The organism is Citrobacter amalonaticus, assembly GCF_001559075.2.
Lineage (GTDB): Bacteria > Pseudomonadota > Gammaproteobacteria > Enterobacterales > Enterobacteriaceae > Citrobacter_A > Citrobacter_A amalonaticus_F.
In genome coordinates this window covers 3,624,265-3,681,935 of the sequence record NZ_CP014015.2, presented here as the reverse complement: position 1 = coordinate 3,681,935, position 57,671 = coordinate 3,624,265, and the positions used below count along the sequence as shown (strand labels likewise).

The window sequence follows — 57,671 nt, the reverse complement described above, 5'->3', positions numbered from 1 at the left end:
TGAATTTCATTCGAAGGTAATATTACCCCCAAGGGAGTAATGATTATTGTCCGGCGTCAAACAGGCATAAAAAAAGCGCCCAAAGGCGCTTTTTAGAAAAGAGTGGAGCGAGGATTAACCAATATATTCCAGTCCGTTCATGTACGGACGTAACACTTCTGGTACTTCGATACGACCATCAGCCTGCTGGTAGTTTTCCATCACGGCTACCAGCGTACGACCGACCGCCAGACCAGAACCGTTCAGAGTATGCACCAGACGGGTCTTTTTATCGGACTTGCTGCGGCAGCGTGCCTGCATACGGCGCGCCTGGAAATCCCAGACGTTAGAGCAGGACGAGATCTCGCGGTAGGTATTCTGCGCCGGTACCCACACTTCCAGATCGTAGGTTTTACATGCGCCGAAGCCCATGTCGCCGGTGCAAAGAATGATTTTGCGATACGGCAGACCCAGCAGTTGCAGCACTTTCTCCGCATGGCCAGTCATCTCTTCCAGAGCCGCCATTGAATCTTCCGGTCGAACGATTTGTACCATTTCAACTTTGTCGAACTGGTGCATACGGATCAGGCCACGGGTATCACGACCGTAGGAACCCGCTTCAGAGCGGAAGCACGGTGTGTGCGCCGTCATTTTGATCGGCAATTGGTCTTCATCGATGATTTCATCACGCACCAGGTTGGTCAGCGGCACTTCCGCCGTCGGGATCAACGCGTAGTTGCTGCTGTCAGCCTCTTCTTCCAGCGGACGGGTATGGAACAGATCGCCGGCAAATTTCGGCAACTGACCCGTACCGTACAGAGTGTCATGGTTGACCAGATACGGCACATAGTTTTCGCTGTAGCCATGCTGCTCCGTGTGCAGATCGAGCATGAACTGCGAGAGCGCACGGTGCATACGGGCAATCTGCCCTTTCATCACCACAAAACGGGAACCCGTCAGCTTAACGGCAGCAGCGAAGTCCAGACCGGTATGCATTTCGCCCAGCGTGACGTGATCGCGAACCTCAAAGTCAAACTCGCGCGGGGTACCCCAGCGGCTGACTTCAACGTTATCGTTCTCGTCTTTACCCACCGGGACATCGTCAGCAGGCAGGTTAGGAATGGTCAGCGCGATATCGCGGATCTCAGCCTGTAAAACATCCAGCTCCGCTTTTGCGGCATCCAGCTCTTCGCCCAGTTTGTTCACTTCCAGACGTAAAGGCTCGATATCTTCCCCGCGCGCTTTCGCCTGGCCGATGGATTTCGATCGAGAGTTACGCTCTGCCTGCAGGTTTTCAGTATTAACCTGCAAAACTTTACGACGCTCTTCAAGAGCGCGCAGCTTATCTACATCCAGCTTAAAGCCCCGGCGTGCCAGTTTTTCAGCGACTGCGTCTGGCTCATTACGCAGCAGATTGGGATCGAGCATGCTTATCCTGTGCTTATCGAATTGAAAGAGGAAAATGTGACCACAGCCTGCGGTCACAGGGATACAGTGCCAACATTACCGCAACGCCTGCGCTAACGGTAGCGTTTTATAGGGCTATTTTGATCCTGTCCGGCGAGCCAGGCGAGCTTTTCGCCAATCTTGCCCTCAAGACCTCTGTTTGTGGGGTGATAATAGCGTGTTTGTGCCATCTCCTGCGGGAAATATTCCTCTCCGGCGGCATAGGCATTCGGTTCGTCATGCGCATAACGATATTCCTGGCCGTAACCCATCTCTTTCATCAGCTTTGTCGGCGCATTGCGCAGATGAACAGGCACGTCATAGTCAGGACGTTCGCGGGCATCGGACATCGCCGCTTTAAAGGCGGTATACACCGCATTGCTTTTCGGTGCGCAGGCCAGATAGACAATCGCCTGGGCGATAGCACGCTCGCCTTCAGCAGGCCCAACACGCGTGAAGCAGTCCCAGGCGGAAATCGCCACCTGCATCGCACGCGGATCGGCATTACCCACATCTTCGGAAGCAATCGCCAGGCAACGGCGCGCGACATACAGCGGATCGCCCCCTGCCGTAATGATTCGCGCATACCAGTAAAGTGCTGCATCCGGCGCGCTGCCGCGAACTGATTTATGCAATGCGGAAATGAGATCGTAGAAGCGGTCGCCTTTATTATCAAAACGCGCACTGCGCTCGCCGGCGATTTCGGTCAACAGCGCGGGAAGCAGCACTCGCTTGCCGCTGTCATCCACTTCCGCCATATCGGCCATCATTTCCAGGGTGTTCAATGCGCGGCGCGCATCACCGTTGACCAGTTCCGCGATGGCTCTGCGGGTATCATCTGGCAGAACGATATCCTGCCCACCGTAGCCCCGCGCCTTGTCTTCCATCGCCTGACGGAGAACCTGTTCGATATCTTCGGTGGTCAACGATTTGAGCAAATAGACGCGCGCCCGCGACAACAGCGCAGAATTCAGTTCAAACGACGGGTTTTCGGTGGTTGCCCCGATAAAGGTGATCGTGCCGTCTTCAATATGCGGCAAGAACGCATCCTGTTGGCTTTTATTAAAGCGGTGAACTTCGTCAACAAACAGGATGGTACGACGCCCGGCATTACGATTCTGTCGGGCGCGTTCGATGGCTTCGCGGATCTCTTTCACGCCGGAGGTGACCGCTGAAATCCGCTCAACGTCAGCATCGGCGTAGCGGGCAATCACTTCAGCAAGCGTGGTTTTTCCGGTACCTGGCGGTCCCCACAAGATCATGGAGTGCAGATGTCCGGCTTCAATCGCGCGCGGCAACGGTTTACCCGCAGCCAGCAGGTGCTGCTGACCAATATACTGCGCTAAATTTTCTGGCCGCATCCGCGCGGCCAGTGGCTGAAAGGTATTATCAGAAAAATCGAGCGACAGGTTGCTCACGCAGGCCTCTACTTACGTTGATCGTCTACCGTTACGCCTTGCGGTGGAGTGAAAGTGAACTTCGATGCGTCAACGGCGCCATTCTGCTGCGATTTCAGCTGATAGCTGCTGCGCTGGTCATCCTGCTCCACGGCGCTGAACTGATGAATGGTCCCGTCACGACCCACGTTGATGGTGAACTGTTTCAGATTACCGTTGCTGGTTTTCGGCGTCAGGACGAAGTCGTCACCGTTCTGCTTGATATTGTACTGTTGCCAGTCGCTGGACTGGTTGCGGGCAATCAGCATAAACGGCGTGTTGCCGGTGGCGTCTTTCAGCCAGGTCGCGGTGGCCTGCTCAACAAACGGGTTGAAGAACCACAGCGTTTTCCCATCAGAAACCAGAATGCTTTCATCAGGCTGCGTCATGTGCCAGTTAAACAGGTTGGGACGCTTCACCCACAAATCACCCTGACCTTCCTGAACAGCGGCACCGCTGCCATCGGTCACTTTCTGTGTAAAGCTGGCGTGGAAGCTGCTTACTTTATCCAGACGACTTTTCAGATCGCTGGCGGCATCCGCCCAAACGCTGCTTACCACGAATCCTGAGAGTAATGCACAGGTGATTGCGATTTTTTTCATTGTTATTCCTCAAAATACGTCACTCCCGACCGGGAGATCCCTCTGCTATCCATTCCAGGCCAAAAATCAGCGTGAGGAAAGAAGACAATACTGAATTACGTAACTTTGCACTTAGTCAAACGGCGGCGGTGCCAGCACTTCACGATTGCCGTTATGGCCCTGTTCGCTGACAATCCCCTGCGCTTCCATCTGTTCGATAATGCGCGCCGCACGGTTGTAGCCAATGCGGAACTGGCGCTGTACGCCGGAGATGGACGCTTTGCGTTTCTCTGTCACAAAGTTGACAGCCTGATCGAATAACGGATCCAGCTCTTCACCGCCGTCAAAACCACCGCCGCCACCTTCGCTTTCGCTGTCGGAGGTGATGCCATCCACATACTGCGGACGCCCACGCGCCTTCCAGTCCTGTACCACCGCGTGCACTTCCTGGTCACGGACAAATGCGCCGTGAACACGCACCGGCATGGTGGAGTTTGGCCCGGAGTAAAGCATATCCCCCATCCCCAGCAGCGATTCTGCACCGCCCTGATCGAGGATGGTACGCGAGTCAATCTTACTGGACACAGTGAAGGCAATACGTGTCGGTATGTTGGCTTTGATAAGACCAGTAATGACGTCAACCGATGGACGCTGCGTCGCCAGCACCAGATGGATCCCGGCCGCACGGGCTTTTTGCGCCAGTCGGGCAATCAGCTCTTCAACTTTCTTACCGACGGTCATCATCAGGTCGGCAAATTCATCCACCAGCACAACGATATACGGCAGTTTTTCCAGTACCGGATGCTGCGCATCCATACTGTCGCCCGGCTTCCAGTACGGGTCCGGAATCGGACGTCCCATCCGCGCGGCTTCGGCTATCTTCTCGTTGTAACCCGCGAGATTACGCACGCCCAGCGCAGACATCAGCTTGTAGCGGCGCTCCATCTCGTTAACGCTCCAGCGCAGGGCGTTAGCGGCGTCTTTCATATCCGTGACGACTTCCGTCAGCAGATGCGGAATGCCTTCGTAAACGGACAGCTCCAGCATTTTCGGGTCGATCATGATGAAGCGCACGTCTTCCGGCTGCGCTTTGTAAAGCATGCTGAGGATCATGGCGTTCACCCCAACCGATTTACCCGAACCGGTTGTCCCCGCCACCAGCAGGTGCGGCATTTTCGCCAGATCGGCCACCACCGGATCGCCGGCAATATCTTTACCTAACACGACGGTCAGCGGCGACGGGTTCTCACGGAACTTCGCGTTATCCAACACTTCACGCAGATAAACGGTCTGCCGTTTTTTGTTCGGCAATTCCAGGCCTACGTACGGTTTACCCGGAATCACTTCCACCACGCGCACCGCGACAGTCGACAATGAACGCGCCAGGTCACGAGAAAGGTTGGAAATACGCGCCGCCTTCACGCCCGGCGCCAGATTCAGTTCAAAACGCGTAATCACCGGGCCTGGCGAGTAATTGACCACATCGGCCTTGATGCGGAAGTCTGCCAGGCGGGCTTCAACCAGGCGCGCCATTTGCTCCAGCGCGAAGGTATCAACCGGCTCCACTTCACTCGGCGGTTGCGTCAGCAGATCCAGCGAAGGCAGTGGCGTCGTCGGTCTTTGCAGCGGACGACTGTCACCGTTGCGCATCAGCAGCGGGTGAATCAGGCTTTCCTGCGGCTGTGGCGCTACCGGCGGTTGTGGCTGCTGATACTGTGGCTGCGGCGCTACCGGTTGTTGCGGCTGCTGATACTGTGGCTGCGGCACTACCGGTTGTTGCGGCTGCTGATAGTGCGGTTGCGGCGCTACCGGCTGTTGCGGCTGCTGATAGTGCGGTTGCGGCGCTACCGGCTGTTGATACTGCGGCGCTGTGGGTTGCTGAACAGGCGCAGACTCCGGCATTACGCCCGGCGTAAACAGCGGTTCATGCGGGCCGTTATCGACCAGCGTTTTCATGGGTGAAAACTCAAAATCATCCAGCGAGAATGGATTTGCTCCGGCAGGTTGCTCACCGGCGTAGCGCTGTTGCTGTGAAGAGGCAAACTGGCGCGCCAGTTCAGCTTCCGCAGCGGCATCTTCATCGTCGGCCTGCGCTGGCTCATGCTGATACTCGTCGCCATAACGACTTTGCTGCGACTGGGCAAACTGACGAGCCAGTTCGTCCTGTTGCATGGCATCGATTTCATCATCGCCATACTGCAGATCGTGTTGTCCGGCTTCACGCGCTCTCTCCTCAGCCATACGCTGAGAAGGCAATTTTATGCCATATGATGCCAGCTCACGGCGTGTCGGTACACGTACGCGATTGGGACGGGGCAGTTGCGGGCCAATCCCTTCTTTTACCTGCGGACGCGGCGCTCCGCCGTTCGCGAGGCTGAAGACTGGCGCAGCTGCTGCCGCCGTCGCACCGGCTGATAAGGTCGCGTCCTTCACGCCTGCAGCGATCGGCGCAATGGCCGCAGCAGCGTCAACAGGCGGTATAGCAGGCGCTGCTGAGGGTGCAGGAACCACCGGTTCAGGCGCATTAACCGGTTCAGGAATCGGCTGATACCACGCGGCCAGTTGCTCACGTTCACGCGCACGCTTCTCTTCTACTTCTTCAAAGTAGTACAACGGCGGACGCGCAGGTTTTGTCTCTTCGACTACCGGCTCAGGCTCTGTAATCGGGGCCTGTTGAACCACAGGCTCCTGCGGCGGTAAAGGCGCCGGTTGATACGCTGGCTGATGATAAACCGGCGGCTGGACAGGCTCCGGTTGATAAACCGGCTCAGGCTGCCAGGGTTGTTCTGCCGCAGTCTGCGGTTGCTGCCACGGTTGCTGTGGTTCGCCTGGCTGCGGATAACCGGTTTCAGGAGCCACTGGCGCAGCGTATTGCGGTTCAGTCGGAACAGGCTGTTGCCATGTTTCATTCTGCGCCTGATGCGGTTGCGCGTACGGATTGTGCGGCGGATAGCCTTCCGGCGCAGGCGCAATCACCGGCTCGCCGGTTTGTGGGCCTGGTACAGGCTGCCATGCAACCGCGGGTTGTACAGGAACGGTTTCCGCTCCCGGTACGGGCGGCGTTTGCATTATCGGATCAACCGGCGCGGCCCAGGCCTGAGTTGCGGCCGTTGCTGCCGCCGCAGCGGCGACGGGTTCGGTTACCGAATGACCGTTTAGCAGCGGATCGTACTCATCATATTCGGGCTGTGTCGCACGATGCCCGGAGAACAGCACATCGCCAGGATCGGCCGGAACGCCGCGCGCGCTCCAGGAGATCTCATCGTCATCATCCATGCGTCTGCCGGAGAAGAGCGCCGCATCAGTCTGACGGCCATGCGGATTGATAAATTTTTCAGCCAGACGTTTACGGCGCGCCAGCGCACCGCGAAGAATACGCGCCCGACGGGATTCACGTTTCCCGCCCTCGACTTCATCTTCATACTCTTCATCGTCTTCGTATTCGTCGTCTTCTACCCAGGTATCATCACGACGGGTACGGTTGCTGGCAAAGGTCAGAATATTGAGCAGCCAGCCGCCGAGTTTTTCGGCGATGCTGACCCACGACCAGCCGGTGAAGAGCGTCAGCCCTGCCGCCCACACGCACAGAAGCGTAATGGTGCCGCCACTGCTGTGCAGCAGCGGTTGCAGCGTGGTACTCAACAGACTGCCAATCACCCCGCCGGACGCGAAGTACCAGATGTCATCGGCATTAATGGCGGCCAGACCACAGGAGGTGAGGATAAGGGCCAGCACGCCAATGATGCGCAGCGAGACGGCAAAATAGTCGATATAGTCATCGGTCGCCTGGTGACGCCAGGTAAACCAGCAGCCACCCACAATGATGACAGGGATGATGTACGCCATAATCCCAAAGATAAAGAACAGGGTATCCGCCAGCCACGCCCCAGGTGCCCCGCCCAGATTATGGATAGGCTCATGCCAGGCCGTTTGCGACCAGCTGGGATCAGAAGGGTTAAAGCTCAGTAAGGCTGCCATCAGCCAGACGGCAAAAAGGGCAATAAGAATCAGCAACGCCTCCAGAAGTCGGCGCCCGCTGCTTAACTTTGTCAATGTGACTTCTTTGTCTTCAGTGTATTCCTGGCTCAAAAAAGGCTCTCCAGGTTTCGGGCTTTTCCTGCCCGATGCTAAAACGGACAACAGCACCGGGTTACCCCGGCACTGTTGCTGTATGGATTAACAGGAGTGTAATCAAAATACGCCGATTTTGCACCTGTTCCGTATTAGCGCGTCTTAATAACCAGACGATTACTCTGTTTGACTTCTTCCATTACCACGTAAGTACGGGTGTCATTGACGCCAGGCAGACGCAGCAGGGTTTCCCCCAGCAGCTTACGATAGGCTGACATGTCCGGCACACGTGTTTTCAACAGGTAGTCGAAATCACCGGACACCAAATGACACTCTTGAATTTCTTCAAGTTTCTGTACGGCGGCGTTGAATTGTTCAAACACATCCGGAGCGCCACGATTCAGAGTAATCTCAACAAATACCAGAAGTGATGCATCCAGATAATGCGGGTTCAACAGCGCTGTATAGCCCTGAATGAAACCCTGTCTTTCCAGACGACGCACACGCTCAAGGCAGGGCGTCGGGGAAAGTCCCACTCGTTTAGAAAGCTCGACGTTAGAAATACGCCCATCCTTTTGCAGCTCATTAAGAATGTTACGATCAATACGGTCGAGATCTTTGCCAGGGCGCTTCTTGCTATCTACCATTATTATTGTCTCTCTGTATTCCTTCCCTACTCCTGCCTGACTCATCAAACATCATTGTCGAGAGTCGATGCCCATCACCATAGACCGAACCCAAGAGGATTAACGGCGCGCAATGCCTGGGTCTATAGTGAGAAGACCGTTGCCTGACGGCAGCTATCGACATCACGAATGGCGTCTGTCCACACCATGCGTAGATTTCGCTAGCCCGGTAAACATGGTATTTATATGCATGATTATGCGGCACACACACAACACTGTTTTTTTCTTCCTCGAATGTTTTCGCAAAACAGCAGGTGATTGTCAAAGTAAAACATCGATTTTTAGTACAACATGCCAGTTATTCATTACGCGTTAAGACGATTCATCATTTTATCACCTTATAACTGAGCGATTTTAAGTAGAATTCATTATGGCGTGACTGCAGATTTGTTCACTCATTGGCCTCGTCTATTCCACAAATTGTTAACAAAATCGCTATACTCTTTTTTTACGCCGTCAAATTCCCTACAATCCAGCCCATTGCCTGCCAACAACAATGAGGATCTCATGGGCACGACCAAACACAGTAAACTGCTTATCCTGGGTTCCGGCCCGGCGGGATACACCGCGGCGGTCTATGCTGCGCGCGCAAACCTGCAGCCGGTACTGATTACCGGTATGGAAAAAGGCGGTCAACTGACCACCACAACAGAAGTGGAAAACTGGCCGGGCGATCCAAACGATCTGACCGGACCGCTGCTGATGGAACGCATGCACGAACATGCGACTAAGTTTGAAACCGAGATCATCTTCGATCACATCAATAAAGTGGACCTGCAAAACCGTCCGTTCCGTCTGATCGGTGACAGTGCAGAGTACACCTGCGATGCGCTGATCATCGCAACCGGCGCATCCGCCCGTTATCTCGGTCTGCCGTCAGAAGAGGCATTCAAAGGCCGTGGCGTTTCTGCCTGCGCTACCTGCGACGGCTTTTTCTATCGTAACCAGAAAGTCGCGGTTATCGGCGGCGGTAACACGGCCGTCGAAGAAGCGTTGTATCTGGCGAACATCGCCTCTGAAGTTCACCTGATTCACCGTCGTGACGGCTTCCGCGCGGAAAAAATTCTGATTAAACGTCTGATGGACAAAGTGGAGAACGGCAACATCGTACTGCACACCCACCGCACGCTGGAAGAAGTGACCGGCGATCAGATGGGCGTCACGGGTCTGCGCCTGCGTGATACGCAGAATACGGACAACATTGAGTCGCTGGAAGTTGCGGGGCTGTTTGTTGCCATCGGCCATAGCCCGAACACGGCGATTTTCGACGGTCAGCTTGAGCTGGAAAACGGCTACATCAAAGTGCAGTCCGGGAGTCACGGTAACGCGACCCAGACCAGCATCCCGGGCGTCTTTGCTGCGGGTGACGTGATGGATCACATTTACCGTCAGGCTATTACCTCCGCAGGCACCGGTTGTATGGCTGCGCTGGATGCTGAACGCTACCTCGACGGTTTAGCCGACGCGTGCAAATAGTTTTTACAAATCAGTAACAAAAGTAAATAAGGCGACTATAAGTCGCCTTTATTTTTGCCCCGTTGTAACATTGCCCTGCCTAAAAATTCTGATAACTCACCTGCAAAGCGCGCAATGAATAAAACTCGTCAACAAGAGCTAACCCGCTGGTTAAAACAGCAAAGTGTCATTTCCCAACGCTGGCTTATGATTTCTCGCCTGCTGGGATTCGTGAGTGGCGTACTGATTGTCGCTCAGGCCTGGATCATGGCTCGCATTCTGCAACATATGATCATGGAGAATATCCCACGCGAGGCGTTGCTGTTGCCATTTGTCGTGCTGGTGCTGATCTTTATCCTCCGCGCCTGGGTTGTCTGGCTACGCGAACGCGTAGGATTCCATGCGGGCCAACATATCCGTTTTGAGATCCGCCGCCAGGTGCTCGACCGCCTGCAACAGGCCGGTCCGGCATGGATCCAGGGAAAACCCGCAGGAAGCTGGGCCACGCTGGTGCTGGAACAAATTGACGATATGCACGATTACTACGCTCGTTATCTGCCGCAGATGGCGCTGGCAGTGTGTGTTCCCATCCTGATCGTCGCGGCTATTTTTCCGTCGAACTGGGCCGCCGCGTTGATCCTTCTCGGCACTGCGCCGCTGATCCCTCTGTTTATGGCGATGGTCGGTATGGGCGCTGCCGATGCTAACCGGCGTAATTTCCTTGCCCTGGCGCGTCTGAGCGGACATTTCCTCGATCGCTTACGCGGAATGGATACTCTGCGCATTTTTGGCCGTGGTGAAGCTGAAACCGAAAGCATTCGCGTCGCGTCGCAAGATTTCCGCCAGCGCACGATGGAAGTGCTGCGCCTCGCCTTTTTATCGTCGGGCGTACTGGAGTTTTTTACCTCGCTTTCCATTGCGCTGGTCGCGGTTTACTTTGGCTTCTCCTACCTCGGTGAACTTAATTTCGGCCACTACGGCACGGGCGTCACGCTGGCAGCAGGCTTCCTCGCCCTCATTCTGGCCCCTGAGTTTTTTCAGCCGCTGCGCGATTTGGGGACGTTTTATCACGCTAAAGCACAGGCGGTAGGCGCGGCAGACAGTCTGAAAACGTTTATGGAAACGCCGCTCGCCCATCCGGAACAAGGCGATGTGGAGTTATCCGCGCAAGAGCCTATTTCCATTGACGCCGTCAATCTCATCATTTCGTCGCCAGAAGGCAAAACCCTGGCGGGACCGCTGAACTTCTCCCTCCCTGCCGGGCAGCGTACCGTGCTGGTCGGCCGCAGCGGTTCGGGTAAGAGTTCCCTGCTGAATGCGCTTTCCGGCTTCCTCTCTTATCAGGGATCGCTGCGCATTAACGGGGTGGAACTTCGCGAGTTGTCGCCAGAGTCCTGGCGTAAGCATCTCTCCTGGGTAGGGCAAAACCCGCAGTTGCCCGCGGCGACGATACGAGAAAACGTTCTGCTGGCTCGCCCGAATGCCAGTGAGCAAGAGTTGCGTACCGCGCTCGACAGCGCCTGGGTCAGTGAATTCCTGCCGCTGTTACCGCAGGGAGTGGATACGCCCGTTGGCGATCAGGCCGGACGTTTGTCCGTCGGCCAGGCGCAGCGCGTGGCGGTAGCCCGTGCGCTCCTTAATCCTTGCAAGCTGCTGCTGCTGGACGAACCGGCTGCCAGCCTGGATGCCCATAGCGAACAGCGGGTCATGCAGGCGCTGAAAGCCGCCTCAAAACGCCAGACAACGCTGATGGTCACGCACCAGCTTGAAGATCTTGCTGACTGGGACACGATTTGGGTGATGCAGGACGGACAGATTATCGAACAGGGCTCCTGGGCCGAACTGAGTACCGCCAACGGCGCATTTGCGACGCTGTTGGCCCATCGTCAGGAGGAGATCTAAATGCGTGCGTTGCTGCCTTATCTGACGCTCTATAAACGTCACAAGTGGATGTTAACGCTGGGTATTGTGCTGGCGATTATCACCTTACTCGCCAGCATTGGCCTGCTGACGCTGTCCGGCTGGTTCCTCTCTGCGTCGGCCGTCGCGGGCTTTGCCGGTATCTACAGTTTTAACTATATGCTACCTGCTGCGGGCGTGCGCGGCGCGGCCATTACCCGGACTGCCGGACGCTATTTTGAGCGGCTGGTCAGCCATGATGCCACCTTCCGCGTGCTGCAACATTTGCGCATTCACACCTTCAGCAAGCTGCTGCCGCTCTCCCCTGCCGGGCTGGCCCGCTATCGTCAGGGTGAACTGTTGAACCGCATTGTGGCAGATGTGGATACGCTGGATCACCTCTACCTGCGCGTCATCTCCCCCCTGGTGGGTGCCTTTGTGGTGATTATGGTTGTGACGATCGGTCTGAGCGTGCTGGATGTCACCCTCGCCTGCACCCTCGGCGGCGTGATGCTGCTGACACTGTTTATCATGCCGCCGGTGTTTTATCGCGCCGGTAAAACCACCGGACAAAACCTGACACACCTGCGCGGACAGTATCGTCAGCAGTTGACCGCATGGTTACAGGGCCAGGCTGAACTGACCATTTTCGGCGCCAGCGACCGCTACCGCGCACAGATGGAGGCCACCGAATTACAGTGGCACGAAGCGCAGCGTCGCCAGTCTGAACTGACAGCACTGTCACAGGCGCTGATGTTGCTCATCGGCGCCGTAGCCATCTTACTGATGCTGTGGATGGCGGCAGGCGGCGTAGGTGGTAACGCTCAGCCTGGCGCGCTGATTGCTCTGTTTGTCTTTTGCGCGCTGGCGGCATTTGAAGCGCTGGCTCCGGTGACCGGCGCATTCCAGCATCTGGGACAGGTCATCGCCTCCGCCATGCGGATCACCGAACTGACCGAGCAGAAGCCGGAAGTGACTTTCCCGACTGACGTATCCGACGTCCCGGTTCAGGTCACCCTGACGCTGCGTGACGTTTCATTCAGCTACCCCGAACAAGCGCAAAAAGCGCTGGATTCGCTCTCCCTGCAGGTAAATCCTGGCGAACACATCGCCATTCTTGGGCGCACCGGGTGTGGTAAATCGACATTGCTGCAACTGCTCACGCGCGCGTGGGATCCGCAGCAGGGCGAGATCCTGCTCAACGGTCGCCCGATTGCGACATTGAATGAAGCGACGCTACGCAAGACCATCAGCGTTGTGCCACAGCGCGTACACTTGTTCAGCGCCACCCTGCGCGACAACCTGCTGCTTGCCGCGCCCGACGCCAGTGACGAACAGCTGGCAGACACGCTGCGTCGCGTCGGGCTGGAGAAACTTCTCGACGATGCCGGCCTCAACAGTTGGCTGGGCGAAGGCGGTCGTCAGTTATCCGGTGGCGAACTGCGCCGTCTGGCGATCGCCCGTGCGCTTTTGCATGATGCGCCGCTGATGCTGCTTGATGAACCGACGGAAGGTCTGGATGCGACGACCGAAAGCCAAATGCTTGAATTGCTGGCAGAGGTGATGCGCGATAAAACGTTACTGATGGTGACGCATCGCCTGCGCGGACTCGCGCGTTTTGATCAAATAATAGTGATGGACAACGGCCAAATTATTGAGCAAGGTAATCACGCAGATCTGTTAGCGCAGCAGGGTCGTTATTACCAGTTTAAGCAAGGTCTGTAAGCTATTATTGAACGATCCGACTCGCGTACTGGAGTTCTGCTGTCATGCGCCTGGTTCAGCTTTCCCGACACTCTATCGCCTTCCCATCGCCGGAGGGCGCTTTACGCGAGCCAAACGGCCTGCTGGCGCTTGGGGGCGATCTCAGCCCTGCGCGCCTGCTGATGGCCTATCAACGCGGTATTTTCCCGTGGTTTTCGCCTGGCGATCCTATTCTCTGGTGGTCACCGGATCCCCGCGCCATTCTGTGGCCTGACACGTTTCATGTCAGCCGTAGCATGAAGCGCTTCCATAAGCGCTCTCCGTATCGCGTCACGCTGAATTATGCGTTTGGCCTGGTCATCGAAGGATGCGCCAACGATCGCGATGAAGGCACCTGGATCACCCAGGGCGTGGTAGAGGCCTATCATCGACTGCACGAACTGGGACATGCCCATTCCATTGAGGTCTGGCGCGAAAATACGCTGGTTGGCGGGATGTATGGCGTTTCCCAGGGGGCTCTGTTTTGCGGCGAATCGATGTTCAGCCGACAAGAGAATGCGTCAAAAACCGCACTGCTGGTTTTTTGCGCAGAATTTGTCCGCCAGGGCGGTAAATTAATGGATTGTCAGGTGCTCAATAGTCATACCGAATCGTTAGGGGCGGTCGAAATTCCGCGCCGGGTGTATCTGGAACACCTCGATGCATTGCGCCAGCAACGCTTACCTCGCGATTTTTGGGTCCCTCGCACGTTATTTTTGCCCCAGTGGTGAATGTTTTCGGCACATTTTTTGTCAGGGTGTTATAATTGCGGTCGCAGAGTTGGTTTAGCCCATTACCCCGCTGCCGTTAAGGATCCGTTCGCGTCAGGTAACGCCATCGTTTATCTCATCGCTCCCTTATACGTTGCGCTTCACGTGCGGCTTTGTCGTGTGTTTTTGAAGCGATCCGGAGTAATGCGCCAAATTTTGTTTGCTGCGTTTTAAACGTGCAAATCTTTACTTATTAAAAGAACTTCGGCATTATCTTGCCGGTTCAAATTACGGTAGTGATACCCCAGAGGATTAGATGGCCAAAGAAGACAATATTGAAATGCAGGGTACCGTTCTCGAAACGTTACCTAATACCATGTTCCGCGTAGAGTTAGAAAACGGTCACGTGGTTACTGCACACATCTCCGGTAAAATGCGTAAAAACTACATCCGCATCCTGACGGGCGACAAAGTGACTGTTGAGCTGACCCCGTACGACCTGAGCAAGGGCCGCATTGTCTTCCGTAGTCGCTGATTGTTTTCACGCCCGAATGGCGTCCAGATAATAAAAGGTCGGTCAATCCGGCCTTTTTTGTTGCATGAAAATCCCCTACTCTTCCGCCATCCGCGCATACTCATCCGTCAGAAAATCCACCAGCGCTCTGACCGATGGCAGTAATCCCCTACGTGAAGGGAAAACGGCGTGAATTACCTCTCTTCTCGGCTCCCAACCTTCCAGTAACGCAACCAGTTCCCCCGCCGCAAGCTGTTCTTTCACCATTAAGATAGGAAGTTGTACGGCACCGACGCCGGCGATGGCCGCCGCGCGCAATGCCAGCATGTCGGTCGTGATAAATCGCGGGGTAAAGTGCACTTCCGCTCTGGCCCCTTGCGGACCGTACAGTTCCCAGCGATGAATATGTTTGCCTGCCGACAGACTCAGTCCGGGCCAACGGCATAATTCCGACGGCGCCGTCGGGGTGCCCATACGTGCGATCAGCGCCGGGCTGGCAAACAACCGGTGTGCGCGGTCGGCAAGCACCCGCATCACCAGATCGCTGTCCTCGATCGGGCGAGGACGCACTCTGATTGCAATATCAACGCCTTCCCCTACCACATCAACGCGACGGTTCGTGGCTTCGAGTTGCAGCGTCACATCGGGGTAGCGCGCCATAAATTTCGCCAGCATCGGCCCCACGTGGACGTGAAGCAGCGTTACCGGACACGTCAACTTCACCACGCCGCGAGGCTCAACCTGCAATGCGGCAATCGCATCCTGCGCCGCCTGTGCTTCCACCAGCATTGCTTTGCAGTGTTCATAGAACGTTTGTCCCACTTCCGTGACGTTAAACTGCCGCGTCGTCCGCTGGATGAGCCGCACCCCCAGTTGCTCCTCCAGTTGCGCAATGCGCCGGCTGAGCTTTGACTTCGGTTCATCGAGTGCGCGACCTGCTGCAGCAAACCCGCCCTGCTCCACGACATGGACAAACCATGCAAAATCATTGAGATCTGGCTTTACCATTTATTGTTCCATTTTCAGAACGATGAGGTTCATTTTAGCCACTACTCACCTCGCCGTCATGAATATAAGCTTATTCATAACGTAACAAGCCATTGAGGAGAGAATGATGAAACAGGTTACAGGCGTCTATACCGCACCTCGTCCGCACTGGGTTGGCGATGGATTTCCGGTTCGTTCACTGTTTTCGTACCAGTCCCACGCTGAGCAGTTGAGCCCATTTTTGTTGCTTGACTATGCCGGTCCCCATACGTTCGCGCCGGGAACAGAAAAGCGTGGCGTGGGTGAGCATCCCCACCGTGGTTTTGAAACGGTGACAATTGTGTACAGCGGGGAAGTTGAGCATCGCGACTCAACCGGTCGCGGCGGCATTATCGGCCCCGGAGACGTGCAATGGATGACCGCTGGCGCAGGCATTCTACATGAGGAATTTCACTCTGAAGTCTTCACCCGCAAGGGGGGAGAACTGGAAATGGTGCAACTGTGGGTGAATCTGCCAGCAAAAGACAAAATGACGGCACCGGGTTATCAGAGCATCACTCAGGATTTCATCCCGACCGTTGAGCTGCCGGACGATGCAGGGACCGCGCGAATCATTGCCGGTCAGTATCAGCAAGCGACCGGTCCGGCACGCACGTTCTCGCCGCTGAATGTCTGGGATATGCGGTTACAACAGGCGCGCCCGGTGACGCTTTCGCAGCCTGAAGGGTGGAGTACCGCGCTGGTCGTCCTGAAAGGCTCAATCACGGTAAATGGATCGACAACAGCAAGCGAGGCGCAACTGGTGGTATTAAGCCAGCAAGGGGACGCATTGCATCTGGAAGCCACCCACGATGCCAGCGTGTTGCTACTGTCGGGAGAACCGCTGAATGAACCGATCGTCGGCTACGGTCCGTTTGTCATGAATACCAAACAAGAAATCGCAGAAGCCGTTCGCGATTTTAACGCGGGCCGCTTTGGTCAAATCTGAGCGTGAGGAGATCGTGAAGAACCGCGAAATGCTGGATTCACAACGCTAAATCACTTCCCCGACGGCTTACGTCGGGGTAGATGTACAATGCGTAACCAAACGAGAAGCAAAGCGTAAATACTGCTTGACCGTTTTCGCGCAACTCCCTATAGTAGCGCCCCGTTGCCCCCCAAGCGGTCAGGCAGCAATACAATATGGTGAGGTGTCCGAGTGGCTGAAGGAGCACGCCTGGAAAGTGTGTATACGGCAACGTATCGGGGGTTCGAATCCCCCCCTCACCGCCATATTTGAGAAAGAGCTCGTACGCAAGTACGGGCTTTTTTTTTCGCATATGGCACACGCCGGGGGGATGAGAATCCCCGACCGGGGTTCGACAACGGGCGCAGCCCGTTGGACGGAGTGGCCGCAGGCCATGACGCCCGCAGGGCGAGCGAAGCGAGTCAATCCCCCCCTCACCGCCATATTTGAGAAAGAGCTCGTACGCAAGTACGGGCTTTTTTTTCGCATATTGCACACCCTGGGGGATGAGAATCCCCGACCGGGGTTCGACAACGGGCGCAGACCGTTGGACTGCCCGCACAAAAACGCCTGGAGCGCTTTTGAACAACGCTTGCGTTGGCCCCGAAGGGGCGAGGCCCAGGGATGGACCGAGTAACGGCGAGCGAAGCGAGTCACCCCCCTTCACCGCCATATTCACGTTTTTGTTTGCCACTGAAGTCATCTGCAATTTTATCCAATACAGCGCACAACACAACTGGCATGCTGTCAGAAATGGCGCAAAGGAGAAAATATCAATGCAGCTATGTTATGCCCCTGAAATGCACACAAGATTCGGACAACGTCGTACCGCGACGATGAATATTAATGGTATCCACGCGAATGCCAATTCTGATGCACACATCGCTCAGTTCCTTGCAGTCGCCGATAAGCGACTGGCGACATCCCGAGAAGGCGAGTTTGCTGAGATTAAGGCCTGGCGTCGTGCTTTTTCCGAACTAGGCCTTAAGCCAACGCAGTATCGCTGCGCGTCGGAATCCTTGTTAAGGCGATATCGGAAGAGCGGTGAATTGCCGACGCTGCATCCAATGATTGACCTGTGCAATGCCGTTTCCCTCGCCTTTGCCATACCGGTTGCCGTGTTTGATATCGATCAGATCAGCGGTGCGTTAACGGTACGCCCTGCCTGTGGGGATGAGTCCTATGAGACTTTTTCCGGGGAGACGGAACACCCTGAACCCGGTGAAGTTATCTTTGCCGATGATTCCGGGCGAGCCCATGCCCGACGCTGGACTCATCGGCAAAGCGGCAGGTCGGCCGTTAAGCAAAGTACGTCCAGGGTGTTGATTGTCGCCGAAGCGCTGCACGAAACCGCACAGGATGACGTTGAACGACTCATTTTTGCGCTCACTGACGCCATATCTCAGATCTGGCCCTCAGCTATACAGACGGATGTGAAGCGCTTATGACCCTATGCATATGGCCTATTGTAACGGTGGCACATCGATTTCTCGTTCCGATATTAAATGATGAAAAATTACCGAGAATATATGCTTTGCTAAAGGCATGTGCTAAGTTGGAATATTGCGTATATCATTAACATCCAATCAGACTTATTGGGACAATGATGAAAACAATTATCAGCAAAGATTTTAGGGCAGAAAATGCCTGGGAAGCAATGGACATTGCCTCGCTAAGTGGAACCTCCGTACGTTTACACTGGACAGATAAGCCCTATAAGTGGCATATAAATGATGGTCAGGAAGTTTTTGCTGTTATGGATGGCGTCGTTTAAATGTTTTATAAGGAACATGGCGAAGTCAAAACAGTGATACTGAATACAGGGGATCTCTTTTTTGCCGATCAGGGTTGTGAACATGTTGCACATCCTAAAGGTGAAGCCAGAATAGTAGTAATTGAAAAAGAAGGCTCAGTATAAATACTTTCTTTCAGCCCCCTGAACAGGCATAGTAACAAACGAGAATGGATTTTTTTACAACAGGAGTTGTCATGTTTTCTTATATCATGCTGGGCACTAATAACCCGGAAATTTCTTATCAATTTTATGCGCCGTTGATGGACGTGCTGGGCTATCCGCTGGATGGTCGAAGTGAGAAAGGTGCAGCCTGGGGCACATTCAAAGATAATCATGCCACAGGGCTTTGTGTTGGCCTACCCTTTAATCATCGACCGGCGACATTTGGTAATGGCGTGATGGTGGCCCTTAATGCCCCCTCCGTTGAAATCATTAACAAGCTCTATACCTTAGCGCTAGAAAACGGAGGCGAAGATGATGGTCCTCCTGGTTACCGCCCACACTATGGCGATGATTTTTATAGTGCTTATGTCCGTGATCCTGACAATAACAAGATTGCTTTTGTTTTTTACGACCCGGCTAAAAAGTAAAGTCTACTGTATTTTCTATGTTGCCTGCCCGCCACACCGATTTTCGTTCAACGGCGTTTTTAAGGCCCTGCAAGACATTCGTTATTTCATTAGCAAAACTGAAGCATCCTGACACTCTGCATGTATAAACAGAGCGTCAGGATGTTATCTCAGTGTGAAGATAAATATCAAATGTGGCAAACCAGGATTAATACCGAAGAAGAGCCATTATTCTGATTTATTGGCATTCTGTGCAATTATGCGCAGATACTCATTGTTTTTAAACGCAATCATAATAAGTTCAAACATGACTCGACAGCCAACCAGACTCAAAATAGTCCCAAATAACCCAGCGATGATTTGACCGTTAAATATAGAAATTACGCCACCAACGACCACTAAGGCCATAAAAATCCAGTATAAAAACACCATGATTTTAGGTGTCAGAAGACTATCGAACCCCAGAATTACTTTCATTGGCTATCCTTAATAAACAAAATTTGAAGAAAACTGCCAGAACAACATATATTATTTATTTCAAGATGTAAATACCGATTTATTCACCAACTTCTTTCCCATTCCTTATGAATTAAAGATGAGAATTTTCGTTAAATAGCGTGATAATGATTTCAAAATCATAACATTAGCAATGTGTGGAATAGCATTCTACAGAACAAGAATTAGTATTTATTGTTAAATAGTTATTAAATTAATATTTCATCACGTCTTTTACTGGCGAATAATAATCTGATATTAAAAAGAGAAGGTTTTGAGGACGTGAACAGAAGTTTGCTGACCTCAGACAATAAAAAACCGGGCACTGTGTGAACTGCGCCCGGTTTTTTTAGACAGCGAAGAAATCAGAGATTAATGCGCGGCTTCCGGTTTGTGCTTCTGTGCGCTCTGGAAGCCATAGGTCAGCTCATTTTTCTCTTTATCCAGCGCCACGGTCACCTGCCCACCATCGACCAGCGAACCAAACAGCAGCTCGTTTGCCAATGGTTTTTTCAGGTTATCCTGAATCACACGCGCCATTGGACGTGCGCCCATTGCCCGGTCGTAGCCTTTCTCTGCCAGCCAGTTACGCGCTTCCTGGCTGACTTCCAGAGAGACACCTTTCTGATCCAGCTGAACCTGCAGCTCGACGATGAACTTATCGACAACCTGGTGGATCACCTCAGTAGACAGGTGCTCGAACCAGATAATATTGTCGAGACGGTTACGGAATTCCGGCGTAAACACTTTCTTGATTTCGCTCATCGCGTCAGTGCTGTTGTCCTGATGAATCAGGCCAATCGATTTACGTTCCGTTTCACGGACGCCGGCGTTGGTTGTCATCACCAGCACCACGTTGCGGAAATCGGCTTTACGCCCGTTGTTATCCGTCAGCGTGCCGTTGTCCATCACCTGCAGCAGCAGGTTAAAGACATCCGGATGCGCTTTTTCGATTTCATCGAGCAGCAGTACCGCATGAGGATGCTTGATGACCGCATCCGTCAGCAGACCACCCTGATCGAAACCAACGTATCCCGGAGGCGCGCCAATCAGGCGGCTGACGGTATGACGTTCCATATACTCGGACATGTCAAAACGCAGCAGTTCGATTCCCAGCGCTTTGGAAAGCTGCACCGTCACCTCGGTTTTCCCGACCCCGGTCGGACCGGCAAACAGGAAGGAACCGACTGGCTTATGCTCGTGTCCCAGGCCCGCACGGCTCATCTTGATGGCTTCGGTCAGCGCCTCAATGGCTTTATCCTGCCCAAAGACCAGCATTTTCAGACGGTCGCCAAGGTTTTTCAGCGTATCACGATCGCTTTGCGACACGCTCTTCTCCGGGATACGCGCGATACGCGCCACCACGGACTCGATATCGGCCACGTTGACGGTTTTCTTACGCTTGCTGACCGGCATCAGGCGCGCACGCGCCCCCGCTTCATCGATCACGTCGATCGCTTTATCCGGCAGATGACGGTCGTTGATGTATTTCACCGCCAGCTCAACCGCTGCACGCACCGCTTTCGCGGTGTAACGGACGTCATGGTGCGCTTCATACTTCGGTTTCAGGCCATTGATGATCTGTACGGTCTCTTCTACCGACGGTTCAGTAATATCAATTTTCTGGAAGCGACGGGCTAACGCACGGTCTTTTTCGAAAATGTTGCTGAACTCCTGATAGGTCGTGGAGCCGATCACGCGGATCTTACCACCGGAAAGCAGTGGTTTAATCAGGTTTGCCGCATCCACCTGGCCGCCCGACGCCGCACCGGCTCCAATAATGGTGTGGATCTCGTCGATAAACAGGATGCTGTTGGTATCCTGCTCCAGCTGTTTCAGCAACGCTTTAAAGCGTTTTTCAAAGTCACCGCGGTATTTGGTGCCCGCCAGCAGCGAACCGATATCCAGCGAGTAAATGGTGCAATCGGCCATCACTTCCGGTACGTCGCCCTGCACGATACGCCAGGCCAGGCCTTCGGCTATCGCTGTCTTCCCGACGCCGGATTCCCCCACCAGCAGTGGGTTATTTTTACGTCGACGGCACAGTACCTGGATGGCGCGCTCCAGTTCTTTGTCACGACCGATCAGCGGGTCAATACCGCCAACCCGGGCAAGCTGGTTAAGGTTAGTCGTGAAGTTCTCCATACGTTCCTCCCCGCCAGCTTGCTCGTCGGTATTGGGCTGACTGCCAGGATCAGACGACTGACTCGGCTCATCTTTGCGCGTACCGTGAGAAATAAAGTTGACCACATCAAGACGGCTGACCTCATGCTTACGCAGCAGGTAAGCGGCCTGAGATTCCTGTTCGCTAAAGATGGCGACCAGCACGTTCGCACCGGTCACCTCACTGCGCCCGGAGGACTGAACGTGGAAGACCGCACGTTGCAGAACGCGCTGAAAGCTCAGCGTCGGCTGCGTGTCGCGTTCTTCTTCGCTGGCAGGCAGTACGGGTGTGGTTTGTTCAATGAAGGCTTCGAGTTCCTGACGGAGCGCCACGAGGTCCACGGAACACGCTTCCAGCGCTTCGCGGGCCGATGGGTTACTGAGCAGCGCCAGTAACAAGTGCTCGACGGTCATAAACTCATGACGGTGCTCGCGCGCTCTGGCGAAAGCCATGTTTAAACTGAGTTCCAGTTCTTGATTGAGCATAGGCACCTCCCCCAATTTTTATGCCTGCATTCAGGCTTTTTCCAGCGTACACAGCAACGGATGCTCGTTCTCCCTCGCATACGTGTTCACCATCGCCACTTTGGTCTCCGCGACCTCTGCGGTGAAAACGCCGCAGATGGCTTTACCGTGATAGTGAACCGCAAGCATCAGTTGCGTTGCACGTTCTACATCATAAGAAAAGAATTTTTGTAACACGTCAATAACAAACTCCATCGGAGTATAATCATCATTGACTAATATCACTTTATACATAGATGGCGGTTTTAGCGCGTCACGCACTTTATCAGCCGCCAGCTGGTCGAAATCCAGCCAGTCGTTCGTCTTACCCATTGTCAGTCGTCATCTTCAGTTACGGTTACCGGCAGAACAGTCTGCCGCTGACAAGAGCGGATGTGCACAATCAATCTACCTCAATTAATAGATAACTATCATCTATCACTGGCATCCGCGACATCTGTCACATTCCCGCCAATAGCGTTAACTGCTTCAAATTTTTGATTCATTTTTACCCACCGACCCCCGTCAGACGCTTGACGCCCCGCCTGATTTCTCTAAATTGTAATTTCGAGAGTTGGCGAGGTTTTGAACAACCCCCACTCCACCACCGGTTCATTCCATCTTACTTATATAAGATTTACGAAGGATGTCGAAGCATGGAAACGGGTACTGTTAAGTGGTTCAACAATGCCAAAGGGTTTGGGTTCATCTGCCCTGAAGGCGGCGGCGAAGATATTTTCGCTCACTATTCCACCATTCAGATGGATGGTTACAGAACGCTAAAAGCCGGACAGTCTGTCCAGTTTGATGTTCACCAGGGGCCAAAAGGCAATCACGCCAGTGTCATCGTGCCTATCGAAGCAGAAGCTGTTGCATAGCTCTTCTGTCTCATTGTGTACATCCCGCAGGTAAAATGCCAGCCCGATCGGCTGGCATTTTTATTTCCCGGGACGTTACTCTCGCGCTAACGCATCGACCGGATCCAGTCGCGCCGCGTTGCGCGCCGGTAACCAGCCGAACAGGACGCCGGTAAAGGTAGAGCACAAAAATGCCGTCAGCAGCGCGACCGGCGAGAAGCCAATCTCCCAACCGGGCAGGAACAGTTGCAGCGTGAAGGCGATCAGCATCGACAGGCTGATACCCAGCGCGCCGCCCACCAGACAAACCAGCACCGCTTCAATCAAAAACTGCTGCAGCACATCACTGGCGCGCGCGCCAACCGCCATCCGGATGCCGATCTCCCGCGTACGCTCTGTGACAGATACCAGCATAATGTTCATCACGCCGATCCCGCCAACCACCAGCGAAATTACCGCCACCAGCGTCAGGAATAACTGAAGAGTACGTGTGGTCTTTTCAGCGGTTTTCAAGACACCGTCCATATTCCAGGTAAAGAAATCCTTTTTGCCATGACGCAGCGTCAGCAGTCGGGTGAGTTGCTGTTCGGCCTGTGCGCTGTCGAAACCTTCCTTCACTCGTACGGTAATCGAGTTAAGCCACGACTGCCCCATAATGCGCCCGGACATTGTGCTGTAAGGCAACCAGACGCGCAGGATTTTGCTACTGCCAAACATCGACTGCTTCTCTTCCGCCACGCCGATGACCGTCGCGGGCATGTTGCCCACGAGGATCACCTCGCCCACCACGTTCGCCTTATGCGGAAACAACTGACGTCGGGTGTTGCTGTCGAGCACCACCACCTGCGCACGACCGTTGAGCTGTTCGCGGTTGAACGTTGTCCCTTCGCTGAAGGTCATGCCGTAAACGTTAAAATAGTCGCCGCTGACTCCGTTCGCGCTGGCGGCAACGTCGGTATTGCCATAACGCAAGCGCAGGTTCTGCGACACGGCGGGCGTCGCGGAGGTCACCCAGGGTTGTTTTTGGATCGCCGCAAGATCGTCGTATTTCAGCGCCTGCTGATACTGTGGATCGTCGTCGCCAAAATCTTTGCCGGGGTAGATATCAATGGTGTTGGTCCCGATGGCGCGGATATCCGCCAGCACCAGCTGTTTCGCTGCGTCGCCGACCACCACAATCGACACCACTGACGCGATGCCGATAATGATCCCGAGCATCGTCAGCAGCGTGCGCATTTTGTTGGCCGCCATCGCCAGCCACGCCATGGTCAGTGCTTCGCGAAACCCGCTGACAAACTGACTCCAGCCGGACGCCGTTTTCACCGTCGGTTCCTGAATGCCCTGCCCCTGCGCGGCACGCTTCGCGGGCGGATTACGCACAATTTCGCCGTCATGGATCTCAATCACCCGCTCTGCCTGAGCGGCAACCTGCGGATCGTGGGTGACGATAATGACCGTATGCCCGCGATCGCGCAGCTGGTGCAGAATAGCCATCACCTCTTCACCGGAACGGCTGTCGAGCGCACCGGTGGGTTCATCGGCGAGGATCACCTGTCCGCCGTTCATCAGCGCGCGAGCAATACTTACGCGCTGCTGCTGACCGCCGGAAAGCTGCGAGGGCTGATAATCGACGCGATCGCCCAGACCAAGCCGCTGGAGCAGCTCCTGCGCACGCGCCAGACGCTGTTTCCTTTCCGTACCGGCGTAAACGGCGGGGACTTCGACGTTTTGCGCCGCCGTCAGATGTGACAGCAAATGGTAGCGCTGGAAAATAAAGCCGAAATGCTCCCGACGCAGTTGCGCCAGCGCATCGCGGTCCAGCGTTGAGACATCGCGTCCCGCGACCCGGTAGGTGCCGCTGGTGGGTTTATCGAGGCACCCCAGAATGTTCATCAGCGTGGATTTGCCGGATCCAGACGCACCGACGATCGCGACCATCTCCCCGGCATTGATCTGTAGCGTGATGCCTTTCAGCACCTCCACCTCTTCTTCTCCGGAGGGATAACTGCGGCGAATATTGCTCAGTTCAAGCAATGCCGTCATTGCGCGACTCCCGGTTTACCCTCGCCCGTCACCACTTCATCACCGGCTTCCAGCCCTTTTACAATCTCCACGTCGGTGTCATTGCGCGCGCCAATGGACACTTCGCGTTCACGAGTTTCACCGTTACGCAGCAGGGTTACCTTATAGCGATTGTCCCCGACCGGGTCACCCAGCGCGGAAAGCGGGATCGTCAGAACGTTTTTCACATCCGTTAGCTGAATATGGACCTGCGCGGTCATCTCCAGCCGCAGAATGCCTTTGGGGTTGGGCACTTCAAATCGGGCGTAATAGAAAATGGCATCATTCACTTTTTCCGGCGTCGGCAGCACATCTTTCAGCGTCCCTTCGTAACGGGTTTGCGGATCGCCCAGTACGGTGAACCAGGCCTTCTGCCCCGGTTTAAGGTGAATAACATCGGCTTCAGAGACCTGCGCTTTTACCAGCATCGTACTCATGTCCGCCAGTGTCAGAATGTTCGGCGCCTGCTGCGCGGCAATCACCGTCTGCCCTTGTAGGGTGGTTATCTGCGTGACTTCACCGGCCATCGGCGCGACGATGCGGGTGTAGTCGAGGTTGGTCTTCGCGGTATCCAGAGATGCCTGATTGCGTTTGATCTGCGCATCGATGGTGCCGATTTGCGCCTGCTTCACCGCCATCTCCGTTGCGGCGGTGTCCAGATCCTGTTGCGACACGGCCTGGGTTTTTGCCAGCTGTTGCTGACGGGAGAGCGTCACCCGCGCCAGCTTCCACTCGGCTTCAGCCTGCTGGCGTTGAGCGCGAAGCTCCATCAGCGTCGCTTCCACCTCTTTGATCTGGTTTTCCGCCTGTTCAGGGTCGATAACGCCCAGCAGCTGGTCTTTCTTCACCTTATCGCCAATCGCCACCGACAGCGTTTTGAGCTGACCACTCACCTGCGCGCCGACATCCACTTTTCGCAATGCGTCGAGTTTGCCGGTTGCCAGTACGCTTTGCTGCAAATCTCCCGGACGCACAATCAGCGTCTGATAATTTGGCACCGGCGCATTAAGCGTCCGCCAAAGGGCAAATGCCCCCAGGATGAGAATGAAAATAAGCAACAGATAGCGCTTTTTAATTTTATTTCCCTTAATACCCATAGCGATCCTGATGGTAAGTTTTCAGCTGAAATTCAACAGTATCTAAACAAACCGCAAGCGAAAAGGATAGCGCTCGCGGCATTGATGATTGGTTAAGATTCAGCGTGTTTCAATTTTCGCAATCATCGCATTGCGGATTATGATCATGTCACAGATTACTGATAATACCTTTTACACTTCAGACGTTGCGTCTCCTTTACAATTATTTATGCGCCTGGCGCGAGGTCAATTACTGCCGGGTAAATTCTGGCGGAAGGCCAGCTTTCGCCGTAAGTTTTTAATTCGCTCGTTGTTGATGCCAATGGCTACCCGTCAGTTGCTGGAAAATCTGACCCAATGGCCTGAGCTGAATACGCTGCTGGCCCGACAACCCCGGTTGCCAATTCGTCTGCACCGCCCGTATATGGCCGTGAATATTAAGCGCGATACCGCGCTGACCGCGCTCTGTAGCCATTATGATCTGCTGCGTCAGTTATTCAGCCGCGAACAACTGGCCCGTTATTTAAGCCAGAACGGCCTCAACCTGGCAAAATTCGAGGCCAAAGACGGCGCGTCATTCCAGCTTGATTTAGTCAGTCTGGTCTCACTGGATAAAGAAGGTGAAAGTACCGTCGTGATCCGCGACGAGCAGGTGCGTATTCTGGCAGAAATTACCTTCACATTCTGCACGTTAAACGGAAAACGCACCCTGTTTATTGGCGGCTTGCAGGGCGCGGCGAATGATGTTCCACATGAGGTCATTCAGCAGGCCACCAAAGCCTGTTACGGCTTGTTCCCCAAAAGAGTGGTAATGGAAGCGCTGTGTCAGTTCGCTCAGATCGCCAGGGCGGAACAGATTCTGGCAGTCAGCAACGCGGTGCATGTTTATCGCAGCTGGCGCTATATGGACAAAAAAACGCAAATGCATGCCGACTACGACGCCTTCTGGGCGTCCCTGGGCGGTGAAAAAACGCAAGGAGATTACTTCTCGCTGCCGCTGACCATTGCGCGGAAAAGCGAGGCGGATATCGCCAGCAAAAAACGGGCTGAATACCGCCGCCGCTACGCGCTGCTCGACAGCGTCGTCACGCAGGTTCCGCAGTGTTTACAGGATTAGTCCGCTCTGCCGCGCGCCAGCCACAGCACCCGGGAGAACATTTTTCTCAGCAGCGTCGGCACCGCGTCCACACCTCGCCGCCCGGCTTCCATCGCCACTTCGATGGCTAAGTCGGGCTTCGATGAGCGATGGATCGCCTTCGAAATGATTTTACGCATATTCATTGGCACATTTTCCGGGATTTGCGCCACCCGGTGAAAAACATCGGCAAAACCCTGCCGGTACATAAAGTGTTCCATATCCAGCGCAGGCAGCGTGGTCAGGTGTTCGCGCTCCTCTTCCCGGTCATTATTCAGCAGGCTTCGCACCGTGGCGGCATATTTTTTCCCGGCTTCATCACCATCCACCAGCACGTGCCACTCAATGCCCATCCGCCGGGCGAATTTTACCAGCGGTTTAAGACCGGACTGCGCGAATTCGATCACCTTAATCCCTTCGGCATCAAAGTGATGACCGCACTGACGGGCCAGTTCGTTGATCACCCAGGTTTCTGTTTCCCCTTCCACCAGCAGCCAGCAGCGGGCAAACAACGAAGAAGCACGGTTAAAGCGAATGTGGAAGGCAATGCGTCGACCATCCTCTGCGCTCAGACCACCCGGTCCCAGACGCCAGGCCGCCACGCGCGAGGATTCACGCACCAGACGACAGACATGTTCCACCGGGGTCAGCGAGAGCAACTCCCCCGAGTTGGTAGTGGTGATGCGCTGAAGCGGTAGCAGATTCAGCAACTGCCATGCCACTGACAGCATGATGGGATGCAGGCGCGTTTCCGGATCTTCCACCAACAGCAGTGGTCTGGCGTCTTTATGCAGCCTGACGGTGCCCTTCGCCTGCAACAGCGTGGAGAACAGCCCCAGCAGAATCACCCGGTGAGTACGTCCCCCCGGTTTGTCGATCATCCGGTTGATAATATCGAGATAGCGCCAGCTTCGCTGTTCGTTGGCGGAGCGTCGGCGCATTAAGCGGTGGCGGGACTGCGAAGTGCCCTGCTCGGTAAAATAGTGCTCAAGCAGTTGCACCATCGCCGAAAGCCCCTGACGGATCTGTCCGTCGGTGAGATTCTGCGGGCGCATCGCCAGTTCGCGGGCGAGAAAATCCAGTTGACGGGCGGTGACTTCGACATCGTCAACCTCCGGCACCGTGCCGTTACGAATACGGCGCATAAACCGCGCATCGCGTAAACGCAGCACCGGCATCAGGCGCACCAGATGCCGCGCCTGTTCGTTGATATCGTCAACCGCCAGCGGATGCCCGTCGCCGTCAAGAAAACTGCGCAGCGTCATCACGCTGCCGTCCTCACCGCATTCGCCTTCAAGGCGATAAAAGATACGCTGAAAACCATCGTGACATGGCGTCCAGCACGCCTCCAGCGCCCGGTAGCGGCGAACCCGATAGCGTCCAGGTTGAGATTCACGAAACGTCAGTACGATATGCAGATGATGTTCGCGGCCTTTCATATCGCCAGGAGGAAACCAGAAATCATCGCGGTCAAAATGATACAGCTCAGATTCGGGTGACAGCAGCAGTGTTAACGCATCCAGTAAACTTGATTTACCCCAGGCGTTCTCACCAATCAGGACGTTATTCTGCTCGAGCATCAACGACAGTCGATTGATACCGCGAAATCCCACTATCTCAACGCGTTCGAGAATCATGTATCCTCCAGAAAATCTTCACTTTCCCTTTACTCTCCCCGCAGTATAACCACAAAACCCGACGCGAGACGTGACAAGGATATTATTACGCAGGCTAACTGTGTGAATAGTGAGCAATTCATTTTCTCCGGTAATCAGATATAGCAAAAAGACAATTTACATGACGTGAATAAATCAGAATTTGTAAATCCTCTTTCATATGAACATGCGCTACACTTTGACTAAGACAAATCGAAGCAAGGAATGACGCCGCATTGCCCTAAATCAAACTAACGGGTTTTATTTGACTAGAGAACGGATGACGATCGTTTTTAAAATAGCGAGCTATTTATTTGTCGTCATTCAGGCAGACAATAAATATTCATTACCACAATCATTTTGTGGTTATTTTTTTACATTGAGGTGGATATGTTGAGAAAATTAGCAGCCGAATGTTTTGGTACATTCTGGCTTGTTTTTGGTGGCTGCGGCAGTGCCGTACTGGCAGCAGCGTTTCCGGAATTAGGTATTGGTTTTTTGGGTGTCGCGCTGGCCTTCGGTCTGACCGTATTAACCATGGCCTTTGCCGTTGGCCATATTTCCGGCGGACATTTTAACCCGGCGGTGACATTAGGCTTATGGGCTGGCGGTCGTTTCCCGGCAAAAGAGGTTATTGGCTACATTATTGCCCAGGTAGTAGGCGGTATTATTGCAGCGGCAGTCCTGTATTTAATTGCCAGCGGTAAAGCCGGTTTTGACGCAACCGCCAGCGGCTTCGCCTCCAACGGTTACGGCGATCACTCTCCGGGCGGCTACTCTATGCTGTCCGCGATTGTTATCGAAATCGTGTTGACTGCCGGCTTCTTGCTGGTGATTCATGGCGCAACGGACAAACACGCACCGGCAGGTTTTGCGCCGATCGCGATCGGTCTGGCGTTAACCCTGATCCACTTGATCAGCATTCCGGTGACCAATACGTCTGTGAACCCGGCGCGGAGCACCGCGGTCGCTATCTTCCAGGGCGGTTGGGCGTTAGAACAGCTGTGGTTGTTCTGGGTGATGCCAATTATTGGCGGTATTCTCGGCGGTCTTATTTACCGTACGTTGCTCGAAAAACGCGATTAATGTCAGAACGCCCGACGGCGCATACCCGTCGGGTCAAACGCGCTTCAGCCGGATAAGGTATCGTCCTTTTCCGGCTTTTATTTTGCATCTTTACTGAACCCGCGTTATTGGGTAGTGTCATGGCGCTGTCTCGCTAATTCAAAGGACCCGGCTGTTCATGTTTTCAGGACTTCTCATCATTCTGCTTCCGCTGATAGCGGGTTATCTCATTCCGCTTCGACACACCGCGGCATTAAAACTGATCAATCGACTATTGAGCTGGATGGTTTATCTGATTCTCTTTTTTATGGGGATCAGTCTGGCCTTTCTGGATAATCTGGCGAGCAACCTGCTGGCGATATTTCACTATTCCGCCGTTAGCATTACCGTTATTTTGCTGTGTAATATTGCCGCATTACTGTGGCTGGAACGCGCATTACCCTGGCGACATAATCACCAACAAGAGAAACTGCCCTCCCGTATCGCGATGGCGCTTGAATCACTGAAGCTGTGCGGCGTGGTAGTGGTCGGCTTTTTGCTGGGGTTGAGCGCGCTGCCCATTTTGCAGCACGCCACAGAAGCAAGCGAATATACGCTGATCCTGCTGCTGCTGTTGGTCGGCATCCAGTTACGCAACAGCGGAATGACGTTAAAGCAGATTGTCCTGAACCGGCGTGGCATGATTGTGGCGGTCGTGGTCGTCGCCAGCTCCATGATTGGCGGCCTGATTAACGCGTTGATTCTCGGTCTGCCAGTGAAAACCGCGCTGGCGATGGCGTCAGGTTTTGGCTGGTACTCCCTTTCTGGTATTTTGCTGACCGAATCGTACGGTCCGGTGATCGGCAGCGCCGCGTTCTTTAACGATCTGGCGCGCGAACTGCTCGCGATTATGCTGATTCCAGGTCTGGTGCGTCGCAGTCGTTCTACCGCGCTGGGGCTGTGTGGCGCCACGTCAATGGACTTTACCCTGCCGGTTTTACAGCGTACCGGTGGCCTGGAGATGGTTCCGGCGGCGATTGTTCACGGCTTTATCCTCAGTTTGCTGGTACCCATTTTGATGGCTTTTTTCTCCGCTTAACTCCCTCTTTGGCGGTAGGCCTCTGCCGCCAAAATTGCGCTAAATCAATCTCCCTGTAAGTTGTATCAGAAATCCCTTTTATCCCTCTGCGCACAGGCATAATCTTAAACATGTATATTAAATATAACTTTAAAAGGTGTGACCATGTTTTGTGTGCAATGTGAACAAACCATCCGAACTCCGGCAGGAAACGGCTGCTCTTACGCGCAGGGTATGTGCGGTAAAACGGCTGAAACCTCTGATCTGCAGGACCTGCTGATTGCCTCCCTACAAGGTCTGTCTGCATGGGCGGCTAAAGCTCGTGAATATGGCATCATTAATCATGACGTTGATAACTTTGCCCCGCGTGCTTTCTTCTCCACGCTGACCAACGTTAACTTCGACTCTCCACGTATCGTCGGCTATGCTCGCGACGCTATCGCGATGCGTGAAGCGCTAAAGGCCCAGTGCCTGAGCGTTGACGCCAATGCGCACTGCGACAACCCTATGGCTGACCTGCAACTGGTTAGCGACGATCTGGGCGACCTGCAACGCCAGGCTGCCGAATTTACCCCGAACAAAGACAAAGCCGCGATTGGCGAGAACATTCTCGGCCTGCGTCTGCTGTGCCTGTATGGTCTGAAAGGTGCGGCGGCTTATATGGAGCACGCGCACGTTCTCGGTCAGTACGACAACGATATCTATGCGCAGTACCATAAAATCATGGCGTGGCTGGGTACCTGGCCTTCCGATATGAACGCTCTGCTGGAGTGCTCAATGGAAATCGGCCAGATGAACTTCAAAGTGATGAGCATTCTGGATGCCGGTGAAACCACCAAATACGGCCACCCGACGCCGACCCAGGTTAACGTTAAAGCGACCGAAGGGAAGTGCATCCTGATCTCAGGTCATGACCTGAAAGATCTGTATAACCTGCTGGAACAAACCGAAGGCACTGGCGTTAACGTCTACACCCACGGTGAAATGCTGCCAGCGCACGGCTATCCTGAACTGCGTAAATTCAAGCATCTGATTGGTAACTACGGTAGCGGCTGGCAGAACCAGCAGGTCGAATTCGCCCGCTTCCCTGGCCCTATCGTGATGACCTCTAACTGCATCATCGACCCGACCGTTGGCAGCTACGACGATCGTATCTGGACCCGCAGCATCGTCGGTTGGCCAGGTGTGAGCCACCTGGAAGGCGACGATTTCGGTCCGGTTATCGCGCAGGCGCAGCAAATGGCAGGCTTCCCGTACAGTGAAATTCCGCACCTGATCACCGTCGGTTTCGGTCGTCAGACCCTGCTGGGCGCGGCGGACACCCTGATCGATCTGGTGAGCCGTGAAAAACTGCGTCACATCTTCCTGGTCGGCGGCTGTGACGGCGCGCGCGGTGAACGTAACTACTTCACCGATTTCGCCACCAGCGTCCCGGATGACTGCCTGATCCTGACTCTGGCCTGCGGTAAATATCGCTTCAACAAGCTGGAATTCGGCGATATCGAAGGCCTGCCGCGTCTGGTTGATGCCGGTCAGTGTAACGATGCGTACTCCGCGATCATTCTGGCAGTGACGCTGGCTGAGAAACTGGGCTGTGGCGTGAACGACCTGCCGCTGTCTCTGGTGCTCTCCTGGTTCGAGCAGAAAGCAATCGTGATTCTGCTGACCCTGCTGTCTCTCGGTGTGAAAAACATCGTCACTGGCCCGACGGCGCCTGGCTTCTTCACGCCGGATCTGCTGGCGGTACTCAACGAGAAATTTGGTCTGCGTTCCGTGACCACCGTTGAAGAAGACATGAAGCAGTTGCTGAGCGCGTAAGGAGTAAAGAATGACAATGCCAACTCATCAGTGCCCATGGCGGATGCAGGTTCATCACATCCATCAGGAAACGCCGGATGTATGGACAATTTCGTTGTTGTGCCACGACTATTATCCGTATCGCGCCGGGCAGTATGCACTGATCAGCGTGCGTAATTCTGCGGAAACACTGCGCGCTTACACGCTCTCTTCAACGCCGGGGGTCAGCGAATACATTACGCTGACCGTTCGCCGGATTGACGACGGTGCGGGCTCACAGTGGTTAACCCGCGACGTGAAGCGCGGCGACTACCTCTGGCTGTCCGATGCGATGGGCGATTTCACCTGCGAAGATAAAGCCGATGATAAGTTCCTGATGCTGGCAGCTGGCTGTGGCGTTACGCCGATCATGTCGATGCGCCGCTGGTTGGCGAAGTACCGTCCACATGCTGACGTGCAGGTGATCTTCAACGTGCGCTCGCCGCAGGATGTCATTTTTGCCGAAGAGTGGCGTCAGTATCCGGTCACGCTGGTGGCGGAAAACAACGCCACCGCCGGTTTTGCCGCCGGTCGCCTGACCACGGAACTGTTGCAACAGGTACCGGATCTGGCCTCCCGCACGGTGATGACCTGTGGCCCGGCGCCGTATATGGATCTGGTCGAGCAGGAAGTGAAAGCGCTGGGCGTAACGCGCTTCTTTAAAGAACAGTTCTTCACCCCGGTAGCGGAAGCGGCAACCAGCGGTCTGAAATTTACGAAGCTACAGCCGGCGAAAGAATTTTACGCGCCGGTCGGTACGACGCTGCTGGATGCGCTGGAGAGCAACAAGGTGCCCGTCACCGTTGCCTGCCGCGCGGGCGTCTGCGGTTGCTGTAAAACCAAAGTGGTTTCCGGCGACTATACGGTCAGCAGCACGATGACGCTGACCGATGCCGAAATCGCCGACGGCTACGTGCTAGCCTGTTCCTGCCATCCGCAGGGCGACTTAGTACTCGCCTGATAGCAGATTGCCGGATGGCGCTGCGCTTATCAGGCCTACGAGAGCAATTGTAGGCCGGATAAGGCGTTTACGCCGCCATCCGGCAATTCCTCACCGCCAGGCTGAATTGCCAGCGACCGAAAACCGTCCTGCACCGAGAAACGCCACCGCCAGCGCGCCGATAAAGAAATAGACCAGGCTTTCAATTGCCCATGCCCCGGTTTTATCCAGCGCCCAGGTTTCATTCATCCCGACCATCAGCCACGCCACAATCATGGTGAACGCCAGCACCAGCGCCGCCGGACGCGTCAGGATCCCGAGAATAATAAGGCAAGGCGCTATCACTTCCCCCACCAGCACGCCGTACGCAATAAAGCCCGGCAGCCCTTTGGCAATCAGCATTCCGCTGATGCCATCAATCCCGGCAAACAGCTTATGCAGCCCGTGGAACAGCATCAATCCCCCAACCGCCAGGCGTAATAAAAACTTGCCAAAATCCTCGTGCGTCAGCATCCGATTCACTGTATTTAACAATGTTGTAAGCATCTGAATTTACCCCTGGTTCACTCTGATTTTTTTCACGCTACGCGTTATCCCCCCTGAAAGGAAGCTGCTGAAAATAAGGGGGTGCCACGCAGCGTAATCAGTATCTTCATCTAAACTTGTAACCGGTATCACAATTAAGGAGATGGAAAACCATGAAACAAACGGTTGCCGCTTTTATTGCTAAAACACTGGAACAGGCAGGGGTGAAACGTATCTGGGGCGTGACGGGCGATTCGCTGAACGGCCTGAGCGACAGCCTCAATCGCATGGGAACGATTGAGTGGATGTCGACCCGTCATGAAGAGGTTGCCGCGTTTGCGGCGGGTGCGGAGGCGCAGTTGACCGGCGAACTGGCGGTTTGCGCAGGGTCTTGTGGACCCGGTAACCTGCATCTGATTAACGGTCTGTTTGATTGTCACCGTAACCACGTCCCGGTGCTGGCCATCGCCGCCCATATTCCTTCCAGCGAAATTGGCAGCGGATATTTCCAGGAGACGCACCCACAGGAGCTGTTTCGCGAATGCAGCCACTATTGCGAGCTCGTTTCCAGCCCGGAACAGATCCCCCAGGTCCTGGCGATTGCCATGCGAAAAGCGGTGCTCAATCGCGGCGTCTCGGTGGTGGTATTACCGGGCGATGTGGCGTTAAAACCGGCGCCAGAAAGCGCCAGCAGCCACTGGTATCACGCGCCCTTACCGATCGTCACGCCCGCGGAAGAAGAGTTAAGAAAGCTGGCCCAACTGTTACGCTACTCCAGCAATATCGCCCTGATGTGCGGCAGCGGCTGCGCGGGTGCGCATAAAGAACTGGTCGAGTTCGCCGCCAAAATTAAAGCCCCCATTGTTCACGCCCTGCGCGGCAAAGAGCATGTCGAATATGACAACCCATACGATGTGGGGATGACCGGACTGATCGGCTTCTCATCCGGCTTCCATACCATGATGAATGCCGATACGCTGGTGCTCCTCGGTACGCAGTTCCCCTACCGCGCGTTCTACCCAACTGACGCCAAAATTATTCAGATTGATATCAACCCCGGCAGCATCGGCGCGCACAGTAAGGTCGATATGGCGCTGATCGGTGATATCAAAGCCACGCTGACGGCGCTGCTGCCACTGGTGGAAGAAAAGACCGAGCGTAAATTCCTCGACAAGGCGTTGAGCGATTATCGCGATGCGCGTAAGGGCCTCGACGATCTCGCCAAACCCAGCGAAAAGGCGATTCACCCGCAGTACCTGGCGCAGCAAATCAGCCACTTTGCCGCCGATGACGCCATCTTTACCTGCGACGTCGGTACGCCGACGGTGTGGGCCGCCCGCTACCTTAAAATGAACGGCAAGCGCCGTCTGTTAGGCTCGTTTAACCACGGTTCGATGGCTAACGCCATGCCGCAGGCGCTGGGCGCACAGGCCACCGCGCCGGGACGTCAGGTCATTGCCATGTGCGGCGACGGCGGATTCAGTATGCTGATGGGGGATTTCCTGTCGGTGGTCCAGATGAAGCTCCCGGTCAAAATCGTGGTCTTTAATAACAGCGTGCTGGGTTTTGTGGCGATGGAGATGAAGGCCGGTGGTTATCTCACCGACGGCACGGAGTTGCACGACACTAACTTTGCACGCATTGCCGAAGCGTGCGGCATCACCGGTATTCGGGTGGAAAAAGCCGCTGACGTCGATGAAGCGCTACAGCGCGCCCTGTCAATCGACGGCCCGGTGCTGGTGGATGTGGTTGTCGCGAAAGAAGAACTGGCCATTCCGCCACAGATCAAACTGGAGCAGGCCAAAGGCTTCAGCCTGTATATGCTACGCGCCATCATCAGCGGTCGCGGCGATGAGGTGATCGAACTGGCAAAAACCAACTGGCTCAGGTAAAACAATGCACATCGCCTTTCAAACAATAGGGATGTGCAATGATCGATCTACGCAGTGATACCGTCACCCGTCCGGGTCGCGCCATGCTTGAAGAAATGATGGCCGCCCCGGTCGGGGACGACGTGTACGGGGATGACCCCACCGTTAACGCTCTCCAACAATACGCCGCTGACCTTTCAGGTAAAGAAGCGGCGTTATTTTTACCCACCGGCACCCAGGCCAACCTCGTGGCGCTACTTAGCCACTGCGAGCGCGGCGAAGAGTATATCGCCGGTCAGGGGGCACATAACTATCTGTATGAAGCCGGCGGCGCGGCGGTGCTCGGCAGCATTCAGCCGCAACCGATTGACGCCGCGGCCGACGGTACGCTGCCGCTGGATAAAGTCGCCGCCAAAATAAAGGCGGATGACATTCACTTTGCCCGTACCCGCCTGCTAAGCCTGGAAAATACCCACAACGGCAAAGTGCTGCCGCGCGAGTATCTGAAAGAGGCATGGGAATTCACCCGTGAGCGCGGTCTGGCGCTGCATGTTGATGGCGCGCGTATTTTTAACGCCGTCGTGGCCTACGGTTGTGAACTCAAAGAGATCGTGCAGTATTGCGACTCCTTTACCATCTGCCTGTCCAAAGGGCTGGGGACGCCGGTCGGATCGCTACTGGTCGGCAGCCGCGATTACATCAAGCGCGCTACCCGCTGGCGCAAAATGACCGGCGGCGGCATGCGTCAGGCCGGTATCCTGGCGGCAGCCGGACTGTATGCCCTGAAAAATAACGTTGCGCGCCTGCAGGACGATCACGACAACGCGGCCTGGCTGGCAGAGCAGCTACGGGAAGCCGGGGCGGACGTGATGCGTCACGACACCAATATGCTGTTTGTCCGCGTCGGAGAAGCCAACGCCGCAGCCCTGGGTGAGCACATGAAAGCACAGGGCGTGCTGATCAACGCATCGCCGGTTGTCCGTCTGGTGACCCATCTGGATGTTTCGCGGGAACAGCTTGCTGATGTCGTCGCTCACTGGCGCGCGTTCCTGAATCGTTAAGGAGAGAGATGTGCCGCAACGCATAGTAGTTCTTGGCGCCAGTGGTTACATTGGTCAGCATCTGGTGCAGGCGCTCAGCCAGCAAGGACATCAGGTACTGGCGGCGGCACGTCGCATTGAACGACTGGAAAAACAGCAGTTGCCCAACGTCAGTTGTCATAAGGTCGATCTGAACTGGCCGACGCAGCTTGCGTCTCTGCTGACGAATGTTGATACCGTCTACTATCTGGTACACGGTATGGGAGAAGGCGGCGATTTCATCGCCCACGAACGTCAGGTCGCGCTTAACGTGCGTGATGCCCTGCGTGAAACGCCGGTCGGGCAGCTGATTTTTCTCAGCTCCTTGCAGGCACCGGAACACGAGCAGTCCGACCACCTGCGGGCGCGGCAGATCACCGCCGATACCCTGCGTGAGTCTGGCGTGCCGGTAACGGAACTGCGCGCCGGGATCATCGTCGGAGCCGGCTCCGCCGCTTTTGAAGTGATGCGCGACATGGTCTACAACCTGCCGGTGCTGACCCCGCCACGCTGGGTGCGTTCACGTACCACGCCCATCGCGCTGGAAAACCTGCTGCATTATCTGGTGGCCCTGCTGGATCACCCGTCTCGTGAGCATCGGATCTTTGAGGCCGCCGGGCCACAGGTGCTTAGCTACCAGCAGCAGTTCGAACATTTCATGACGGTGAGCGGCAAGCATCGCTGGCTTATCCCCATCCCCTTTCCCACCAGTTGGATTTCCGTCTGGTTTCTGAATGTCATCACCTCGGTGCCGCCTACCACCGCGAAAGCGTTGATACAGGGCCTCAGACACGATCTGCTGGCCGATGACAGCGAACTGCGGGCATTGATACCCCAAAAGCTTATCGCCTTTGACGATGCCGTACGCAGCACGCTGAAGGAAGAGGAGAAACTGGTGAACTCCAGCGACTGGGGCTACGACGCGCAGGCGTTTGCCCGCTGGCGACCGGAATACGGTTTTTTCGCCAAACAGGCCGGGTTTACCGTAAAGACATCCGCCAGTTTGCCGGCATTGTGGCGGGTCGTGAACCGTCTCGGCGGCAAAGAGGGCTATTTCTTTGGCAATGCATTGTGGAAGATCCGCGCCGCACTGGATCTGCTGGTCGGCCATCGGCTGGCAAAAGGTCGCCCTGAACACGACCTGCTTCAACCGGGCGATACCGTAGACAGCTGGAAAGTGATTATCGTCGAGCCGGAAAAACAGCTCACGCTGCTGTTTGGCATGAAAGCGCCAGGACTGGGACGGCTGAGCTTTACTCTTGACGATAAGGGCGATCATCGCGAGATTGACGTGCGCGCCTGGTGGCACCCGCATGGCATGCCCGGGCTTTTCTACTGGCTGCTGATGATCCCGGCGCACCTGTTTATTTTCCGGGGAATGGCAAAAAAAATAGCCAGACTTGCAGAACAAATCACAGATAAATCGTAAAAACTTACTGTATTGTTTCACGTTTCCCATTGCATACCGACGTAATTCACGGAAGAATGCGCACGACGTTTTATTAAACACAGTGGACTGATATGAAGGTACTGGTTACCGGCGCAACCAGCGGCTTAGGACGAAACGCGGTTGAGTTTTTGCGCAACAAAGGCATCAGCGTCAGAGCGACCGGTCGCAACGAAGCGATGGGTAAACTGCTCGAAAAAATGGGCGCGGAGTTTGTGCATGCGGATTTGACCGAGCTGGTCTCTTCGCAGGCGAAGGTTATGCTTGCGGGCATCGATACGCTGTGGCACTGCTCAAGTTTCACCTCACCCTGGGGAACTCAGGAAGCCTTTGATCTGGCAAACGTTCGTGCGACCCGCCGTCTTGGCGAATGGGCCGTCGCATGGGGCGTGCGTAACTTTGTTCATATCTCCTCTCCATCGCTTTATTTCGATTATCACCATCATCGCGATATCAAAGAAGATTTTCGCCCGCACCGCTTTGCCAACGAATTTGCCCGCAGCAAAGCTGCCGGGGAAGAGGTCATCAGCCTGCTGGCCCAGGCGAATCCACAGACCCGGTTTACGGTGCTGCGCCCACAGAGCCTGTTTGGCCCACACGACAAAGTGTTTATCCCCCGTCTGGCACACATGATGCACCATTACGGCAGCGTGCTGTTGCCGCACGGCGGCAGTGCGATGGTCGATATGACCTACTATGAGAACGCAATCCACGCGATGTGGCTGGCGAGCCAGGAACTGTGCGACAGCCTGCCGTCCGGTCGGGTGTACAACATCACTAACGGCGAACCCAGATCCCTGCGCAGTATCGTGCAAAAGCTAATTGATGAACTGAATATTCACTGTCGGATCCGCTCTGTGCCCTATCCGATGCTGGATATGATTGCCCGTAGCCTGGAGCACTTTGGCAATAAGTCTGCCAAAGAACCGGCGTTAACCCACTACGGGGTGTCGAAGCTGAATTTCGATTTTACGCTGGATATCAGCCGCGCCGAAGCGGAACTGGGGTATAAGCCAGTGGTGACGCTGGATGAAGGCATTGTGCAAACGGCCGCGTGGCTGCGCGACCACGGAAAACTGCATCGCTAACCTTGCCCATACTTTTCCAGTAACGCCTCAGCAATCGCCTGCGTTTCAGCATCGGCAACGCCATTCCACAACGTCGGGCGGAAGTGCATCTGAAACGCCATCACGACGCGCTGCTGTTCACGCGCGGTCATTTCAGGCTTCACCTCATAACCATAACGCGACAACAGATCCAGCAGTGACGCCATCTCAACGGGCGCGTGCGGCGCCCGTCCAGCGAGGTAGAAATTTACCCGCTGCGCATCAGGCCAGGCGCCAATACCCTGCTCTGCCAGCGCTCGCCAGGGAAACAGCGGACCGGGATCGTCTTTTCGCTGCGGAGCGATATCCGCATGCGCGACCACGTTCTGTGGCTTGATGTCATAACGGGCGATGATGTCTTTCGCCAGCGGTATCAGCGCCTGAATCTGCGCAGGCTCAAACGGGGCAAAATATTTATCACCCGCCGATTTTTGCCAGCCGCGATTTTCCAGCTCAATGCCAATCGAGGTGTCGTTGATGCGCGTCGCGCCGCGCCAGAAGCTGATACCGGCATGCCACGCCAGATCCTGTTCCGGCACCAGTTGCCAGATACGCGGTTTACCGCGATGCAACGGCGGCACGGACGGGATCAGATAATGCGAGCTGACGTTTTTATCCGTCAGCGTCGCCAGCGAGCTATCGAAATCATCCGCCGTATAGTGGATCACCAACACTTTAATGCGCGGATATGCCGCCTGCGCCTGATGACGGGTATCAAGCTGATAACCATCTTTATCAACGATCCCTTTTTCGCCTGCGCATCCCGCAAGGAATAACGCAAAGGCCGCCAGCCATAACCCCTTTCTCATCGACGCGTTTTCACCGCCGTCCCGCTCACGCTGACCATCAGCATGCTGCTGTCTTTGCCGACCGTTTCATAATCGATATCAATGCCAACCACCGCGTCAGCACCCAGCGCTTTCGCCTGCTCGCCCAGCTCCGCGAAGGCAATTTCACGCGCTTTGCGTAACTCTTTTTCATAAGCGCCTGAACGACCGCCGACGATATCGCGGATACCGGCAAAAAAGTCCCGGAAAATATTCGCGCCCAGGATGGCTTCGCCGGTGACCACACCGCAGTATTCCACGATGCTTTGTCCTTCAAGTGTGGGGGTTGTCGAAAATTGCATGATGTCTCTCCTGGTTACATTCAGCACATTATCAGCGCCATACACTATCATTGAAAGGATATAATTGATTATCGTAGATGACTGTTATCTTAGAAGACTCATGGCAGAACGCTTATAAGGAAATCACTATGCGCTATTCGAAACTCTCCCTGCTTATCCCTTGCGCGCTGCTGCTCAGCGCCTGCACCACCGTCACGCCAGCCTATAAAGACAACGGGCCGCGTACGGGGACCTGTGTGGATGGCGGCCCGGACAGTGTGGCTCAACAATTCTATGACTATCGTATCCAGCACCGCAGTAATGATATCACCGCCCTGCGCCCTTACCTGAGCGACAACCTGGCGAAACTGCTGTCGGATGCCAGTCGTGACAGTGCGCATCGTCAACTGATGAGCAGCGATCCGTTCTCCAGCCGCGCAACGCCACCGGACAGCGCCAGCATCGCCAGCGCCTCGACCATTCCGAATAGTGATGCACGCAACATCCCGCTACGCGTTGCGCTGAAACAGGGCGATCAGAACTGGCAGGATGAAGTGCTGATGATCCGTGAAGGACAGTGCTGGGTCATTGATGATGTGCGCTATCTCGGCGGCAGCGTGCATGCCCCGGCCGGGACGCTTCGTCAGTCGGTTGAAAACCGTTAATCTCTCCGCTTAAACGCGCTAAAAATCGTAACCCCCGTAAATTGTCTGGCATTCTGCATGGAATGCCGACAATTGTTCTTACCGGCCTTCTCCCTCGCTATTTTGTGCTATGTTTAAGGGGAAATGCGCGCTATATTTAACTTTTAAAGCATAAATATTGCATAACTATTCTGTCAAAGGTACTATCTGCGGCTTCAATAGCTATCAGACGGCCAGTATACGAGTATCAATGAGTATTCAATTAAACGGCATTAACTGCTTCTACGGCGCGCATCAGGCGCTGTTCGATATCACGCTGGATTGCCCGCAGGGTGAAACACTGGTGTTACTGGGCCCAAGCGGGGCCGGTAAAAGCTCACTGCTGCGGGTACTCAATCTGCTTGAGATGCCGCGTTCCGGTACGCTCAACATTGCGGGAAATCACTTCGATTTCCGCAAAACGCCGTCAGATAAAGCGATTCGCGAGCTGCGCCAGAACGTCGGAATGGTCTTTCAGCAATACAATCTGTGGCCGCACCTCACCGTGCAACAAAACCTGATTGAAGCACCCTGCCGCGTGCTGGGTTTATCGAAAGATCAGGCGTTAGCCCGTGCAGAAAAACTGTTGGATCGCCTGCGTCTGAAACCTTACAGCGATCGTTATCCGCTGCATCTTTCCGGCGGTCAGCAACAGCGTGTCGCCATTGCCCGCGCGCTGATGATGGAACCGCAGGTGTTGCTGTTTGATGAACCTACCGCCGCGCTGGATCCGGAAATTACCGCGCAAATCGTCAGCATCATTCGTGAACTGGCGGAAACCAATATTACACAAGTGATCGTGACGCACGAAGTGGAAGTGGCGCGTAAAACCGCCAGCCGCGTCGTGTATATGGAAAACGGTCATATCGTCGAGCAGGGTAATGCGAGTTGCTTTGCCGACCCGCAGACCGAAGCATTTAAAAACTATCTCTCTCACTAAGATTCGGGACAACACAATGAAAAAAGTTCTGATTGCCGCGCTTATCGCAGGCTTTAGCCTTTCCGCTACAGCAGCCCAGACCATTCGTTTTGCGACCGAAGCGTCCTATCCTCCGTTTGAATCCATGGACGCTAATAACAAGATTGTCGGCTTTGATGTTGATCTGGCCAATGCGCTGTGTAAAGAGATCGACGCGACCTGTACCTTTACCAACCAGGCGTTCGACAGCCTGATCCCGAGCTTGAAATTCCGTCGTTTCGACGCGGTGATGGCCGGGATGGATATCACGCCTGAGCGTGAAAAACAGGTGCTGTTCACCACCCCTTACTATGACAACTCCGCGCTGTTCATTGGTCAGCAAGGTAAATTCACCGGCGTTGATCAGTTGAAAGGCAAGAAAGTGGGCGTGCAGAATGGCACCACTCACCAGAAATTCATCATGGATAAACACCCGGAAATCACTACCGTTCCGTATGACAGCTACCAGAATGCGAAACTGGATCTGCAAAACGGCCGTATTGATAGCGTGTTTGGTGATACCGCGGTGGTCACCGAGTGGCTGAAAGACAATCCGAAGCTGGCGCCGGTTGGCGATAAAGTGACGGATAAAGATTACTTCGGCACTGGCCTCGGCATCGCCGTACGCCAGGGCAACGAGGAACTGCAGCAGAAATTCAACACTGCGCTGGAAAAAGTGAAGAAAGATGGGACTTACGAGACCATCTATAACAAATGGTTCCAGAAGTAAGCCTTGATGAACGAATTTTTCCCACTTGCAAGCGCCGCCGGGATGACCGTCGGCCTTGCCGTCTGTGCACTGATCCTCGGCCTGGCGCTGGCAATGCTTTTCGCCGTCTGGGAGTCAGTGAAATGGCGTCCTGTGGCGTGGACCGGTTCCGCGCTGGTCACCATTTTACGCGGCCTGCCGGAAATTCTGGTGGTGCTGTTTATCTATTTCGGCTCCTCTCAACTACTGCTGATGCTCTCTGATGGCTTTACGATCAATCTGGGCGTCGTGCAGATTCCGGTACGAATGGAGATCGAAAACTTCGACGTCAGCCCCTTCCTGTGCGGGGTGATCGCCCTCTCTCTGCTCTACGCAGCCTATGCGTCACAAACGCTGCGCGGCGCGCTGAAAGCGGTACCGCTGGGTCAGTGGGAATCCGGCCAGGCGCTGGGACTGTCGAAGACCGCCATTTTCTTCCGGCTGGTGATGCCGCAAATGTGGCGTCATGCGCTGCCGGGGCTGGGCAACCAGTGGCTGGTATTGCTGAAAGATACTGCGCTGGTGAGCCTCATCAGCGTCAACGACCTGATGCTGCAAACCAAAAGTATCGCCACGCGAACCCAGGAACCGTTTAACTGGTACATCATCGCTGCGGCGATCTACCTGGTGATTACGCTGGTGAGTCAGTACATTCTCAAACGCATTGACCTGCGCGCGACACGTTTTGAGCGGAGACCGGGCTGATGTTTGAGTATTTACCTGAACTGCTGAAAGGGCTGCATACCAGCCTGACGCTGACGGTGGCGTCCATTGTCGTCGCCCTGATTCTGGCGTTGATTTTCACGATTGTTCTGACGCTGAAAACCCCGGTCGTAGTCTGGCTGGTGCGTGGCTATATCACGCTGTTTACCGGTACCCCGCTGCTGGTGCAGATCTTCCTGATCTACTACGGGCCGGGACAGTTTCCGTCTCTGCAGGAGTATCCGGTTCTGTGGCATCTGCTGTCTGAGCCGTGGCTGTGCGCGCTGATTGCGCTGTCGCTAAACAGCGCAGCCTATACCACTCAGCTGTTCTACGGGGCGATTCGTGCGATTCCGGAAGGCCAGTGGCAGTCCTGCGGCGCGCTGGGGATGAGCAAGAAAGACACGCTGGCAATCCTGTTGCCGTATGCCTTTAAACGCGCCCTCTCCTCGTATTCCAACGAAGTGGTACTGGTGTTCAAGAGTACCTCTCTGGCGTATACCATCACGCTGATGGAAGTGATGGGCTACGGCCAGCTGCTGTACGGTCGCACCTATGATGTGATGGTGTTCGGCGCAGCAGGAGTCATCTACCTGATCGTCAATGGCCTGTTGACGTTAATGATGCGTCTGATCGAGCGCAAAGCGCTGGCTTTCGAGCGCCGAAACTAAGCACTTTATTGCATAAAACACAATCAACAAGACGGACAAGTTTCTAAACTGTCCGTCTTTTTTTATTTAACGAAAAAATAGTTAATCATTTTTATTGCATATAAATTCAATTACTGGCATTGTAAATCCATGCCGCAGAAACGGCGCCTCATCATAACGGGAGTCCAACCATGAAAAAGTTAGTTCTGGCCGCATTACTTGCCTCTTTCGCCGTCGGTGCCTCTGCCGCTGAAAAAATCAGTTTTGGCGTCTCTGCGACCTATCCACCGTTCGAATCTATGGATGCCAATAACCAAATCGTCGGCTTCGACCTCGATCTGGCAAAAGCCTTGTGCAAACAAATGCAGGCAGAATGTACTTTCACCAACCATGCGTTTGACAGCCTGATCCCGGCGCTCAAGTTCAAGAAATATGACGCCGTGATTTCCGGTATGGATATCACCCCAGAGCGGAGCAAACAGGTGGCGTTTACGACCCCCTACTATGCCAACTCGGCGCTGGTGATTTCGAAGAAAGATACCTACAAAACCTTTGCCGATCTGAAAGGTAAACGTATCGGGATGGAAAACGGTACCACTCACCAGAAATACTTGCAGGACAAGCACCCGGAAGTGAAAACCGTGGCCTATGACAGCTATCAGAATGCGTTTATCGACCTGAAAAATGGCCGCATTGATGGCGTATTCGGTGATACCGCCGTGGTGAACGAGTGGCTGAAAACCAACCCGCAGTTGGGTGTAGCAACCGAGAAAGTCACCGATCCGCAGTACTTCGGTACCGGCCTCGGCATCGCGGTTCACCCGGATAATACCGTGCTGCTGGATAAACTGAACGCTGCGCTGGCGGCGATCAAGGCCGACGGTACGTACCAAAAAATCAACGACCAGTGGTTCCCGCAGTAAGTCGAATCGCTGGCGGTAGAAGGCCTGACAACGCTACGCTTGTCAGGCCTGCAAAATACACATCACACGCAGGCCGGATAAGGGGCCAGCGTCGCCATCCGGCAAACCGTGACTAATCCTTCAACAACAATGTCAGCACTTCATAATGCGCGGTATGTGGAAACATATCGAAAAGCTGTACCCGTTCAATGCGATAGCCCGGCAATGCGGCAATATCTTTCGCCATCGTCTGCGCATTACAGCTGGAATAGATAATGAACGGCGGCGCCATCTGTCCCAGGTAATCGCAAAGCGGCTTGCCGATTCCGCGTCGCGGCGGATTCACCAACACCAGATCCGGCCCGCCCCCCTGCCCGGTGGCAAACTGCGTCGAATCCAGCGCCTGAAAATGAAGATGGGTTAAGCCCAGTTCCGCCGCTGACTGCTTCGCACAGGCAATGGCTTCCGGGGCAATTTCAATTCCCGTCAACTGCATCTGCGGCGTCGCGCAGTGCAGACCAAAACCGCCGACGCCACAGAACAGATCCCACATGTGATTCACCGGCAACTGTCGTACCCAGTCACGCGCCGTGGCATACAGTTGGCTTGCCACCGCCGGGTTGGTCTGGAAGAAACTGTGCGGGCGGATCCACAGCGGCACGTCGTTAAACCGCTCCGCCAGCGCCTGCTGTTCAGTCAGGAAGATTTCTGTCTCCCCTTCCATAATCGCCATATGCACGGGCTGAAGATTGACGCTGATGACCTTCAGTTGCGGCAGTTGCGCCTGCAACCACGGCAACGCAGCACGCAACTGCGCCAGTTTGCTGTCGGAACGCAGAACAAAGCGCAGCATCATACCGCCATCAAACTGACTTTCCGTCAGCAGAAGGTACTTAAGCTCTCCACGCTTGCGCGCCACGTTGTAGGGAGTAAGTCCGGCACGCGCTATAAACGGTTTCAGCACGGCAAACACCGGCGCAAACGAGGCCGGATAGAGCGGACAATCGCACAGATCCTCTGGCGTACCATCGCGATGCAACATGCCCAGCAACGGTTTTTCCACACTGCCGCTGACCACCATCTTCGCTTTATTGCGAAACGCCTGCTCCGGGCCGCTGACCGGCGCGCACCACTCCCCGACCGGAAAACCGGCAAGCAGATTTTGCAGATCGGTGGTTTTGGCGGTGAGTTGCTCGCCAACGGGTTGCGTGATCCACTGACAGGAACGACAGCGACCGGCGTCATAGAGTGCGCACTGCATACAGAAACCTTTATCTAAACAGGGGCGAGGATTATACACATTATTGTAAGCGGAAGAAGCGACGACTGGCCGCGGGCACAAACAGTAATAACAGCACCAGCATATCGGGCAACTTTTGCATCATCAGCGTACGCAGTATCTCCCGCTTTGACTCACCGGCAATACTGAACAGTTCGGGATAACCGTAGCCCAACGAGGCCGCCCACAAATAGCCTGCGGCAATCACCTGCGTGAGGAGATACACCCACCGCGCCCAGTTACGCCCCTTCACCAGTGAAAACGCGCAGCCGATCTCCACAAACACCAGCACCAGACTGCCCAGAAAAACCAGCGTCAAATTCCAGGTCTGCACACTGCGATGGATAAACTCAGCCAGTCCGCGAACGCCAAGCGTGTTAAAGATCATCAGCAGGTCGAGCCCACGGATCATAATAATGGCGAGCGCCGCCACCTGCACCAGCGCAGGCACATTCAGGCGGGCATGTGATGAGGATGATTTTTTAAAAAATCCCAACGAATCGTCTTCCATGAAAACAATGCCGCGACGGGCGCGGCATTATGTAGCCAGGTTGGCAGATTTTAGTGTCTTCAGTCACGTCTTGCACGCTGGATATCGCGGATCCGCTGTTTTTCCGTGCGGGCCATCAGATACCAGGCGATAAAACCGACAATTCCGACCACACCGAGGATCAGCGTCGCCAGGGCGTTGATTTCCGGGTTAACGCCCATCCGCACGCTGGAGAAAACCAGCATCGGTAATGTGGTCGCGCCCGGCCCGGAGACAAAGCTGGCAATGACCAGGTCATCCAGTGACAACGTGAACGCCAGCAGCCAGCCGGAGACTACCGCTGGCATAATCATCGGCAGCGTAATCACAAAGAACACCTTCAGCGGCGTCGCCCCCAGATCCATCGCCGCTTCCTCAATGGAGCGATCCAGTTCACGCAGGCGCGAGGAGATCACCACCGCCACATACGCCGTACAGAACGTGACGTGCGCCAGCCAGATAGTCAACATGCCACGATCCGACGGCCAGCCAATAGCGTGTCCCAGCGCGACAAACAGCAGCAACAGGGAGAGCCCGGTGATCACATCCGGCATCACCAGCGGCGCGGTGATCATAAAGGCAAAGCCGTTCGACCCGCGAAAGCGGCCAAAACGCACCATCACCACCGCAGCAATCGTGCCGAGTATCGCCGCCATGGTCGCCGCGCAGGCGGCGATGGTCAGACTTAACCCCACCGCGCTCATCATTGCGCTATCGCGGAACAGTTCGCCGTACCAGCGCGTTGACCATCCTGCCCACACCGTGACCAGTTTGGAACTGTTAAACGAGTAGATGACCAGCATCAGCATCGGCGCATACAGGAAGGTAAATCCGAGCACCAGAATCACAATGCGCCAGGGCGAACGAATTACCGGTAAGTTGTTCATCCGTGGACCCCTCCGCTTTTTTGCTGATGTTTGTGGAACCACATAATCGGGACGATCAGCAGCAGCAACATCACAATCGCAACCGCAGATGCCACCGGCCAGTCGCGGTTGTTAAAGAACTCTTGCCACAGCACGCGACCAATCATGATGCTGTCTGGTCCGCCGAGCAGTTCCGGGATCACAAACTCGCCCACTGCCGGAATGAACACCAGCATAGAACCGGCAATAATGCCGCCTTTGGTCAGCGGGACGATCACGCTAAAGAACGTTTTCAGCGGACGCGCGCCCAGATCCAGCGACGCTTCCACCAGCGAGTAATCAATCCGCGTCAGCGCGGTATAAATCGGCAGCACCATGAACGGCAGATAGGCGTACACAATGCCGATATACACCGCCAGATTGGTGTGCAGAATGGTCAGCGGCTGGTCGATGACCCCCAGCCACAGCAGAAAGTTATTCAACACGCCATTATTTTTCAGGATCCCCATCCAGGCATATACGCGGATCAAAAACGAGGTCCACGACGGCAGGATCACCAGCAGCAGCAGAATATTACGCGTTGACGGCTTGCTGTGCGCCACCGCCCACGCCAGCGGATAGCCCAACAGCAGACAGCAGAGCGTCGAGATCCCCGCCACCTGTAGCGACTGCAGATAGGCATCAAAATAGAGCGGATCGTCCGTCAGCTGCAGGAAATTACCGAGATTAAGGGTGATCGACAGCTGCCCGTCGGCCCACGCCATCAGTTCCGTATACGGTGGTATCGCCCGCGCCATCTCCGCCAGACTGATTTTAAAAACGATCAGAAAAGGCAGCAGAAACAGCAAGATCAACCAGACGTAAGGCAGCGCTATCACCAGTTTGCGCCCGTGCTTCATCTGTACGCGCGCCAGCCAGAACGTAAAGCCGCCTGGTTTTTCTACGCGTGCCGGAGGTTCAAGTGTACTCATCTTCGCTCCTTAAACCGTCAACACCACACAACTGTCCGCATCCCAGCACAAACGTACCTCATCGCCCCAGGTCGGCAGACCTTTGCGATAACGGTGAGCGTTTTGCAACTGGGCGCTGATCATCTGTCCGCTTTTCAGGCGAACGTGATAGATGGAGAGATCGCCAAGATAGGCAATGTGCACCACTTCGCCGACGGCGAAGTTAAAACCGTCGGCAGGCGGCTCTTCGCACAGCATGATCTTTTCCGGGCGCAGCGCCACGTGCACCGGCACGTTATCCACCACCGACGCATCCGGATCGACCTTCAGCGGATGCACCAGTCCAGGGGAATAGAGCACCAGGCCCTCTTCCTGGCGCTCTTTAAGCACGCCCTCAAACACGTTGACTGAACCGATAAACTCCGCGCTGTAACGAGTGGTCGGATGCTCGTAAATCTCTTCCGGCTCACCGATTTGCACAAACTTACCGCGGTTCATGATGGCAATACGCCCGGCCATGGTCATCGCCTCTTCCTGGTCGTGCGTCACCATTACGCAGGTTACGCCGACGCGCTCAAGGATATCGACCACTTCGAGCTGCATACGGTCACGCAGCTTTTTATCCAGTGCGCCCATTGGCTCGTCAAGCAGCAGAAGTTTAGGCCGTTTTGCCAGGCTTCGCGCCAGCGCCACACGCTGACGCTGACCGCCGGAAAGCTGATGCGGTTTGCGTTTAGCGAACTCCTGCATATGCACCAGCCCCAGCATCTCTTCGACCCGACTGGCAATTTCTGCTTTCGGCAGTTTGTCCTGCTTCAGGCCAAAGGCGATATTCTGTTCCACCGTCATATGGGGAAACAGCGCATAGGACTGAAACATCATATTGATAGGACGTAAATAAGGCGGCACCTGGGACAGGTCGACGCCATCCAGCATGATTTGTCCGGTGGTGGGTTGCTCAAACCCCGCCAGCATGCGCAGCAGCGTGGATTTCCCACAGCCTGATGCGCCCAGCAGGGCAAAGATTTCACCTTTATAGATAGTCAGACTTACGTCATCAACAGCGTGCTGACCATCGAAGGATTTGGTCAGGTTGCGGATTTCGAGGAGCGGCGTCAGCGCTTTACGGGTTTTCGCCTGCGGGCGTGGGGTGGCATCATTCACGGGGTGCTCTCCGGCAGAAACAAATCATGGTGCAGGCGCACCAGAACGGTGCGCCTGTTGCCGGGAGCGCTTCGCTTGCCCGGCCTACTTCAACGGCGGATTATTTACCGCTCTTCACCTTGGTCCAGGCACGCGTACGGACGCGGTCAATCTTCGGATCCTGAACTTTCAGGGTGAACATCTTCGCGCGCACGTCTGCTGGCGGATAAATGCCTGGATTATCACGCACTTCTGGGCTCACCAGCGCTGTGGCCTCTTTGTTGGCATTCGCGTAGAACACGTGGTCAGAGATATGCGCAATCACGTCCGGGCGCAACAGATAGTTGAGGAACTGATAGGCCTCGTCTTTATTTTTGGCATCTGCCGGCATCGCGAAGACGTCAAAGAAGGCCATCGCCCCTTCCTTCGGAATCGAGAAGGAGATATTGACGCCATTCTTCGCCTCTTTCGCCCGGTTGGCGGCCTGCCAGACATCCCCTGCCCAGCCGATCGCCACGCAGGTATCGCCGTTAGCCAGGTCGTTGATGTACTGCGAAGAGTGGAAGTAACGGATATTCGGCCGCAGCTTGAGCAGCAGGTCGGTAGCCGGTCCGGTATAGTCGTCCGCTTTGGTGCTGTTCGGATCTTTACCCAGATAGTTCAGCACGGTGGCAAACACCTCTTCTGGCGCATCGAGGAAAGAGACGCCGCAGCTCTTGAGCTTTTCAAGATTTTCCGGCTTCAGCACCAGATCCCAGCTATTAACCGGGGCATCAGCGCCGAGCACCGCTTTCACTTTATCGACGTTGTAGCCAATACCGGTGGTCGCCCACATATACGGCATCGCAAATTTATTGTCCGGGTCGTGTTTGGCGACCAGTTTCAGCAGTTCCGGATCGAGATTTTTCCAGCCCGGCAGTTTGCTCTTATCCAGCGGCTGGAAAACGCCTGCCGTCAGCTGACGTTCAAGGAAGCTCGCGGAAGGCACGACCAGGTCAAAACCGGTGCTGCCTGCCATCAGTTTGCCTTCAAGTACTTCGTTGGAGTCAAAAACGTCATAGACCACTTTGATGCCGGTCTCTTTTTCAAAATTAGCGACCGTATCCGGCGCAATATAGTCAGACCAGTTATAGATATGGAGTGTTTTTTGTTCCGCAGCGAGCGTGCCGGCAGAGACGGCCATCAGAGCACCCGCAACCAGACCCGATAGCCATTTTTTATTTAAGGCGGTCATAATCTCTTTCCTTATCAAAGTTCGTTAACAAACGAACCAAAAAAGTTGCACTCAATGCTATGCAAGAAACGTGCATAGTTTGTCATTCGGCAAAAACCAGGAAGAGTGGACGCTCCCCCGACCGTTATTGCTCGCTGTAATGAAGCTTCGCAAGAATAACTTTAGCCAGGGTTTCAGGCTATAGCCCAGATTAAAAAACGCCTTTTATCAATTTTTTATGCAATTTATGTCTATGTGATAAAGCGAAACGGCGGGAAAGGAGGTGAATAATTCTTTAAAGAAAGGTTAAATGCAGAATAAAAGAACGTAAACCGCAGCCGCTCTGGCAGCGACTGCGCTATACGCGTCATACTTCACGTTAAAATCAGTGAAGAAAATGGTTCTCAACGCTGCTTTTTTGCGCGTCTTCTTCGGCGGTAAACAGCATCTGGTGCGCGCCCGCTTCAAGAATGACCATGGATATCTGCTCTTCGCTCTGACGCACAAACCACTCGAACTGCGCGTAGGTCACCCCCTGCATAACGGATAAAGACTGGCAAACCACCAGCTTTGGCAGATTATCATCCTGCATATCCAGAAACGCTTTCACGGTGAGGGAACTGGCATTGATGGCAGACAGATCCGCCGCCAGCGGCAGTAACGCAGAAGGCCTCACTTCCGCCATCGCAGAAAACAGCAGCGTATTATCGACGAGATCTAATTTCGCATCGTAGATGCCGTCAAAATTTTGCATGTGCGGTAAATGCAGTGCCTGACAGGTATCACATTCAAAAAAACTCATGCCCAGGTCGTCGAGCCATTGCCGCAACGTATCCAGAGTGGGAACGACCAATTCTGTCATAATAATGTGCTACCTCTTACGATGAAAAAATACCGGCACAGCTTACGCAAAAAGTGTTCGTCATGCCACGATCATCGGCGATATTAAGACTAGCCACCCGTTTTGAGACAAAATTCAGCCGTCGCGTGGCGTTCGATCCACTGAATCATGCGCCCGGCGATATCGATACCGGTGGTTTTTTCGATCCCTTCCAGACCCGGAGAGGCGTTCACTTCCATCACCAGCGGGCCGCGCTCGGCGCGTAAAATATCAACACCAGCGACATCAAGCCCCATTGTCTGCGCGGCTTTAATCGCAATCTTGCGCTCACGGGGAGTAATGTTGGCAACGCAGGCCACGCCGCCGCGATGCAGATTAGAACGAAAATCGCCGTCCTTCGCCCGTCGTTCGATGGCCGCGACCACCTCATCCCCCACCACCAGACAGCGAATATCGCGACCTTTGGCCTCTTTAATATATTCCTGAACCAGAATGTGGGCGTTAAGCCCCCGGAAAGCATCCACGACGCTCTCAGCAGCCTGACGGGTTTCCGCCAGCACCACGCCAATCCCCTGCGTTCCTTCCACCAGTTTCACCACCAGCGGCGCGCCACCGACCATATCGATCAGATCGCTGGTATCATCCGGCGAGTGCGCAATGCCGGTAATCGGAAGATCGATACCCTGGCGCGCCAGCAATTGCAGCGAGCGTAGCTTATCGCGGGCGCGGGTAATTGCCACAGATTCGTTCAACGGATAGCTGCCCAGCATCTCAAACTGGCGTAGCGCCGCCGTACCATAAAAGGTGATCGCCGAACCGATACGCGGAATGACGGCATCAAAATGAGGCAGCTTGCGTCCTTTATAATGAATTGAGGACGCCGCCGGATTGATGTTCATATAACAGGAAAGTGGATCGAGTATTTCAACCAGATGGCCGCGCGCTATCGCCGCTTCACGCAGGCGCTTACACGAATAGAGCGTTCCATCCCGGGACAATATGGCAATTTTCACCCTGCACCTCTCAGCATCACTCGATCACTATCCCGCGTATCATACACAGCGGCGGAATTTTTAGCGCGTGGCCCACCCCTGTTTATGTAAATATTCCAGGATAAAGGGACGATTTTCCTTAATCAGCGTGCGGCGAATATGATCGCTCCAGGTGTCACGGCGGGTATTGCTGCCGCGGCTGAGATAATACTGCGCGAGCTGTTCGTCATAATCAGCCAGCGCGTCCCTGTCGAGCGGCTGGTAGTGGTTTTCGTGCATCACAATCGCGGCAGGCAGGCGCGGCTTAAGATCCGGATTATCGGCAGGCCACCCCAGGCACAGCCCAAACAGCGGCAGTACGTGCTTCGGCAGCGTCAGCAATTCCGTGACCGATTCGATGTTATTACGTAAGCCGCCGATATAAACGCCGCCCAGCCCCAACGATTCCGCCGCCGTCAGCGCGTTTTGCGCCATCATCGCCGTATCAACCACACCCAGCAGCAACTGCTCTGCCAGACCTAATTGCGCGTCAGGGCAAATCTGCAGATGACGATTGAAGTCTGCGCAGAAGACCCAAAACTCAGCGGCCTGCGCGACGTGCTGTTGACCGCCGGTTAATGGCACCAGCGCGTCACGTAGCGCCGGATCCGTAATACGAATAATAGACGTGCACTGCAAAAAGCTGGAGCTGGAGGTCGCCTGAGCGGCCGCCAGAATCGCCTCTCGCTGTTCAGGCGTAATCGGTTGATCGGTAAAATGACGAATCGAACGGTGACGACGCAGAAGGTTAATGGTTGGAGTCATTCTCTTTTTCTCTGTCTGAACGGGATGAATCGGATGGGGGCTTCATCAACTGTGGCGCCAGTCTCTGTGCGACTTGCCAGACGAATGCCAGCGCGGCGGGGATCATTAGCAGTACGCCCAAAAAAAGCATGATAATGACCGCTAACGCGCTGTTAAACGGGGCGGGAAGCGTCAGGTAGTGGTTCAGCGACAGCAAAGCCAGCGCCAGAAGCACCATACCTACCATTTCCAGAATCAATACACTTTTCGGTAACGCGCCGGTCATACGCACAGGAAGCCCTCTTTTGTGAGACATAGTGTAAGGCGTTCAGCGTGAATGTGTTTAACAGATATAGACTAAATGTATCGAAGTAAAAGGTGCAACCTACTGTTCAAGACTGACGATTAGCGTCATCATAGCAGCCATTCGCCGTCAGGCTTTGAGTTCGAGGAGAGAGACTACAATGTTCACCGTTATTTTTGGTCGCCCGGGTTGCCCTTACTGTGTACGCGCAAAAGAACTGGCAGAGAAACTGAGCAACGAACGCGATGATTTCAACTATCGCTACATCGACATCCATGCGGAAGGTATCACCAAAGCGGACCTGGAAAAGACCGTAGGCAAACCGGTTGAGACCGTGCCGCAGATTTTTGTTGATCAGAAACACATCGGCGGTTGCACCGATTTTGAAGCCTGGGCGAAAGAGAATTTGAATCTGTTCGCCTGAGTGCTGTGAGTGATGTAAAAACGCCCTCTCCGGAGGGCGTTATTGGTTTTTACGCTGTCGCGGCCTGAACAAACTGCTGATGAACAGGAAGCATAAGGCTCCCAAAGCACACCAGAACACCGCGCTGAATAACCACGCCATCTCCTGCCACAGCGAGCGAGTGGGCGTAAAGAAAAGACGCGTAAGCAGCAAACAACAAGGTGCTGCAAGCATCGCACCAAGGAGCGGTTTAATCACCTCCCGGCGATGAGAGCAAAAACTGGCGACCGCGCCTGGCAGCGTAAAAAACAGTAGCCCAATTTCAGGATGCCCGGCTGCCCGAAATGCCCCTTTCATGTGCATCGTCAGAAAAAGACAGACAACCACAAAGAGCACAAAGCAGCAGACCGCTCCTACCCAACCATGTTTATATTTCAATCATTTCTCCTGACACTGTCTCTATCGAACACACTTTTCGCCAAAGGCGTCCAGTCAGATAAAGCCGTTCAGCATTCCGTGCCAAAATACGCCAACACGATTCTTATAGCCGTTGATACGTAATGAGATTAAACTAGCCAGATTATATTGTTGTGCCGCTTATATTTGGGCCGTGAATATGTCACAATCACCCTTATTTGATGGCAAAAACAGTAGCCTAAATTACCATTTCTTTCAACAGCTTACTCGTAAACAAGAAGTTAGTCTCCGTGAATATAAACGTCGCCGATTTGTTAAATGGGAATTACATCCTGTTATTATTCGTAGTACTGGCTCTCGGCCTGTGTCTCGGTAAATTGCGTCTGGGCTCCATCCAACTGGGTAATTCCATTGGCGTTTTAGTCGTCTCTCTCTTATTAGGGCAGCAGCATTTCAGTATTAACACTGACGCACTGAACCTGGGCTTTATGCTGTTTATTTTTTGTGTCGGCGTTGAAGCGGGTCCTAACTTTTTTTCCATTTTTTTTCGGGACGGGAAGAATTACCTGATGCTGGCTCTGGTGATGGTCGGCAGCGCGCTGCTGATCGCCCTGGGGCTGGGTAAGCTATTTGGCTGGGACATCGGCCTGACGGCCGGTATGCTGGCTGGCTCAATGACGTCTACCCCGGTTCTGGTTGGTGCTGGCGATACGCTGCGCCATTTCGGAATGGAGAGCGCACAGCTTTCCCGGGCACTGGATAACCTGAGCCTGGGCTACGCGCTGACCTACCTGATCGGTCTGGTCAGCCTGATCGTCGGCGCACGCTATCTGCCAAAATTACAGCATCAGGATCTGCAAACCAGCGCCCAGCAAATCGCCCGTGAACGCGGTCTGGATACCGATACGAACCGGAAGGTGTACCTGCCGGTTATTCGTGCTTATCGCGTCGGCCCGGAGCTGGTCGCCTGGACGGACGGAAAGAACCTGCGTGAGCTCGGCATTTACCGTGCGACCGGCTGCTACATTGAACGTATCCGTCGTAACGGTATTCTGGCAAACCCGGACGGCGACGCCGTACTGCAGATGGGTGACGAAATCGCACTGGTCGGCTATCCGGATGCGCATGCCCGACTCGACCCCAGCTTTCGTAACGGCAAAGAGGTTTTCGACCGCGACCTGCTCGACATGCGGATCGTCACGGAAGAGATCGTGGTGAAAAACCACAATGCAGTAGGACGCCGTCTTGCTCAACTGAAGCTAACCGATCACGGCTGCTTCCTGAACCGCGTGATTCGTTCGCAGATTGAAATGCCGATTGATGACAACGTAGTGCTCAATAAAGGCGACGTATTGCAGGTCAGCGGCGATGCGCGTCGGGTGAAAACGATCGCCGATCGCATTGGCTTTATCTCGATTCACAGCCAGGTAACCGATCTGCTGGCCTTCTGTGCATTCTTCATTATTGGTCTGATGATCGGCATGATCACCTTCCAGTTCAGTAACTTCAGTTTCGGCATCGGTAACGCCGCTGGATTGCTGTTCGCCGGGATCATGCTGGGCTTCCTGCGTGCTAACCATCCCACGTTTGGCTACATCCCGCAGGGCGCGCTGAACATGGTGAAAGAGTTCGGCCTGATGGTCTTTATGGCGGGCGTTGGCTTAAGTGCGGGCAGCGGCATCGGTCAGGGGTTAGGGACGATTGGCGGTCAAATGCTGATTGCTGGGCTGATCGTCAGCCTGGTGCCGGTGATCATTTGCTTCCTGTTCGGCGCCTATGTCCTGCGCATGAACCGGGCGCTCCTTTTTGGCGCCATGATGGGGGCACGTACCTGCGCACCGGCAATGGAAATTATCAGCGATACCGCGCGTAGCAATATCCCGGCGCTGGGTTACGCGGGCACCTACGCGATAGCCAACGTGCTGCTGACGCTGGCGGGGACACTCATCATCATCATCTGGCCAGGCTTAGGATAAAACTGAAGTTGTCCCTTAAGTGAAAATTTTTTGCAAATACGTAGAACTTTTCCTCAAGGCGTCAGTCATAACTATTGCCACTGCTTTTCTTTGATGTCCCCAATTTGTGGAGCCCATCAACCCCGCCGTTTTGGTTCAAGGTTGATGGGTTTTTTGTTGCCTGAAGTTCAGCCCCTGGCATGGCAGTACCGCTTTCGACCAACATGCCACCACGTCCCTCATTTCTGCGAAATGAGTCAGGCAGGGCATACACCGATCTGCCACTCAGGCACCACTCCTCCATCGACGCTTTCAGCAATGAGTTCGGGTAAAACTACCCTCCTTATTTATTAATCAAACGTCTAACAGTAAAGTCAGCAATAATAACCAGCATGGCGTATACGATATATATATACTCAACCACTAAAAAATAGACAAAAAATATATCTTCAAACCACCTCACCTTACAACCATATAACTTTGACCTCAGTTTGAT

At 54.6% G+C, this 57,671-nt stretch carries 53 protein-coding genes, 1 tRNA gene and 1 pseudogene; 28 read left to right on the top strand and 27 right to left on the bottom strand.

Features of this window, described 5'->3' with window-relative positions; translation table 11 throughout:
• Positions 1-114: 114 nt before the first annotated feature.
• The 5 genes from serS to lrp all read right to left on the bottom strand — a co-directional run bounded on the left by serS (position 115) and on the right by lrp (position 8,160).
• Positions 115-1,407, bottom strand: coding sequence for a serine--tRNA ligase (gene serS, locus AL479_RS17740; RefSeq protein ID WP_046478664.1), 1,293 nt, complete (start codon positions 1,405-1,407; stop codon positions 115-117).
• 92 nt (positions 1,408-1,499) lie between these two features.
• Positions 1,500-2,843: a replication-associated recombination protein RarA gene (gene rarA, locus AL479_RS17735; protein ID WP_042320252.1), complete on the bottom strand. Its 1,344-nt coding sequence runs from the start codon at positions 2,841-2,843 to the stop codon at positions 1,500-1,502.
• 8 nt (positions 2,844-2,851) lie between these two features.
• Positions 2,852-3,463 (bottom strand): outer membrane lipoprotein chaperone LolA, encoded by a 612-nt coding sequence (gene lolA / locus AL479_RS17730; protein ID WP_044256345.1) that lies wholly within the window; start codon positions 3,461-3,463, stop codon positions 2,852-2,854.
• Between the two features lie 111 nt (positions 3,464-3,574).
• A complete protein-coding gene (ftsK, locus tag AL479_RS17725; protein WP_081093677.1) occupies positions 3,575-7,531 on the bottom strand; it encodes a DNA translocase FtsK in 3,957 nt (1,318 codons plus the stop codon).
• 134 nt (positions 7,532-7,665) lie between these two features.
• Positions 7,666-8,160 (bottom strand): leucine-responsive transcriptional regulator Lrp, encoded by a 495-nt coding sequence (gene lrp / locus AL479_RS17720; protein ID WP_000228469.1) that lies wholly within the window; start codon positions 8,158-8,160, stop codon positions 7,666-7,668.
• Positions 8,161-8,706: 546 nt separating this feature from the next.
• Between lrp and trxB the strand changes: the two genes are divergently transcribed.
• The 5 genes from trxB (at position 8,707) to infA (ending at position 14,541) form a co-directional block, all read left to right on the top strand.
• Positions 8,707-9,675, top strand: coding sequence for a thioredoxin-disulfide reductase (gene trxB / locus AL479_RS17710; RefSeq protein WP_061077012.1), 969 nt, complete (start codon positions 8,707-8,709; stop codon positions 9,673-9,675).
• A 114-nt stretch (positions 9,676-9,789) separates the two neighbouring features.
• Positions 9,790-11,556, top strand: coding sequence for a heme ABC transporter permease/ATP-binding protein CydD (gene cydD, locus AL479_RS17705; protein ID WP_061077011.1), 1,767 nt, complete (start codon positions 9,790-9,792; stop codon positions 11,554-11,556).
• A complete protein-coding gene (gene cydC / locus AL479_RS17700; RefSeq protein ID WP_061077010.1) occupies positions 11,557-13,278 on the top strand; it encodes a heme ABC transporter ATP-binding protein/permease CydC in 1,722 nt (573 codons plus the stop codon). It begins immediately after the preceding gene.
• Positions 13,279-13,322: 44 nt separating this feature from the next.
• A complete protein-coding gene (aat, locus tag AL479_RS17695) occupies positions 13,323-14,027 on the top strand; it encodes a leucyl/phenylalanyl-tRNA--protein transferase (protein WP_061077009.1) in 705 nt (234 codons plus the stop codon).
• A 295-nt stretch (positions 14,028-14,322) separates the two neighbouring features.
• Entirely contained in the window at positions 14,323-14,541 is a 219-nt protein-coding gene (gene infA, locus AL479_RS17685) for a translation initiation factor IF-1 (RefSeq protein WP_001040187.1), read from the top strand.
• Positions 14,542-14,616: 75 nt separating this feature from the next.
• Here the strand turns inward: infA and AL479_RS17680 are convergent, their stop codons facing one another.
• Complete coding sequence (locus AL479_RS17680; protein WP_061077008.1) at positions 14,617-15,528, bottom strand: LysR family transcriptional regulator; 912 nt, start codon at positions 15,526-15,528, stop codon at positions 14,617-14,619.
• 106 nt (positions 15,529-15,634) lie between these two features.
• Here AL479_RS17680 and AL479_RS17675 point away from each other — a divergent pair, with 106 nt between their 5' ends.
• The 5 genes and pseudogenes from AL479_RS17675 (at position 15,635) to AL479_RS17655 (ending at position 18,898) form a co-directional block, all read left to right on the top strand.
• On the top strand, positions 15,635-16,495 hold the full coding sequence (locus tag AL479_RS17675; RefSeq protein WP_061077007.1) for a pirin family protein: 861 nt from the start codon (positions 15,635-15,637) through the stop codon (positions 16,493-16,495).
• Positions 16,496-16,691: 196 nt separating this feature from the next.
• Positions 16,692-16,779, top strand: a tRNA-Ser gene (locus AL479_RS17670).
• Between the two features lie 534 nt (positions 16,780-17,313).
• Positions 17,314-17,961, top strand: coding sequence for a B3/4 domain-containing protein (locus AL479_RS17665; protein WP_225851843.1), 648 nt, complete (start codon positions 17,314-17,316; stop codon positions 17,959-17,961).
• A 158-nt stretch (positions 17,962-18,119) separates the two neighbouring features.
• Positions 18,120-18,431, top strand: a pseudogene (locus AL479_RS17660) (cupin domain-containing protein).
• Positions 18,432-18,502: 71 nt separating this feature from the next.
• Positions 18,503-18,898: a VOC family protein gene (locus AL479_RS17655; RefSeq protein ID WP_061077005.1), complete on the top strand. Its 396-nt coding sequence runs from the start codon at positions 18,503-18,505 to the stop codon at positions 18,896-18,898.
• A gap of 207 nt (positions 18,899-19,105) precedes the next feature.
• On the opposite strand, the gene AL479_RS17650 is transcribed toward AL479_RS17655, so the two are convergent.
• The 4 genes from AL479_RS17650 to AL479_RS24065 form a co-directional block, all read right to left on the bottom strand.
• Positions 19,106-19,354: a DUF4282 domain-containing protein gene (locus AL479_RS17650; RefSeq protein ID WP_061077004.1), complete on the bottom strand. Its 249-nt coding sequence runs from the start codon at positions 19,352-19,354 to the stop codon at positions 19,106-19,108.
• A gap of 390 nt (positions 19,355-19,744) precedes the next feature.
• Positions 19,745-22,021, bottom strand: coding sequence for an ATP-dependent Clp protease ATP-binding subunit ClpA (gene clpA / locus AL479_RS17645; RefSeq protein ID WP_061077003.1), 2,277 nt, complete (start codon positions 22,019-22,021; stop codon positions 19,745-19,747).
• 30 nt (positions 22,022-22,051) lie between these two features.
• A complete protein-coding gene (clpS, locus tag AL479_RS17640) occupies positions 22,052-22,372 on the bottom strand; it encodes an ATP-dependent Clp protease adapter ClpS (protein ID WP_042320277.1) in 321 nt (106 codons plus the stop codon).
• 98 nt (positions 22,373-22,470) lie between these two features.
• Complete coding sequence (locus tag AL479_RS24065; RefSeq protein ID WP_212807582.1) at positions 22,471-22,545, bottom strand: hypothetical protein; 75 nt, start codon at positions 22,543-22,545, stop codon at positions 22,471-22,473.
• 150 nt (positions 22,546-22,695) lie between these two features.
• Between AL479_RS24065 and cspD the strand changes: the two genes are divergently transcribed.
• Positions 22,696-22,917, top strand: coding sequence for a cold shock-like protein CspD (gene cspD, locus AL479_RS17635; protein WP_042284847.1), 222 nt, complete (start codon positions 22,696-22,698; stop codon positions 22,915-22,917).
• Between the two features lie 75 nt (positions 22,918-22,992).
• On the opposite strand, the gene macB is transcribed toward cspD, so the two are convergent.
• Both macB and macA read right to left on the bottom strand, forming a co-directional pair.
• Positions 22,993-24,939 carry a macrolide ABC transporter ATP-binding protein/permease MacB gene (gene macB, locus AL479_RS17630; RefSeq protein WP_061077002.1) on the bottom strand — a complete coding sequence of 649 codons (1,947 nt, stop codon included), beginning with the start codon at positions 24,937-24,939 and terminating at the stop codon, positions 22,993-22,995.
• Positions 24,936-26,054, bottom strand: a complete 1,119-nt coding sequence (gene macA, locus AL479_RS17625) for a macrolide transporter subunit MacA (protein WP_061077001.1) — start codon at positions 26,052-26,054, stop codon at positions 24,936-24,938. The genes macB and macA overlap by 4 nt, the downstream gene beginning before the upstream one ends.
• A 145-nt stretch (positions 26,055-26,199) precedes the next feature.
• Here macA and AL479_RS17620 point away from each other — a divergent pair, with 145 nt between their 5' ends.
• Positions 26,200-27,150, top strand: a complete 951-nt coding sequence (locus tag AL479_RS17620) for a VirK/YbjX family protein (RefSeq protein WP_061078003.1) — start codon at positions 26,200-26,202, stop codon at positions 27,148-27,150.
• On the opposite strand, the gene AL479_RS17615 is transcribed toward AL479_RS17620, so the two are convergent.
• Positions 27,147-28,805 (bottom strand): ATP-dependent endonuclease, encoded by a 1,659-nt coding sequence (locus AL479_RS17615; RefSeq protein ID WP_105291776.1) that lies wholly within the window; start codon positions 28,803-28,805, stop codon positions 27,147-27,149. The two genes, AL479_RS17620 and AL479_RS17615, sit on opposite strands and share 4 nt — an antisense overlap.
• A gap of 408 nt (positions 28,806-29,213) precedes the next feature.
• Between AL479_RS17615 and aqpZ the strand changes: the two genes are divergently transcribed.
• The 4 genes from aqpZ to hcr all read left to right on the top strand — a co-directional run bounded on the left by aqpZ (position 29,214) and on the right by hcr (position 33,742).
• Positions 29,214-29,909 (top strand): aquaporin Z, encoded by a 696-nt coding sequence (aqpZ, locus tag AL479_RS17610; RefSeq protein ID WP_061078002.1) that lies wholly within the window; start codon positions 29,214-29,216, stop codon positions 29,907-29,909.
• A gap of 157 nt (positions 29,910-30,066) precedes the next feature.
• A complete protein-coding gene (locus AL479_RS17605) occupies positions 30,067-30,966 on the top strand; it encodes a lysine exporter LysO family protein (protein WP_061077000.1) in 900 nt (299 codons plus the stop codon).
• A gap of 144 nt (positions 30,967-31,110) precedes the next feature.
• Positions 31,111-32,763: a hydroxylamine reductase gene (hcp, locus tag AL479_RS17600; RefSeq protein ID WP_061076999.1), complete on the top strand. Its 1,653-nt coding sequence runs from the start codon at positions 31,111-31,113 to the stop codon at positions 32,761-32,763.
• A 10-nt stretch (positions 32,764-32,773) separates the two neighbouring features.
• Complete coding sequence (gene hcr / locus AL479_RS17595) at positions 32,774-33,742, top strand: NADH oxidoreductase (RefSeq protein ID WP_061076998.1); 969 nt, start codon at positions 32,774-32,776, stop codon at positions 33,740-33,742.
• A gap of 90 nt (positions 33,743-33,832) precedes the next feature.
• Here the strand turns inward: hcr and AL479_RS17590 are convergent, their stop codons facing one another.
• Entirely contained in the window at positions 33,833-34,267 is a 435-nt protein-coding gene (locus tag AL479_RS17590; RefSeq protein ID WP_061076997.1) for a DoxX family protein, read from the bottom strand.
• Positions 34,268-34,419: 152 nt separating this feature from the next.
• On the opposite strand from AL479_RS17590, the gene poxB reads away from it, so the two are divergent.
• The 4 genes from poxB to AL479_RS17570 all read left to right on the top strand — a co-directional run bounded on the left by poxB (position 34,420) and on the right by AL479_RS17570 (position 39,731).
• The gene (gene poxB / locus AL479_RS17585; RefSeq protein ID WP_061076996.1) at positions 34,420-36,138 is read left to right on the top strand and encodes a ubiquinone-dependent pyruvate dehydrogenase; all 1,719 of its coding nucleotides are present in this window, start codon (positions 34,420-34,422) and stop codon (positions 36,136-36,138) included.
• Between the two features lie 38 nt (positions 36,139-36,176).
• Entirely contained in the window at positions 36,177-37,178 is a 1,002-nt protein-coding gene (gene ltaE, locus AL479_RS17580) for a low-specificity L-threonine aldolase (protein WP_061076995.1), read from the top strand.
• A 10-nt stretch (positions 37,179-37,188) separates the two neighbouring features.
• A complete protein-coding gene (locus tag AL479_RS17575; protein WP_061076994.1) occupies positions 37,189-38,625 on the top strand; it encodes an SDR family oxidoreductase in 1,437 nt (478 codons plus the stop codon).
• A 92-nt stretch (positions 38,626-38,717) separates the two neighbouring features.
• Positions 38,718-39,731: an NAD-dependent epimerase/dehydratase family protein gene (locus AL479_RS17570; protein ID WP_061076993.1), complete on the top strand. Its 1,014-nt coding sequence runs from the start codon at positions 38,718-38,720 to the stop codon at positions 39,729-39,731.
• On the opposite strand, the gene AL479_RS17565 is transcribed toward AL479_RS17570, so the two are convergent.
• The gene (locus AL479_RS17565) at positions 39,728-40,558 is read right to left on the bottom strand and encodes an N-acetylmuramoyl-L-alanine amidase (RefSeq protein ID WP_061076992.1); all 831 of its coding nucleotides are present in this window, start codon (positions 40,556-40,558) and stop codon (positions 39,728-39,730) included. The genes AL479_RS17570 and AL479_RS17565 overlap by 4 nt on opposite strands.
• Positions 40,555-40,878 (bottom strand): heavy metal-binding domain-containing protein, encoded by a 324-nt coding sequence (locus tag AL479_RS17560; protein ID WP_042320310.1) that lies wholly within the window; start codon positions 40,876-40,878, stop codon positions 40,555-40,557. Before AL479_RS17560 ends, AL479_RS17565 begins: the two co-directional genes overlap by 4 nt.
• A 128-nt stretch (positions 40,879-41,006) precedes the next feature.
• Between AL479_RS17560 and AL479_RS17555 the strand changes: the two genes are divergently transcribed.
• The 6 genes from AL479_RS17555 (at position 41,007) to artJ (ending at position 45,521) form a co-directional block, all read left to right on the top strand.
• Positions 41,007-41,522 carry a lipoprotein gene (locus tag AL479_RS17555; protein WP_061076991.1) on the top strand — a complete coding sequence of 172 codons (516 nt, stop codon included), beginning with the start codon at positions 41,007-41,009 and terminating at the stop codon, positions 41,520-41,522.
• A 229-nt stretch (positions 41,523-41,751) separates the two neighbouring features.
• Positions 41,752-42,480, top strand: coding sequence for an arginine ABC transporter ATP-binding protein ArtP (gene artP, locus AL479_RS17550; RefSeq protein WP_061076990.1), 729 nt, complete (start codon positions 41,752-41,754; stop codon positions 42,478-42,480).
• A gap of 16 nt (positions 42,481-42,496) precedes the next feature.
• The gene (gene artI, locus AL479_RS17545; RefSeq protein ID WP_043001227.1) at positions 42,497-43,228 is read left to right on the top strand and encodes an arginine ABC transporter substrate-binding protein ArtI; all 732 of its coding nucleotides are present in this window, start codon (positions 42,497-42,499) and stop codon (positions 43,226-43,228) included.
• 6 nt (positions 43,229-43,234) lie between these two features.
• A complete protein-coding gene (gene artQ, locus AL479_RS17540; protein WP_043001228.1) occupies positions 43,235-43,951 on the top strand; it encodes an arginine ABC transporter permease ArtQ in 717 nt (238 codons plus the stop codon).
• A complete protein-coding gene (gene artM, locus AL479_RS17535; protein ID WP_042320323.1) occupies positions 43,951-44,619 on the top strand; it encodes an arginine ABC transporter permease ArtM in 669 nt (222 codons plus the stop codon). The genes artQ and artM overlap by 1 nt, the downstream gene beginning before the upstream one ends.
• Before the next feature lie 170 nt (positions 44,620-44,789).
• Entirely contained in the window at positions 44,790-45,521 is a 732-nt protein-coding gene (gene artJ / locus AL479_RS17530; protein ID WP_061076989.1) for an arginine ABC transporter substrate-binding protein ArtJ, read from the top strand.
• Positions 45,522-45,633: 112 nt separating this feature from the next.
• Here the strand turns inward: artJ and rlmC are convergent, their stop codons facing one another.
• From rlmC to AL479_RS17480, 10 genes are all read right to left on the bottom strand, one after another.
• Positions 45,634-46,761: a 23S rRNA (uracil(747)-C(5))-methyltransferase RlmC gene (gene rlmC / locus AL479_RS17525; protein WP_061076988.1), complete on the bottom strand. Its 1,128-nt coding sequence runs from the start codon at positions 46,759-46,761 to the stop codon at positions 45,634-45,636.
• 40 nt (positions 46,762-46,801) lie between these two features.
• Positions 46,802-47,290, bottom strand: coding sequence for a YbjO family protein (locus tag AL479_RS17520; RefSeq protein WP_061076987.1), 489 nt, complete (start codon positions 47,288-47,290; stop codon positions 46,802-46,804).
• 59 nt (positions 47,291-47,349) lie between these two features.
• Entirely contained in the window at positions 47,350-48,195 is an 846-nt protein-coding gene (gene potI, locus AL479_RS17515; protein WP_042320333.1) for a putrescine ABC transporter permease PotI, read from the bottom strand.
• The gene (gene potH, locus AL479_RS17510) at positions 48,192-49,145 is read right to left on the bottom strand and encodes a putrescine ABC transporter permease PotH (RefSeq protein WP_061076986.1); all 954 of its coding nucleotides are present in this window, start codon (positions 49,143-49,145) and stop codon (positions 48,192-48,194) included. Before potH ends, potI begins: the two co-directional genes overlap by 4 nt.
• A 9-nt stretch (positions 49,146-49,154) precedes the next feature.
• A complete protein-coding gene (gene potG / locus AL479_RS17505) occupies positions 49,155-50,288 on the bottom strand; it encodes a putrescine ABC transporter ATP-binding subunit PotG (protein WP_061076985.1) in 1,134 nt (377 codons plus the stop codon).
• Between the two features lie 100 nt (positions 50,289-50,388).
• Entirely contained in the window at positions 50,389-51,501 is a 1,113-nt protein-coding gene (gene potF / locus AL479_RS17500) for a spermidine/putrescine ABC transporter substrate-binding protein PotF (protein ID WP_042320338.1), read from the bottom strand.
• A 364-nt stretch (positions 51,502-51,865) separates the two neighbouring features.
• Entirely contained in the window at positions 51,866-52,342 is a 477-nt protein-coding gene (locus tag AL479_RS17495; RefSeq protein ID WP_043001235.1) for a YbjN domain-containing protein, read from the bottom strand.
• Between the two features lie 89 nt (positions 52,343-52,431).
• Positions 52,432-53,334 carry a 30S ribosomal protein S6--L-glutamate ligase gene (rimK, locus tag AL479_RS17490; protein WP_061076984.1) on the bottom strand — a complete coding sequence of 301 codons (903 nt, stop codon included), beginning with the start codon at positions 53,332-53,334 and terminating at the stop codon, positions 52,432-52,434.
• 60 nt (positions 53,335-53,394) lie between these two features.
• Positions 53,395-54,117, bottom strand: coding sequence for a nitroreductase NfsA (gene nfsA, locus AL479_RS17485; RefSeq protein WP_061076983.1), 723 nt, complete (start codon positions 54,115-54,117; stop codon positions 53,395-53,397).
• Positions 54,101-54,388: a DUF1418 family protein gene (locus tag AL479_RS17480; RefSeq protein ID WP_061076982.1), complete on the bottom strand. Its 288-nt coding sequence runs from the start codon at positions 54,386-54,388 to the stop codon at positions 54,101-54,103. The genes nfsA and AL479_RS17480 overlap by 17 nt, the downstream gene beginning before the upstream one ends.
• 172 nt (positions 54,389-54,560) lie before the next feature.
• On the opposite strand from AL479_RS17480, the gene AL479_RS17475 reads away from it, so the two are divergent.
• Positions 54,561-54,824 carry a GrxA family glutaredoxin gene (locus AL479_RS17475; protein ID WP_000495514.1) on the top strand — a complete coding sequence of 88 codons (264 nt, stop codon included), beginning with the start codon at positions 54,561-54,563 and terminating at the stop codon, positions 54,822-54,824.
• Positions 54,825-54,863: 39 nt separating this feature from the next.
• Here the strand turns inward: AL479_RS17475 and AL479_RS17470 are convergent, their stop codons facing one another.
• Positions 54,864-55,241, bottom strand: coding sequence for an inner membrane protein YbjM (locus AL479_RS17470; RefSeq protein ID WP_061076981.1), 378 nt, complete (start codon positions 55,239-55,241; stop codon positions 54,864-54,866).
• Positions 55,242-55,510: 269 nt separating this feature from the next.
• Between AL479_RS17470 and AL479_RS17460 the strand changes: the two genes are divergently transcribed.
• Positions 55,511-57,196, top strand: a complete 1,686-nt coding sequence (locus AL479_RS17460) for an aspartate:alanine antiporter (protein WP_061076980.1) — start codon at positions 55,511-55,513, stop codon at positions 57,194-57,196.
• Positions 57,197-57,671: the final 475 nt, after the last annotated feature.

Bases quoted from the DNA above. Each gene is read 5' to 3' on its own strand.
- serS (WP_046478664.1), bottom strand. From the start codon at position 1,407: ATGCTCGATCCCAATCTGCTGCGTAATGAGCCAGACGCAGTCGCTGAA.
- lolA (WP_044256345.1), bottom strand. From the start codon at position 3,463: ATGAAAAAAATCGCAATCACCTGTGCATTACTCTCAGGATTCGTGGTA.
- lrp (WP_000228469.1), bottom strand. From the start codon at position 8,160: ATGGTAGATAGCAAGAAGCGCCCTGGCAAAGATCTCGACCGTATTGAT.
- trxB (WP_061077012.1), top strand. From the start codon at position 8,707: ATGGGCACGACCAAACACAGTAAACTGCTTATCCTGGGTTCCGGCCCG.
- cydD (WP_061077011.1), top strand. From the start codon at position 9,790: ATGAATAAAACTCGTCAACAAGAGCTAACCCGCTGGTTAAAACAGCAA.
- cydC (WP_061077010.1), top strand. From the start codon at position 11,557: ATGCGTGCGTTGCTGCCTTATCTGACGCTCTATAAACGTCACAAGTGG.
- aat (WP_061077009.1), top strand. From the start codon at position 13,323: ATGCGCCTGGTTCAGCTTTCCCGACACTCTATCGCCTTCCCATCGCCG.
- infA (WP_001040187.1), top strand. From the start codon at position 14,323: ATGGCCAAAGAAGACAATATTGAAATGCAGGGTACCGTTCTCGAAACG.
- AL479_RS17680 (WP_061077008.1), bottom strand. From the start codon at position 15,528: ATGGTAAAGCCAGATCTCAATGATTTTGCATGGTTTGTCCATGTCGTG.
- AL479_RS17675 (WP_061077007.1), top strand. From the start codon at position 15,635: ATGAAACAGGTTACAGGCGTCTATACCGCACCTCGTCCGCACTGGGTT.
- AL479_RS17665 (WP_225851843.1), top strand. From the start codon at position 17,314: ATGCACACAAGATTCGGACAACGTCGTACCGCGACGATGAATATTAAT.
- AL479_RS17655 (WP_061077005.1), top strand. From the start codon at position 18,503: ATGTTTTCTTATATCATGCTGGGCACTAATAACCCGGAAATTTCTTAT.
- AL479_RS17650 (WP_061077004.1), bottom strand. From the start codon at position 19,354: ATGAAAGTAATTCTGGGGTTCGATAGTCTTCTGACACCTAAAATCATG.
- clpA (WP_061077003.1), bottom strand. From the start codon at position 22,021: ATGCTCAATCAAGAACTGGAACTCAGTTTAAACATGGCTTTCGCCAGA.
- clpS (WP_042320277.1), bottom strand. From the start codon at position 22,372: ATGGGTAAGACGAACGACTGGCTGGATTTCGACCAGCTGGCGGCTGAT.
- cspD (WP_042284847.1), top strand. From the start codon at position 22,696: ATGGAAACGGGTACTGTTAAGTGGTTCAACAATGCCAAAGGGTTTGGG.
- macB (WP_061077002.1), bottom strand. From the start codon at position 24,939: ATGACGGCATTGCTTGAACTGAGCAATATTCGCCGCAGTTATCCCTCC.
- macA (WP_061077001.1), bottom strand. From the start codon at position 26,054: ATGGGTATTAAGGGAAATAAAATTAAAAAGCGCTATCTGTTGCTTATT.
- AL479_RS17620 (WP_061078003.1), top strand. From the start codon at position 26,200: ATGTCACAGATTACTGATAATACCTTTTACACTTCAGACGTTGCGTCT.
- AL479_RS17615 (WP_105291776.1), bottom strand. From the start codon at position 28,805: ATGATTCTCGAACGCGTTGAGATAGTGGGATTTCGCGGTATCAATCGA.
- aqpZ (WP_061078002.1), top strand. From the start codon at position 29,214: ATGTTGAGAAAATTAGCAGCCGAATGTTTTGGTACATTCTGGCTTGTT.
- AL479_RS17605 (WP_061077000.1), top strand. From the start codon at position 30,067: ATGTTTTCAGGACTTCTCATCATTCTGCTTCCGCTGATAGCGGGTTAT.
- hcp (WP_061076999.1), top strand. From the start codon at position 31,111: ATGTTTTGTGTGCAATGTGAACAAACCATCCGAACTCCGGCAGGAAAC.
- hcr (WP_061076998.1), top strand. From the start codon at position 32,774: ATGACAATGCCAACTCATCAGTGCCCATGGCGGATGCAGGTTCATCAC.
- AL479_RS17590 (WP_061076997.1), bottom strand. From the start codon at position 34,267: ATGCTTACAACATTGTTAAATACAGTGAATCGGATGCTGACGCACGAG.
- poxB (WP_061076996.1), top strand. From the start codon at position 34,420: ATGAAACAAACGGTTGCCGCTTTTATTGCTAAAACACTGGAACAGGCA.
- ltaE (WP_061076995.1), top strand. From the start codon at position 36,177: ATGATCGATCTACGCAGTGATACCGTCACCCGTCCGGGTCGCGCCATG.
- AL479_RS17570 (WP_061076993.1), top strand. From the start codon at position 38,718: ATGAAGGTACTGGTTACCGGCGCAACCAGCGGCTTAGGACGAAACGCG.
- AL479_RS17565 (WP_061076992.1), bottom strand. From the start codon at position 40,558: ATGAGAAAGGGGTTATGGCTGGCGGCCTTTGCGTTATTCCTTGCGGGA.
- AL479_RS17560 (WP_042320310.1), bottom strand. From the start codon at position 40,878: ATGCAATTTTCGACAACCCCCACACTTGAAGGACAAAGCATCGTGGAA.
- AL479_RS17555 (WP_061076991.1), top strand. From the start codon at position 41,007: ATGCGCTATTCGAAACTCTCCCTGCTTATCCCTTGCGCGCTGCTGCTC.
- artP (WP_061076990.1), top strand. From the start codon at position 41,752: ATGAGTATTCAATTAAACGGCATTAACTGCTTCTACGGCGCGCATCAG.
- artI (WP_043001227.1), top strand. From the start codon at position 42,497: ATGAAAAAAGTTCTGATTGCCGCGCTTATCGCAGGCTTTAGCCTTTCC.
- artQ (WP_043001228.1), top strand. From the start codon at position 43,235: ATGAACGAATTTTTCCCACTTGCAAGCGCCGCCGGGATGACCGTCGGC.
- artM (WP_042320323.1), top strand. From the start codon at position 43,951: ATGTTTGAGTATTTACCTGAACTGCTGAAAGGGCTGCATACCAGCCTG.
- artJ (WP_061076989.1), top strand. From the start codon at position 44,790: ATGAAAAAGTTAGTTCTGGCCGCATTACTTGCCTCTTTCGCCGTCGGT.
- rlmC (WP_061076988.1), bottom strand. From the start codon at position 46,761: ATGCAGTGCGCACTCTATGACGCCGGTCGCTGTCGTTCCTGTCAGTGG.
- AL479_RS17520 (WP_061076987.1), bottom strand. From the start codon at position 47,290: ATGGAAGACGATTCGTTGGGATTTTTTAAAAAATCATCCTCATCACAT.
- potI (WP_042320333.1), bottom strand. From the start codon at position 48,195: ATGAACAACTTACCGGTAATTCGTTCGCCCTGGCGCATTGTGATTCTG.
- potH (WP_061076986.1), bottom strand. From the start codon at position 49,145: ATGAGTACACTTGAACCTCCGGCACGCGTAGAAAAACCAGGCGGCTTT.
- potF (WP_042320338.1), bottom strand. From the start codon at position 51,501: ATGACCGCCTTAAATAAAAAATGGCTATCGGGTCTGGTTGCGGGTGCT.
- AL479_RS17495 (WP_043001235.1), bottom strand. From the start codon at position 52,342: ATGACAGAATTGGTCGTTCCCACTCTGGATACGTTGCGGCAATGGCTC.
- nfsA (WP_061076983.1), bottom strand. From the start codon at position 54,117: ATGACTCCAACCATTAACCTTCTGCGTCGTCACCGTTCGATTCGTCAT.
- AL479_RS17475 (WP_000495514.1), top strand. From the start codon at position 54,561: ATGTTCACCGTTATTTTTGGTCGCCCGGGTTGCCCTTACTGTGTACGC.